We start from the raw sequence: 55,396 nt of genomic DNA, 5'->3' as shown, positions 1-55,396 counted from the left end.
CGGCGAGCTCTCCCTCCCGCTCGACCGCGAGCCGGTGGCGACCCTCGTCCTACTCCACCCGCTGCCGACGCACGGCGGCATGATGGACTCCCACGTCTACCGCAAGGCCGCCTGGCGCCTCCCGGCCCTGGCCGACATCGCCGTGCTGCGCTTCAACTCGCGCGGCACCGAGTCCCAGCAGGGCAAGAGCGAGGGCGAGTTCGACGACGCCGAGGGCGAGCGCTTCGACGTGGCCGCGGCCGTCGAGTTCGCCGAGTTCCGCGGCCTGCCGAACCTGTGGATCGTCGGCTGGTCCTTCGGCACCGACCTGGCGTTGAAGTACGGCCACGAGCCGGGCGTCTCCGGCCTCGTCCTGCTGTCCCCGCCGCTTCGGTACACGACGGACGAGGAACTGAAGCGCTGGAGCGAGGACGGCCGTCCGATCCGCGCCATAGTGCCCGAGCACGACGACTACCTGAAGCCGGACGAGGCCCGCGAGCGCTTCTCGGTCGTCCCGCAGGCCGAGGTCGTGGCGATGGAGGGCGGCAAGCACCTCTGGGTCGGCCAGGCCGAGGAGGTCCTCGACAAGATCGTCGAGCGCGTCGCCCCGGAGAGGGCCCCGCTCCCGACGACGTGGGACGGTCCGATGGAGAAGGGCGACACCTCCGCGTACAAGAACAAGACCGTCGCCGCCTACGGCGGGTTCCTCCCGAAACCCGAGAAGGACTCCTGACCGGGACCTTTACCGAACCGGGCCCCTAGCGGCGCGCGGCGGCCGAGTCGTCCGCTCCGCCGCGCGGCCCGGGCAGGGCGATCGCCTCGGTCCGGCGGGGCGCCGCCGCCACGCCGACGGCGGTGAGCGCCAGCGCCCCGGTGATGACTCCGGAGAGCACCGTCGGACCTGTGTCCAAGGGGATCAGTCCTATCGCGGCGGCGGGGGCCAGGGCGAAGGCGACGAACCCGGCCGACTGGTACCCCAGCGACGTCCCCGTGTAGCGCAGCCGCTCGGGGAAGAGCGAGAGCGTGAACCCCGCCAAGGGCGCGTGGACCGCGGCGTGGGCGAGCAGCGCGACGACGGTGGCGGCCACGGTCGCGTCGACGCGACCGAGATCCGTCAGCGGGAAGAAGGCCCACGACCAGGCGGCGACGGCCGCCGCGCCGGCGAGGACGACCTTTCCGGGACCGACCCGGTCGGACAGGCGGCCGAGGACGGGGACGGCCACGATCTGGAACGCCGCGCCCGTCAGCACGGCGGCGATCGCGAGAGCCCGGCTCTCCAGGTGGAACAGCAGGTACACGACGAAGACGCCGAAGGCCGTGTCCGCGCCGAGCCGGGCGAGGAACGCCGAGAGCGACGCGCGCCGCCCCGTGCGCCATACGGCCGCGACGGGGTTGAACGCGCGCGGCGGATGCGGCCGTCCGCCGTCGCGGAGCGCGTAGCGGAGCCAGATGCCCAGCAGCGCGGGCGCGGCCGAGAGCAGGAACGGCAGCCGCCACGCCCAGACGTCGTAGGAGTCGGGGAGCAGCAGCTTCGTCGCCGTCGTGAGTCCCAGGGCGAGTAGCGTCCCGGAGGGCAGTCCGATCTGGACCCAGGAGGTCGAGCGTCCGCGCCCGCCTCGCGGCCCGAGGGAGTCGTGCAGGCAGACCAGGCCGCCCCAGAGGCCTCCGAGCGCGATCCCCTGCGCCAGGCGGAGGAGGGCCAGGAGGACGGGGGCTCCGGCCCCGATGGTCGCGTGGGCCGGGACCAGTCCGATGAGGAACGTCGCCACCCCCGAGGTGATCAGCGCCAGGGATAGGGCGTCGGCGGTCGTCGTCCGGTCGCCCCGGTACCCGAACAGGGCGGCGCCGAGCGGACAGGCGACGAGCCCGAGGGCGTAGACGCCGGCCAGCGCGACGGGCGAGGCGCCGGAGAGGGACGGGAAGAAGACGTCGTCGAACACCAGCACCGCGGCGGCGGCGAAGAGGATCAGGTCGTACCAGGCGAGGGCTGCGGCGGCGGTCCCGGCGAGGCGGGCGGTACGGGGCTTGGCGGGCATCAGAAGCATCCTTCGAACTGGGGCACGGGCATGTCCTCGACGTCCAGGCCGGTGCGGCCGAACCAGCGCAGCAGCATCTCCTCCATCCGGCCGCTGGTGTACAGGTGCGTGATCGCCCGGTTGATCTCCTCGCAGGCCGCCACGTCGTCCCTGCGCAGCCCGATGCCGACCCGTTCCTCGGAGTAGGGCGCGCCGACGATCCGGACGGGGAAGTCGGCCGTGGACCGCAGCCCGGTGAGGATGAAGATGTCGGTCGTCAGCGCGTCGGCCCGCCCGTCGGCGAGGTAGTCCATGCACTCGGGCGCCTCGTCGACCTCGATGGTCGTGACGGGGACGCGCTGCTCGGCGCGGATGCGCTGGAAGACGCTCGACCCCTTCGTCCCGCAGACGGTCTTGCCCTCCAAGTCGGACACCGAGCTGATCGAGTCGTCGCCCGCGCGCACCAGGATGTCGAAGTACTCGATGGCGTAGGGGCCGGCGAAGAGCACCTCCTGCTTGCGGTCGGGCGTGATCGAGTACGTCGCGACGGACATGTCCACCTTCCCCTGCAGGAGGAACGTCCGACGCTCGGTGAGGTCGACGGGCACGAACTCGTAGTCCTTGCCGAGATACTCGGCCACCGCCACGGCGACGTCCACTTCGAACCCCTCGACGCCGTCGCCGGCGTCCTCGCCGACCAGCGGGAGGTCGACGCGGATGCCGATGGTGAGGACGTCGGAGTCCAGCGCGCTCTCCTCCGGGGCGGCGCAGGCGGACAGCAGCAGGATCAGGGCGGCGGCCACGGTCGTCAGGCGCATGGGGTCCTCCTCAGGCGAACTCGCGCAGCCGGGGCACGAGGCCGGCCACGATGAAGGCGATGACGGACAGGAAGGCGGCCGGCAGCAGGAAGCCGAAGTCGGCCACGGCGCGCTCGCCGTCGGCCACGGCGTCGTCGAACCGCTGTGTGTGGGTCCGCATGAGCTCGTCGAGCCGGCCTTCGTAGGAGGCGTAGGCGGCCTGGACGTTCTTCAGCTCGTCGATGTCGCCGGAGTCGCGCATGGCGCGGTCGGCGTTCTGGAGGGTCCGGAAGATCGCGGCCATCTCCCGCGAGGGGCCGTCGCCGACCAGCGCGTCGCCCAGAAGGCCGTCCAGGCCGGCGATGTCGGTGCCCTTCACCCGCTCCTGGTAGGCGGAGAGGTTGTCGCTGTCGAGGTACGCCAGCGTCTGGGACTTGTCGTAGTAGGTCTGGGCGTGGATCTGGGCGCGGGCGGGGTCGACGAAGTACTTGATCTGGTCGCCGTAGGCGCTGTTGGACACGGCGCGGGCGCGTGCGAGGGCGAAGGCGGGGTCGAACGCCTCGACCTTCGCCTCGGTCAGGGCCTCCCGCTCGGAGGAGAGCACGATCTGCCCGGTCACCCCGTAGAGGAGGGTGAGCCCGGTGGCGAGGATGAGCCCGAGGTTGAGCACCCGGCGGAAGCGGCGGGCGGCGTGCAGCTGCAGCCACACGAGTCCGGCGAGCGCGGCGATGCTGGTGAGCGCCACAGTGATCCGGGAGAGCACGAGGGAGGAGTCGACGTCGTCGTAGGTGCGGCGGACGACCGTCCCGTTCTCCAGGGCCAGGTTGTAGGCGTAGGGGAGCAGCTGTCCGCTCATGACGTCCTCGGCCTCGCGATAGAGCTCCAGGACCGGGCCCGGCAGTTCTCCGGAGGGGTAGTCGCTGCGCTCGGCGAGGAAGACGGCGCGGGAGGCCAGCTCCTCGTAGTGGCCGTACAGTTCCATGATGGTCGCGACGGTCTCGCGCTGGGCCTCGTCGTCGCCGGCGAGGTCGTGCGCCTGCAGGAGGGCCTCGGTGACCTCGGCGCGGCGCTGTTCGAAGCGGGTGTGGGCGGTGTTGCGGCGGTGCTCGCCGACGTCCTTGTACAGCAGGAGCGTCGCCACCTGGATGTCGGCGTCGGACAGCGCGTAGTAGAGGTCGGCGGTGGCGATGACCTGCCGGCCCGCGCCGTGGCCGATGGTGTCGAGGGCGTCGGAGGAGCGCAGGGTGCCCGCGGCGAGGGTTCCGAACATGAGCGCCAGGAGGAGGACGCACACGGCGGTGCGCCCGGCGACGGAGGAGACGGTCCGCCGTTGGGGGCCTATGCGCAGGCGTGCGAGGACGGCGCGGCTCATGCTCCCTCCCTGAGCGCCAGGCGCAGGCCCGTCCACACTCCCAGGTGGACGGTGTCGGCGGGGGTGACGACCCGGGGCCGGTCGACGACCGTGCCGGCGAGGTAGGTGCTGTTGCGGGAGCCGAGGTCGGTGAGCACCCAGCGGGACTCGGCCAGGGCCAGGCGGGCGTGCCGGTGGGAGACGCCGGGGTCGGTGGAGAGGTCGACGTCGGCGTCGCCGCGGCCGTCGGAGTGGAGGCGTCCGATGATGAGCTCCTTCCGGGCGCAGGGGACGGTGCGGAGGGCGAAGTCGGAGGGGAAGGGGAGCCGCTCGGCCGCGTCCGGCGGGAGCCGGTCGTAGAGGGCGCGGTCGGCCCAGACGAGGACCTCCCAGTTGAGCGGGTCGTTCTCGTCGATGAAGGAGGCCAGGAGGAGGCGCCCGCACCGTCCGCAGTAGGGCCCGGAGCGGGCGGTCCCGCAGGCGGGGCACGGGTCGAGGTACTCCTGCGGGATGTCCTTGCGGCACCGGGAGCAGCGGACGGGGTCGGCGGAGACGTGTCCGTCGGGGCAGCGGACGTTCATGGGCATCCGGTCCGTTCCCTTAATCGCCGGAGGCTCTGCCGTCGGAGGTGCGGCTGTCGGCGGCCCGGCCGTCGGAGGCTCTGTCGTCGTCGGCCCGGCCGTCGTCCGCGCTCCGCGGGGAGGGGGCCGGCGCGGGCCCGGACCCGTCCCGGGAGCCCCCGGCGCCGCCCGGGTGCGGCGGCGGGGTGTCGACGTCGACGGTGAAGGTGTAGGCGTCCTCCCTCTCCGGATCGTCGAGCTGGACGGTCCGGGTGCGCCGGTCGATGGAGACGACCTTGCCCATCTTCGCGACCGTCTCGCCGATGCCGTGGGACTCGGCCGTCCGGTAGGCGTTCTGGTAGTGCTCCTGGGCGGTCTCGGCGTCGCCGCGTTCCAGGGCGGCGGTGGCCCTGTCCGTCTCCTCCTTGATGGTCGCCTGCGCCGTGTAGTAGGCGACCGAGTCGGGCAGCTGGGTGAACTGGTAGTCGCCGGTGACCTCGCGCATGACGTTGACCGCCTCGGACCGCTCGCCGCCGGAGGACACCGCGACGCTGGCCAGGCGCGATCGGGCTCCGGCGGTCCCCTTGGGGTACTGGAAGTTCAGCAGGTACTCGCGGGTCTCCTCTGACCACGGGCCCAGCCGCACGGTCCAGGTGCGGTTGGACTCGGAGTGGGCGGCGTCGAGGTCGAGCTGGTTGGGGATCATCTGGCGCACCCGGGAGAGCCGGACGGCCGTGGGGGTGGTGACGCGCAGTTCGGCCGATTCCACGGCCCGGTGCACGCTGTTGTGCGAGAGCTTCTCGAAATGCCCGGGCAGGTCGCCCAGGTCGCCGATGAAGTGGCGGGCGCCGTGGAAGGCCTCGGTCAGCTCTCCCAGCTGGGTCGGCGACCAGTCCACCCCGATCCCGACGGCGTCGCAGGTGAACCGGCCGCGGCACTGGGCGAGGTCGCGGCGGTAGGGGGCGGGCTCCTGGTTGGTCTGGCCGTCGGTCAGCAGGATGATGTGCCCGAGGGTGCCCGGGCGCGTGTCCAGCACCTCCGCGGCCTTGCGCAGCCAGCGGCCGGTGTAGGTGAGGCTGCCCAGCGGCATCGCCTCGATCGCGGCCATGGCCTCGGCCTTGCTCTCCGCGTCGGCGGGCGAGAGCTCGTCGGTGCGCGGGTAGATCGGGACGGCGATCTCCCCTCCGGCGAGCACCGCGAAGCGGGCGTCCTCCCGGAGCGTCTCCACCGCCGCGACGGCCGCGCGGCGTGCGGCGACGAACTTCTCCCCGGCCATGGACGGGGAGTGGTCGATGACGATGACGACCGAGCTGTCGCCCACGACGCCGCCCCCGGCCGAGCAGGAGACCGACAGGACGACGGCCATCTCCGTCGACAGCGGCGAGACGTTCGCGTTGTAGTCGGCTTGCAGTGCGAACACGGGATCGGTCATGGGCGTCCTCCATCGGGCGACAGGATCGGTCGGGCGGGTGCGGCCCGCACCGCCCCGCCGGACGGCGGCGGCGGAACGGGGACGGGGCAGAGGGCGACGCTGACGTCGTCGTAGCCCCCGGAATCGAGGGCGAACTCCAGCAGGGCGAGAACGGATCGCGACAGCGGCCCCGGGGAACCGGACAGGACCGAGCGCAGCCGCCCCGGCGTCTCGGCGTACTTCCACAGCCCGTCGGAGCAGACGGCGAGGAGGCCGTCCGCGCGGAACGAGAAGTGCTGGGCGACGGGAGAGGCGGTCGGGCCGGTCGACCCCAGCCAGGCGGTCAGGCGGCCCAGCGCGTCGGCGTCGTCGTGCGTGAGCACCTCCGCCTCCCCGTCGGAGGGAAGCCAGTACGCGCGCGAGTCCCCCGCCGAGCAGACCCACGCCTCGCGGCCCCGCGCGAGAACGGCGACGAACGTGCAGGAGGGGAGCGTCCCCATGTCCTCGGAGATCTCGACCAGCCGCAGCCGGGCCGACTCCCAGGCGGCCGCCAGTGCCTCGCCGGGCTCCACGGTCCCGGCCACCGCCAGCAGGACCTTGCGGGCCTCCCAGACCGCCAGCCGCGCCGCGCGCTCGGCGTCGGCGGTGGAGGAGACCCCGTCGCACAGTGCCATGAACGCCCAGGAATCCTTGCGCCCCACGGTGAACGCGTCCTGATTGACCTGGTGGGCGCGGCCCCGGTGCGAAACCCCGAACGGCCCCGCGTCGCTGCCCAGCGACCGGCGGTCCCAGGCGTCGGCCGACCGGTTGCCGCACTGGCGGCAATATCCCTCGCGGTCGACCTCCCCGCGGCAGAAACGGCACAGGGTCATCATCACCACCAAGTCCTCGGACGCACGGTATTGGCGAACGCCACCACCTGGTGGCGGTGGTCGCGCTCCATCTCGCGGCCCACCTCGCGCAGGACCGAGTCGTAGGCCAGCGCCACGTCGCGGCGGCGCAGCGGAACCCCCAGCAGCTCCTCGCCCGGCCGGTCGCCCTCGCGGTCCAGGAACTCCAGCGCCGCGCGCCAGATGTCGGCGCGGCACAGGCGCCGCCGCGAGGAGTCGAGGTGCCGCAGGTCGGCGAAGTGCGCCGCCGCGGCGGCCAGATCGTCCAGGCCCGGTTCGGTTCGGCGCGTGTAGAACACCGTCAGCGCCTCCCGGGCGGCGGTGAAATCGGACGACGACCCCGGGATCGCCTCCAGGGCCGCGATCCGCTCGTCGTCGTCGTGGCTCAGCCGCGCGGTCCCGAACGCCGCGGCGGTATAGGTCGGGTCGCTGCGCCACACGCGCACATAGCCCTCGACGGCCGCCCTGACGTCACCGCGCAGCTCCGCGCGGGCCGCACGGGCCATGATGGGCGCCAACTCTCCAGGAAGCCAGTGGCGCACCCGCTCCAGCAGCGGGTCGGCGCGCTCCTCCCCGAAGTCCAGCAAAGCCTCGTACCAGTCGCAACGCCAGTCATAACCCGGCCCCGCCGCCGTCGGATGCGGCGGCGCCGCGCTCCGCAGAGCCTCCAGCTCCTCCCGGACCGCCCGCCGGTCGGCCGTGCCGGCCTCGATCGACACGCGCACCCGGGCGAACCGCGCCTCCCGCGAGTCGGGCCGGTCCGCCGCCAGAGTGGTCACCGGGTCCAGGGCCCGGTCGGCCGGCAGCAGGTTCATCCAATCCAGCGCCGCGGCGGCCGGATCCGACTCCGCCGGACGCGGAACCGGAAGGAAGCGCACCATCTCCCCGACCGAACCCGCCTGCAGCAGACGGGACCGCACCGGCGAGATCCGCGTCCCGAACGTGTCTCGCGGCGGACGGAACGACCGCGAGCGCGCCGCGACCGGTTCGCGCTCGCGCGCCGAGTAGACCTGCCGCAGAACGCCCTCCATCTGGCCGGCCATCTCGCCGGCGGAGGCGAACTGGCGGGACCGGTCGACCGAGCAGGCGCGCCGCAGGAAGTAGAAGAGGGACGTGTCCACACCGGATGGACGCTCCGAGGGCAGCGGGTGCGCCAGGCTCCCCGAGGGGTCGGGCGTGTCGGCCCGCACGTCGAAGCCCGGCAGGGCCAGCGACGCCAGCGTGCGCCCCACCGTGAACAGGTCGTCCCACGCGTCCGGGCTCCGCGCGCCGACCTCCACCTCGGGGTGGCAGTACCCGGGCGTCACCTGGAAGCGGTCGTTGGCCGCCACCGACCCGCCCGTGTCCAGCGGCGCCCGCGCCGAGACCACCGCCGCGCCCAAATCGATCACCTTCACCGCCTTGTCCACCTGCATGACGTTGTCCGGCTTCAAGTCGCAGTAGACGATGCCGATGGAGTGCAGGTAGGAGAAGACGTCGAGCACCTCGAGCATCGCCCGCAGCGGGTCGAGCGGGGACGGCGTCCGGTCCGCCCCGGCGAAGACCGGGCGCAGCTGCCCCAGCGAATAGCCCGGCACGTACTCCTCCACCAGGTACCCCGACGGAGCGCGGGTACGGGGGTCGGAGTCCACCACGAAGTCGAGGATCGTCACGATCCCCGGATGGTCGACGGCCACCAGCAGCTGCTTCTCCCAGCGCATCTCCTCGACGGCCGCGGCGTCGCGGTCGTTGATCATCGCCTTGACCGCCACCAGGTTGTCGTCCAGGTTGGTGTCCGAGCACAGGTAGATCCAGCCCTTGCCGCCGTGCCCGAGGACGCCCCTCACCTCGTAGCGGTCGATCATGTCGCCCCCGGCCAGCGAGGGGGTGAAGTTGTAGCGGGTGCCGCAGTCGGTGCAGTAGCCCGAGACGCCCGGCAGGCGGCGCCGCTCGCGCCGCGACGGGCAGTGCTTGTTGGGGCAGAGGTGGAACGGCCGGGGCAGCACCGGGTCGTCCCACAGCGTCTGGGAGGGGTCGACCGGCGGAGCCGAGTGCAGCCGGCGATAGGGCGGACGGTGGTCCACGGTGGTGTCCTCGACGGAGGGCTGCGGGTGGCCCGACTCGTCGCACAGGCCGCCGGCCTCCACCGAGCCGGTGCAGCCGGGCACCCGGCACGGCACCCCGAGCGAGACCGAGGACTGCCGCGGCGGAGGCGGCCCGGGAGGGAACGGCGGGGGAGGGGCGGCGACGGAGGCGTCATGGCCGCAGACGACGCAGAAGCCGTCCTCGTCGATCGCGCCTCCGCAGTCCTCCCAGGAGCATCGAGGAGCGTCCATCTACTCTCCCCGGATCCTGCGGATGAACTCGGAGACCTTCTCCTCGGCGTCCTCCAGGTCGAGCGGCGCCGAGTACAGCTGCGTGTTCAACTCGTCCCAGCGGCGCGCCAGGTGCGGGTCGCGGTCCAGGCCCAGCCGTTCGGCCCGCGCCCAGTAGGCGGTGGCGTCGGCGCGCAGGCGCTCCCGCCAGTCCAGCAGGCCGGAGCGGGACGCGATCTGGAAGCGGACGTCCTCCACGGCCTCGGACACCGCCTGGCGCAGCGACAGCCAGTCGTCCAGGTTGTCCACCCAGTCGCCCTCGTTCAACGCGATCTGCGCGCGCTCGTCCTCCAACTCGGCGCAGTACGTGACCGGCTCGGGCGGACAGGGGTTGCCCACGCGGGCGCGCGCGTGGGCGTGGCGCTCGCCGAGGTCGCTCTCCAGGAGGCCGAGCATGGCCAGCTGCTGGCGGATCGTGTCGGGCGGGACCTCTTCGCCGTCGGACTCGCTGACCAGGAGAACGGCCTTGCGCAGGCCTTCGCAGCGCTCGGCGAGGCGTCGGCAGACGTCCTCCATCTCCGGTGCGGAGTCGCGCCAGGCGAGCGGGTCGGTCGTGATGGGCAGCGTCAGGCGGGCCACGTCGACCCACAGCTGCTCCAGGTAGTGCGAGGAGCGGTTGAGCAGGCGGGTCTCCAGCTGGGTGGCCTCGCGCATGAGGCGGTCGGCCTTCTGGCTCAGCTCGTTGGCCTCCGTGCGGTGCCCGTCGATCGTCCGCAGCGCCTCCCGGGCCTCGTTGCGCTTGGCGCGCACGAGGTCGGCGGCCTCGGTGAGGGTGAGCCGGAGGTCGTCCTCGTCGACCGGGTCGGCCACCCGGTTGACGACGACCTTGTCCTCCAGGCGGCGCAGGACTTCGGGGACCGCGCGGCGGGGGAGCCGGTCGCGGTTGTTGCGCATGTCGGCGATCTCCTGGACGGCCTCGTCGTAGGCGTCGAACTGGCGCCAGACGCGGTCGAGGAGTTCGCGGACCTCGTCGGCGCGCTGTTCGGTGGCGCCGCTGAGGGGGCTGAAGCTGAGGAAGGTCAGGACGGGCTCCTCCTCGGCCCGGATGAGGTCGGAGCGCAGGGCCTTGCGGTCCCGCAGCAGGGTGAGCAGCCGCTGTTCGGCGGTGAACCAGTCGTTTCCGTCCATGAACGACCTCCCGGGGGTAGGCGTGTACCGCCAGAATATCGTTCCAGTGCAAATGAATCAATGTCTTGATCGTGGGGCGGGCGCTGCCGTCCACTTCGGGGGAGGGGCGTGCGTCCGCGTTCGGGAACGCCCGGCGAGCCGCACCGGGTTTCGGGCTCCCGGCTCCTCAGTCGCAGCCGAGGAAGTCCGCGACGTCTCCGGGGAGGCTGCGCCGGCCGCAGTCGCCGCTCTGGATGAGCTCCCAGCCGCTGCGCGTCTCCTTCCACACCAGCGGGACCGGTGCGGGGGCCGATTCCTCCCGCGCCCCGGAGGCGCCGGCGCCTCCGGCGGGCCGGAACTCGGCGGTCACGTACTCGCCGCCGCCCCTGTCGCACAGGCGGTCGGCGACCGTTCCCTCGGGGAAGTCGCCGGGGAGCCGTTCGGCCAGGTCGCCGTTGGACGGGCACGTGCGCGGCGCGTCCTGGTTGGTGGTGGCGTAGGTGGCCAGGCCGACGCCACCGAGCAGGGCGCCGGTGAGCGCCAGCCCGGCGGTGCCGGTCGTGATCTTGCGCAGGCGCCGGCGCAGGCGGCCCGGCTCCTGCTTCGGTTCGTACAGTTCGAGGTCGGTAGAGGTGCTCACGGTGACCGGGCGCAGTCCGGTGCGGGGCAGCTGCGTCGAGGGAATCTCGGACGGGGCCACGCGTTGGGCCGGGATCGCGGAGACGTCCACGCCCGACAGGTTGGCCGCCAGGTCGAAGGCGGTCGGCCGGTGCTGCGGCTCCGGGGAGAGCGCGGCGGAGACGAGATCGGTGACGGCGGGGCTGACGCCGCGGATGGGTCCGACGGGGGCGGCTCGCACCAGCGGGTCGCAGACGCACTCGACGTCCGGCCGCGCCCACGGCAGGGTCCCGCCGAGGGCCGTGTATAGCACGGTGCCCAGGGCGTAGACGTCGGAGGCGGGCGAGGCGGCGACCTCTCCGGCCACCGCTGCGTCGAGGTGCTCCGGCGCGGTGTAGACGCTCGCCGGAAGCGGCCGCGCCAGCACCGGGGCCGTGTTGTCGTACCCGGTCAACTGGAGCATCTTATTGGCGCCCACCAGGATGAATCCGGGCTGGACGGCGCCGTGGATGAGGCCGTGGGAGTGGTAGTGGGCCAGCGCGTCGGCCAGGGCGACGCCGAAGGCGCGGACCTGCCCGGTCGGCAGCGGGCCCTCCTCGTCCAGGACGTCGTTGAGCGTCCGGCGCGTCGTCTGCAGCGCGAGGTAGGGGCGCCCGGACTCGGTGAGGCCGGCGGAGACGCAGTTGGCGAGGTGGGGGTGGGCGGTCGCGTTGGTCAGGCGGGAGACCCACTCGAGGAAGACCTCGCGGCGGGCCCCGTCGGTGCGCTCGTGTCCGACGGTGATGGTGAGCGGTGCGGAGTCCTCGGAGTGCTTTCCGCTGAAGACGCTGGCGACCGGATCACGGTGCAGCAGGCGATCCACGGCGGCAGCGCCGACGAGGCCGACAGAGGTCACGTGGCACCTCCCTTTTGCGCATTCTGACCAACTCGCGGGTATAAGTCCTAAATGTGAGGCTACCAAGTCTATGGGGCCGGGCCCCTCGGCGGTACGGCCGGGACGGGTGAATTTCTGCTCATGCCAACGGAACCTCGGACGGTGCCGTATCGAGGACGCGACATACGGTCATTTCCGCAGCCGGGTGGCTTCCGATTTGTCCGATTCGACTGGCCGGCCGGTATAGTGTCCCTGCTCACAATACCGGACATGTTCCGACCGGTCCGCCGGCGCACCGCGCGAACGGGGACGCTCGCGGGGCCGCCGCGTGGGCGGCCCCGCGAGCGTCACTCCTGAAGGATCTTGGCCACGGCGCTGTGCACGTCGAGGCGGCCCTCGGCCACCTGTTCCGCCAGGTCGTCGGCCACGTCGTAGCGGCGCCGGAGCCGATCGTCGACGGCCGCGCGGATCTCGGCCGCGGCCCGGCGTCGTCGCACGGAGGCCAGCTCGTCGCGGTCGACCAGCCACGAGCGGTGCCGTCCGATCTCCTCGACCAGCTCCTCGACCCCGCCCGACTGCTCGGCGACCGTCTTGACGATGGGCTGGCGCCACTCGCCGGCCTCGCGGCGCACGAGGCTCATCATGGCGCGCATGTCCCGCACCGTGGCGTCCGCACCGGGCCGGTCGGCCTTGTTGACCACATAGACGTCGGCGATCTCCACGACCCCGGCCTTGACCGCCTGGATGGCGTCGCCCATTCCGGGCGCCAGCAGCAGCAGCGTCGTGTCGGCCAGCGAGGCGATCTCCACCTCGGCCTGTCCCACGCCGACGGTCTCCACGACGACGACGTCGAAGTCCAGGCCCTCCAGCAGGCGCACGGCGGCGCCCGTCGAGGCGGCCAGGCCGCCGAGGTGGCCGCGCGTGGCGACCGAGCGGATGTAGACGCCCTCGTCGAGCGCGTGGTCGGCCATGCGGACCCGGTCGCCCAGGATCGCCCCGCCGGAGAACGGGCTGGAGGGGTCGACCGCCAGGACGGCCACCCGCAGGCCCTTCTCGCGCCAGGCGCCGATCAACGCGTTGGTCAGGGTCGACTTGCCCACGCCGGGCGAGCCGGTCAGACCCACCACCATGGCGCTGCCGGAGAACGAGCCGTCCCCCGGCCCCGAGCGGTCCGCGGCGGCCGCGGCGATCTCGGGAACCTGCGGGGAGTCGTTCTCCACCAGCGACAGCAGCCGGGCGACGGCGCGCCGGGAGCCGCCGCGGGCGGCGGCGACCAGCTTGTCGATATCGGTCTCCATGCGCGCCCTACTTGGCCCGCAGGACGACCGCGTCGCCCTGTCCACCGCCTCCGCAGAGGCCGGCGGCGCCGATCTGTCCGGAGGAGAGCTGGCGGGAGAGCGTCTGGACCAGGCGGGCGCCCGAGGCGCCCAGCGGGTGGCCCAGGGCGATGGAGCCGCCGTCGCGGTTGACCTTCTCGCCGTCGACGCCGAGGGCCTCCATGGAGGCCAGGGCGACCGCGGCGAAGGCCTCGTTGATCTCGACGGCCTCCAGGTCTCCGACGGAGACGCCGGCGGCCTCGGCGGCGGCCGCGATGGCGTTGGAGGGCTGCTCCAGCAGCGAGTTGTCCGGGCCGGACACGGTGGAGTAGGAGAGGATCTCGGACTCCCAGTCCAGGCCCATCTCCTCGGCCTTCGAACGCGTGGTGAGGACGAGGGCGACGGCGCCGTCGTTCATGGGGGAGGAGTTCCCGGCCGTCAGGCTGCCGTCCTTCGCGAAGGCGGCGCGCAGGCCGGAGAGGCCCTCCAGCGTGGTCTCGGGGCGCGGGTTCTCGTCGGCGGAGACGACGCCCTTGCGGGTCTCCACGGGGACGATCTCCTCGCCGCGCGCGTCGGCGCCCTTGACCGCCCTCTCCTGGGAGGAGAGCGCGAACTCGTCCTGGGCGGCGCGGTCCATGCCGACCTTCTGCACGTGGCGCTCGGTCGACTCGCCCATGGAGATGCCGTCGTAGGCGTCGGTCAGGCCGTCGAAGGCCAGGTGGTCGAGCATCGTGACGTCGCCGTACTTGAAGCCGCGGCGCGACTTCGGCAGCAGGTGGGGCGCCTGGCTCATGGACTCCATGCCCCCGGCCACGACGAAGTCGCAGTCGCCCGAGCGCAGGAACCGGTCGGCGATGCCGACCGAGGTCATGCCGGAGAGGCAGACCTTGTTGACCGAGAGGCTCGGGACGCTCATCGGGACGCCGCCGGCGACGGCGGCCTGGCGCGCGGGGTTCTGGCCCGAGCCGGCGGGGAGCACGTGACCCAGGATGACCTGCCCGATCTTATCGGGGGCCACTCCGGCGCGCTCGAGGGCGGCCTTGATGGCGACGCCGCCCAGGGCGGGGGCGCTGAAGTCGGCGAGGCCGCCGTTGAACCGCCCGATGGGTGTCCGGGCGGCGGCGAGAATGACGGTCGTGTCGTCGTTGACCACGGTGTCCTCCAGTTTCTTGGCTGGCGCCGCGGCGACCGCCCCGCGGGGCCGGTGCCGTAGGCGCTTGTCGTATTGCCGGTAACCTCTATGGTATGTCCTATGAATTCGGATTTCGAGTCCGGCGTATCGACCACGTCGGCGTCGCGGTGACCGACCTAGACGCGGCCCTGGAAGACTATCGCGAGCGCTTCGGCGGCCGGTGCGTGCACCGCGAGGTCAATGAGGAGCAGGGCGTCGAGGAGGCCATGGTCGCCTGGCCGGAGGGCTCGACGCAGCTGCAGCTGCTGGCCCCGCTGCGCCCCGACTCCCCGATCGGCCGGTTCCTCGACAAGCGCGGCCCGGGCCTCCAGCAGATGGCCATGACCGTCGACGACGTCGACGCCGCCTGCGAGTCGCTGCGCGCCCAGGGGCTCGAACTGCTGTTCCCCGAGCCGAAGCGCGGCACCGCGGACAGCCGGATCAACTTCGTCCACCCCCGCGACGCGGGCGGGGTGCTGCTCGAATTGGTTGAGCCGGCGGCGGAGTAGACGGCGTCCGGGGCGCGTCGGAAGTAAGATTCGCGACAGTTCGCGACGCGTCCCGCCGACCCCCTTGCCCTGACGGACGGTGAACTATCGGATTCGCACGGCTTTGTCCGGCTTCGGGTTGCGAGGTTTGGTCGAAAACACTGCACATACCCCACCCTTGGTGTTGATTCCTGAAAATTAATCTGCAACGATAGGGCAATGTCGCAGCAACAGCCCTCCAGCAACACGTTTTTCGAGAGCGAGGCCTCCGCTCCCGAGTTTCCCGTGCAACTCCGGGGATACGACCGCCACCAGGTCGACGAGTACATCCAGAAGAACCTCACCAAGCTGACCCAGGCCAAGCAGCAGCGCCAAGAGGTCGAGCAGCGCATGGCCGAGGGGCAGCGCCGCCTGCGCCAGGCCGAGCAGCGCATCCAGGGGCTCGAGCAGCGCCTCGCCGAGCAGACCAAGCAGCTCGAGGAGAACTCCCGTCCCACCCTGTCGGGCTTGGGAACCCGCGTCGAGCAGATCCTCCGCCTGGCCGAGGAGCAGGCCAACGAGCACCGCGCCGAAGCCAAGCGCGAGACCGAGGGCATCCTGTCCGCCGCCCGCCTGGAGGCCCGCGAGATCACCGACAACGCCCGGTCCGAATGCGACAATATGAAGCAGGAGGCCGACCGCGAGGCGACCCAGTTGCGCACCAGCGTGGAGCGCGAGGTCGCCGAGCTGCGCACCAACGCGCGCCGCGAGTGCGAGACGCTGCGGGCCGACGCCGAGCGCGAGACCAAGCAGCTGCGCACGACCACCGGCCACGAGGTGGCCGAGCTGAAGGCCAGCGTCGAGCGCGAGGTTCAGACCCTGCGCGCCACCGCCGACCGCGAGATCACCCAGCTGCGCGCCAAGGCCGCCCGCGACGCCGAGGAGAAGCGCGCCGAGGCCGCCAAGCTCTCCGCCGAGGCGAAGGAGAAGCGCGACAAGGACCTCCAGGCCCTCGACCTCGAGCTCGCCGAGCGCAAGGAGAAGGCGCAGAAGGAAGAGTCCGACCGCCACAACAAGGCCGTCGCCGAGACCCAGAAGCTCGTCAGCGAGGCCGAGGCCCGCGCCCGCGACGCCGAGGAGCGCGCCCGCCAGGCCGAGACCCGCGCCGAGGAGAAGCGCTCCGAGGCCGACAAGTTCTACGAGGAGACGACCACCAAGGCCAAGCGCGAGGCCGACAAGTCCGTCTCCGACGCCAAGAAGGAGTCCCAGCGCCTGCTGGAGGACGCCAAGAGCGACGCCGAGTCCGCCACGAACAAGGCCAAGGAAGAGGTCGAGCGCCTCTCCAAGCAGCGCGACGAGATCCAGTCGACCATGCGCGACCTGACCGAGCGCCTCACCGGCGCGATGGGCGGCGGAGCCATCGGCCAGGCGCTGCCGGGCGGAGCCGCCGACGAGAAGAAGTAGACGCCGGACGCTGAGACATCGGCCCGCGCCCGCCGTCCCGACCGCGCCGCACCGGCGCTGAAGGGAGGCCCGCAGCGATCGCTGCGCGGCGGGCCGGTCCCCGGTTCGCACGGGGCCGCGGTTCTCCGCGGCCCCGTCCTCGTGCATCAGGACAGTCCACATTGTCGATAACTTCGCCGGTGTGACGAGCCGGCCCCTCCCGCCGCGCTCGGCGCGGCGGTCCCCACTCCGCTCCCGGGTATGACGGGGCGGACACGCGTGCGGAGATGAGCTACCCTTATAAGGAGCCCCCGTACCCTCGACCCGACGGGGCGACGGCCGTCCACTTAGTCCTTGAACTGGGGAATCGGTCGTCGGGGCACCCGGATCCCGCACTGGTGCGGGGACCGGGGAAGAGCCCGGGACGGCCCGGTCCGGTTCAAGGCAGAATTTCATATTCTGCTCCGCACAATGCCCTGATACTCGGTAGAGTGCCCATGTGGCACCCGGGCGAGAGACCGTCATTTAAGGTATACGGCCAGGCCGGCAAGTGAGGTAGGTAGGAAGATGGCGCGCAAAGGCAAGGCGAGCAACGACAACCTGTTCGCCGAATTCGGGGACGAGACCGTCGAGCACGCCTTCGACACTGCCATGTGGGGGTACGACCGCAGGCAGGTCACCGAACACCTGGAGAAGATGCAGTACCAGGTGGACGTCGAGGCCGCCGCCAAGGCCGAGGCCCAAGCGCAGATCGACCACCACATCGCCCACATCCAGCAGCTGCAGAGCCAGATCCAGGAGCTGCGCCGCCGTTCCGCCTCCGGGGAGAAGGCCTCCTACCGCCATCTCGGCATCCGCATCGAGCAGATGCTCACCCTCGCCGAGGAGCAGGCCGAGGACATCAAGAAGAACGCGCTCGGCGAGATCGAGAGCCTCCGCAAGGAGGCCGAGAAGAAGATCGCCGACGCCGACAAGGACATCGCCAAGGCCCGCCACGACTTCGAGGTGAGCCTCCAGAACCGCCGCGTCGCCGCCGACAAGGCCGAGGCCGACCGCCGCGCCATCATCGACGCCGAGATCAACAAGCAGGCCCGCGCCGCCCAGCAGACGGTCGAGGACGCCAAGGCGAAGGCCGCCCAGCTGATCGCCGAGGCCGAGCAGGAGGCGGAGAACAAGCGCGCCGCCGCCGACGAGCAGGCCCGCCAGCTGGTCGCCCACGTCGAGAAGCTCCGCGAGGAGACCAAGCAGCTCAAGTCCGAGGCGGAGGCCGAGGCCGAGAAGACCGTGGCCGACGCCCGCGACCGCGCCAAGAAGATCGGCGACGAGGCCGACGCCGAGTACGAGAACCGCCATCAGGAACTCGAGAACGAGCTGCGCGACCTGCGTGCCGAGGCCGTCGAGAAGATGGAGAAGTACAAGCGCGACACCGAGACCGTCGCCCAGCAGAAGCTCTCCGAGGCCGACGTGGAGGCCACGCGCCTGCGCGCCGAGGCGGCCGACGCGGCGACCCTCATGCGCACCGAGGCCGCCGACGAGGCCAAGCGCCTCCGCGGCGAGGCCGAGCGCCAGGCCGCCGAGGCCGAGAAGAAGCGCGACGAGACCCTCAAGGCCGTCTCCGAGGAGACCGCCCGCCGCATGAAGGCCTCCGAGGAGGAGATCGAGCTGGCCGCCGCCGAGGCCGAGGCCGAGCGTGCCCGCCTCTCCGAGGAGGCGCAGGCCGAACGCGAGAAGCTGTCGGGCAAGGCCCGTAGGGAGGCCGAGCACCTCGGCGAAGAGGCCCGCTCCGACCGCGAGCGCGCCCGCAGTGAACTCGAGACCGCCCGCGAGACGGCCCGCAAGGAGCTGGAGACCGCGCAGACGAAGGCCCGCAACGACTCCGAGGCCGCCCGCGCGGACCGGAACCAGGGCCAGAAGGAGCTCGCCGACGCCAAGGCAAAGGCCGAGGGCATCCGCGCCGAGGGGCGCAAGGAGGCCGAGGGCATCATAGCCGAGGCGAAGCGCGAGGCCGAGGAGATCCTCAAGGGCGCCCGGGCCGACCTGGCCGAGACCGAGAAGAAGGTCGAGCGCGCCCAGGCCAGGGCCGACGAGATCAAGCACTCGGCCAACAAGACCGGCCGCCGCGACGTCGAGGCCCTGCTGTCGACGGCGAAGGCGCAGGCCGAGGAGATCAAGGCCTCCGCCCGCGACGAGGCGGAGAAGATCGTCTCCCAGGCCCGCCAGCAGGCGAAGGGCGACGCCCGCAACGACGGCCAGAAGAAGGGCGACGGCGGGAACAAGCAGAACCAGGGCAAGAAGAACAAGAACAAGGCCGACCAGGCCGCGTGATCCCTTTCGGATGATTCGTTCCGGGCGCGCCCGGGGCGCCGCCTGTGGCTCACGGGTCTCGGCCGCAAACGCGGTTGAGGCCCGTTCCGCCAGGTCGCTATGATTGTCGGGTGACTGAGAAAGCGAAGCAGAACCAGAGGCCCGAGTCCACTCTCGCGAAGAACTTCACGCCCGCCGACGTAGAGTCGCGGCGTTACGCGAAGTGGGTAGTAGACGGCCGCTTCGCCGCCTCCGACGACTCCGGCAAGGACTCCTACTCGGTCGTCATCCCCCCGCCGAACGTGACGGGGCAGCTGCACGTGGGCCACGCGCTCAACCACACCATCATCGACGCTCACGTCCGCCGCCAGCGCATGCGGGGCCGCGAGGCCCTGTGGCTGCCGGGCACCGACCACGCGGGCATCTCCACCCAGAACGTCGTGGAGCGCAAGATCGCCGACGAGGAGGGCGCCTCCCGCCACGACCTCGGCCGCGAGGCCTTCATCGACCGCGTGTGGCAGTGGAAGGACTCCTACCACGACCGCATCTCGACGCAGATGAAGCGCCTCGGCGACGGCGTGGACTGGGACCGCGAGCGCTTCACCCTCGACGAGGGGCTCTCGCGCGCCGTGCTCACCATCTTCAAGAAGCTCTACGACGACGGCCTGATCTACCGCGCCAAGCGCATCATCAACTGGTGCCCGCGCTGCATGACGGCCCTCTCCGACATCGAGGTGGAGCACTCCGACGACGCCGGCGAGCTCGTCTCCATGCGCTACGGCGAGGGCGACGACTCGATCGTCGTGGCCACCACGCGGCTGGAGACCATGCTCGGCGACACCGCCGTGGCCGTCCACCCCGAGGACGAGCGTTATAAGCACCTCGTGGGCAGGACCGTGAAGCTGCCGCTGACCGGCCGTGCCATCCCGATCGTGGCCGACGAGTACGTCGACCCCGAGTTCGGCACCGGCGCGGTCAAGGTGACCCCGGCGCACGACCCGAACGACTTCGCTATGGGGCAGCGCCACAAGCTGGACATGCCGCTGATCATGGACGAGCGCGGCGTCATCACCGCCCACGGTCCCTTCGAGGGGCTCGACCGCTTCGAGGCTCGCAGCGCCATCGCCGAGGCCCTGCGCGCCGAGGGCCGCATCGTGGAGGAGAAGCGCCCCTACATGCACGCCGTCGGCCACTGCGAGCGGTGCGACACCGTCGTGGAGCCGCGCCTGAGCCTGCAGTGGTTCGTGAAGGTCGAGCCGTTGGCGAAGTCCGCCGGCGACGCCGTGCGCGAGGGCCGCACCAGGATCTACCCGCCCGAGCAGGAGAAGCGCTACTTCTCCTGGATCGACAACCTGCAGGACTGGTGCATCTCGCGTCAGCTGTGGTGGGGCCACCGCATTCCGATCTGGTACGGCCCTGACGGCGAAGAGGTCTGCGTGGGACCGGGCGAGACCGCTCCGGAGGGCTACGTCCAGGACGAGGACGTGCTCGACACGTGGTTCTCCTCGGGCCTGTGGCCGTTCTCCACGCTCGGCTGGCCCGACGACACGAAGGCGCTCGAGAAGTTCTACCCGACCTCGACGCTCATCACCGGCCAGGACATCATCTTCTTCTGGGTCGTGCGCATGATGATGTTCGGGACCTACGCCATGGGCGAGGTGCCGTTCAAGGAGGTCTTCCTCCACGGCCTCGTGCGCGACGAGCAGGGCCGCAAGATGTCCAAGTCGACCGGCAACGGCATCGACCCGCTGGAGATGGTCGACAAGTACGGCGCCGACGCCCTGCGCTTCATGCTGGCGCGCGGCGTGGAGCCCGGCAGCGACATCAACGCCGGGGAGGACCTGGCCGAGCTGGCCCGCAACTTCGGCAACAAGCTGTGGAACGGCACGCGATTCGCCCTCATGAGCGGCGCGCACGTCGACGGAGCGCTGCCGCGGGAGCTGGGCGTCCTGGACCGCTGGATCCTCTCGCGCCTGTCGGACACCGTCTCCTCGGTCGACCGGTACCTCGACAACTACGAGTACGGCAAGGCCATGAACACGCTCTACCACTTCGCGTGGGACGACGTCTTCGACTGGTACGTCGAGCTGGTGAAGCCGGTGCTCGCCGAGGGCGGCGAGCGCGCCGAGACGGTCAAGCGCGTGCTCGGCCACGTCTTCGACGACATGCTGCGCCTCTTCCACCCGGTGATGCCCTTCATCACCGAGGAGCTGTGGACGACGCTCGTGGGCGACCAGGAGCGGTCGCTGACCGTGTCGACCTGGCCGACGATCAACGTCCGCGACGAGGAGGCGGAGAAGACGGTCTCGGCGCTGCAGAACCTCGTCACCGAGATCCGCCGCTTCCGCTCCGACCAGGGCATCAAGCCCAACCAGAAGGCCACCGCGCGCCTGGCGGGCCTGGAGAGCGAGAACCTCGCCGGCCTGGAACCGCTGATCCGCACGGTCGCCAAGCTCGACCGGCCGGGCGAGGACTTCACCGCCACCGGGACGCTCCAGGTGTCCGACGACCTGAGCGTCGAGATCGACACCTCCGGCACGATCGACGTCGCCGCCGAGCGCACCCGTCTGGAGAAGGCCCTCAAAGCGGCCGAGAAGGAGCGCACGGGCTGCACCGGGAAGCTCGGCAACGAGTCCTTCCTGGCCAAGGCCCCGGAGCAGGTGGTCGAGAAGATCAAGGGCCGCCTGGCCACCGCCGAGGCGGACATCGTGCGGATCACCGCGCAGCTCGACCGCCTCAACGGCTAGAAGAACGACGACGCGAGGCCCGGCCGGTGAGCCACCGGCCGGGCCTCGGTCACCCCGCCGGTGACGGTGCGGACTGTGGCGGCGCCCTCTATCGGCCTTTTCGCGCTCTCACCGAACTATCCTTGATCTGTCAACCGACGCTAAGGTGGAGAGAATGGCACGTCACACGCCCGAACAGCAGGCCGTCCTCGCCGCGCTCGAGGCCACCCTGGAGGCCCGCGGCTTCTCGCGCATGGAGTTCACCATGGAGCGGATCCGCGCGCTCCTCGACCTCCTCGGCGATCCGCAGAAGTCCTACCGCAACATCCACATCACCGGCACGAACGGAAAGACCTCCACGTCCCGGTTCATCGACCAGCTGCTCATCGCGCACGGGCTGAAGACCGGCCGGTTCACCTCCCCGCACCTGCACGACATCACCGAGCGCATCAGCCTCAACGGCGAGCCCATCGACCCCGAGGTCCTCGCCGACGTCTACTCCCAGGTCGCCCCCATGGTCGACATGGTCGACGAGCGGTTCGAGGAGTCGCTGACCTATTTCGACGCCAATGTCGCCATGGCCTTCGCCGCCTTCGCCGACGCCCCCGTCGACGTCGGCGTCGTCGAGGTCGGCATGGGCGGGGCGACCGACTCCACCAACGTCATCGGCGCCGAGGTCGCCGTGGTCACGCCCATCGCGGTCGACCACACCAAGTTCCTCGGCTCCACCTATGCCGAGATCGCCGAGGTCAAGTCCGGGATCATCCACCCCGGGTCCACGCTCGTGACCGCGAGCCAGCCCAGGGAGGCCATGGCCGCGCTGCTGCGCCGCGCCCACGAGGTCGGGGCGAACCTCGTCGCGGAGGGCCGTTCCTACGCGGTCGTCGACCAGAACCTGGCGGTCGGCGGGCAGCAGCTGACCATCGAGACCAAGGCCGCGCGCTACGAGGACCTCTTCCTGCCGCTCCACGGGGCGCACCAGGCGCAGAACGCCGCCACGGCGATCGCCGCCGTCGAGACCCTGCTGGGGGACGGCGAGCAGGTGGCGCTCTCCGCGGAGGTCGTCGAGGAGGCCTTCCAGAACTTCACCTCGCCCGGACGGCTCGAGGTCGTCCGCTCCCACCCGACGGTCATCCTCGACGCCGCGCACAATCCCGCCGGCATGGAGGCCTCCACGCGGGCCATCGACCGGGAGTTCTCCTTCCGCAAGCTCGTCGGCGTCGTCGGCATGCTGGCGGACAAGGAGGTCGACGAGATGCTGGAGCTGCTGGACCCGGTGCTGGACGAGGTCATCGTCACCCGCTCCACCTCCGACCGGTCCATGCCGGCCGCCACGCTGGCCGAGAAGGCCGCGGAGGTCTTCGGGCCCGAGCGGGTCACCGTCATCCCCGCGGTGGACGACGCGGTCGCCGCCGCCATCCAGGAGGCCGAGCAGGCCGACGACCCGTACGAGTCGGGCGGGGGCGTCCTCGTCACCGGCTCGGTCTTCACCGTCAGCGACGCCCGGCGCCTGCTGGTGCGCGATTGAGAGTGCCATGAGCGAACAGACGAACACCGCAGAGAACGAGACCGTCCCCGACGCGGAGCGGTCGGGGCTCAACAATCCGAAGGGCGCGGCCCGGGGGCTGGCCGCCGCCGGGCTCATGCTCGAGGGGCTCGCGCTCCTCATGGGCATCGTGCCGATGAAGATCCTGCTGCCCGACCCGGGGCTCGCCATGTGGGCGCTGGGCGTGCTCGCGGTGGTCTGCTTCGTGCTGACCGGCCTGTCGGGGAAGAAGTGGGTCTGGCCCGTAGGCATGGGTGTGCAGGTCGTGCTCGTGGCCCTGTGGCCGGTTCACGCGGCCCTGGGCATCTCCGGGCTGGTCTTCGCGCTGGTCTGGGGCTACTGCTGGCATGTGCGGAACCTGCTGTACAAGGCGCCGCGGCGCGAGGAGCTGCCCGCTCGCCGCTAGCGCGGTCCCCGTCGTTCGGGACCGATCGTCCCGGCGCGGTCAGAGGCATAGAAGTAACCCGGGGCCTGTGGCCCCGGGCCCTGTACGGCGAAAGCGGTGGGCTTCCGTCAGGTTCTGACAGCTGCTCCGCCCGTCAGGCGGCTCGTTTTCCCGCGGTCTCGGGAGGGATCTCGTCCTCTCGGCTCGGCCTTCCCGCACTCGCGAGGGAACGGCGTCGTTGCAGCTCGTCGCCGGTGTGTCCGACGTGTTTGCGCGTCTTGTGGTGTCCGAAGGAGCGGTAAGGATTGGCTCCCCAGGAGGTGGACGGTGTGAGCAGGAGTCGGAGGACCGCCACGAGGACGATCAGCGTGAGGAGTACCAGAAGAGAGGCCATTTTTCCTCCTTTCGGGGTCAAAAACGGTCTCAGTGTCAGATGCCTGACTGCCCTCATTTTACCGCAGCTCGGCTGCCGCTCAAGGTCTTGGGAATTTCTGGGAAACGAATTCCCTTGGCACGCACATAATGCGATACTTGCGACCCCTGTGCGCGATTATTGTGCCGTTGCGGCCGCTTCCGCCGTGCGGACGGGCTCGAGAACTATCTCTTTTCCGACACTCATCCGACCGATTAATCCGTAATGTCGGATTGACCCGATTCTACTCCTCTTTCCGGCGGTGCTCGGTGATGGCGAGGCCGTGCCCGTCGGGGTCGCTGAAACCGGCCGCACGCAGCTCGTAGTGTTCGCCGAGGAGCGCGGTGCGGGGTTCGTGGCGGAACTCCACGCCCTTCTGCCTCATGGAGTCGAAGGCCTCCCGCACGTCCGGGACCTCGAAGGTCAGGTGCATGACGCCGATGGCGTCGTCCGGCGCGTCGGGGTGGTGCCACAGCAGGATCGTGCCGAAGCCGGCCTCCACCACGGCCGCCTCCTCCGTCTTGTCGGAGACGGTCAGCCCCAGGCACCGCGAGTAGAAGTCCACCGAGCGCTCCAGGTCGGAGACGACGAGCGTGACCGACGTGCCCGTCACCTCGCCTATGTCGGAGCCCTTCTCGGCGATCAGCCGCGCCAGGTTGCGCGGGAGCTTCGGGCGGGATTCGGAATCTTTCGGCTGCGTGGGGATCACCGCGGCCTTCGCCTCCGTCTCGGAGTCCTTCACCGCGTCCGCGCCCTTCTGGGCGGGTACGACCCCCTCGGCCCGCTCCGTCGTCCCCGCCGTGGCGTCCGGCTCTTCGACCCCGTCCGTCACCTTCGCCTCGTCCGGCCCCTCCACGACCTTCGTGTCGGTCTCCGGCTCCAGGCCCGCCTTCGCTTCGGGGCGCTGCAGGACGGCCGTCGTCCCGGCCGCCGCGCCCGTCGGGCGCTCGACCGGCTTCACACCGGGCGGGAACAGGTCGGTCAGCGTCGCGTTCGGCTCCTCCTCCCGCCGGGGAGTCGGCGCGTCGTCGACGAACAGCAGCTCCTCAACGCGGCTCTGGTTGATCGCCGCCGAGCGCGGGATCGGATCGGGGAAGCGGCGCGCGGCGAACTCCGTGGTCACGAACGCCAGCGACGAAGCGATGAACAGGAAGGCCAGGACCGCCACGGCCAGGTTCTGCGAGGCCACCGCCATGGCCGTCGTGAAGACGCCCACTATCAGGAAGAAGATGGCCCCGATCGCGTGCGAGGTGCGCCAGCGCAGGCGCCGGTCGCCGTTCAGGATCGTCCCCACGGCCTCCGACTTCACCGCGTGGCCCTGGTGCTGCGACAGCCTGTCCTTGGCGTCCTGGTTCGCGGCCCACCACGTGCGCTCGAACTGGAGCCTCGCGGCATCCTTTCCGGTGAACTTCTGCGGCCTCGGCTGAGGGCGCTGGCCCTTGGGGACCGCCGCCTTCTTCGGAGCCGCCCGGTTGGGGGCCTTCGCCGTGCGCGCCGGCTTGGCCGATCGCGCGGGCTTGGCGCCCCGAGAGGCCTTGGGAGCCGGACGGGGAGCGGGTTTGGGGGCACCGCCACGAGCCATGAGACCACCTCACGTGAACCGCGAACACTTTAACGACAAGGCTACGTGCCGACCGCCACATGCACAAGGCCACTTAGTATGGACGGCATGGCAGAACAAAGCACGCTCATCCTCATCAAGCCCGACGCCGTGGAGCGCGGCCTCGTCGGCGCCGTCCTCGGACGGCTCGAAGCCAAGGGACTCACCATCGAGAAGATGGAAATGCGGACCATGACCGACGACCTGGCCGCCGAGCACTACGCCGAACACGTCGAGCGGCCGTTCTACCCGGCCCTCAAGGAGTTCATGACCTCCGCCCCGCTGGTCGCGCTCGTGGCCAGTGGCGACGAGGCCATCCCGGCCGTCCGCGCCCTCGCCGGCGCCACCGACGGACGCAAGGCCGACGCCGGAACCATCCGCGGCGACTACTCCCTGTCCAACCAGCGCAACCTGATCCACGCCTCCGACTCGCCCGAGTCGGCCAAGCGCGAGATCGACCTCTGGTTCGGTTAGAGCTCTTCCCGCCGTTCCCGCCCAAGACCATCGCGGGAACGGCGGGCGCCCATCTCGGCGCGGGCGCTCCCCAGCGGCTAAACTGGCTCGCATGGCTGTAGCAGAACCCGGAGACGGACAGATCACACCCGAGCGGTTCTTCGCCGCCGAACTGCGGGTCGGCGAGATCGTCAAGGCCGAGCCCTTCCCCAAGGCCCGCAAGCCCGCCTACCAGCTCACCGTCGACTTCGGCCCCCACGGGCTCAAGCGTTCCAGCGCCCAGATCACCGAGCGCTACAGCCTCGAGGACCTGCCCGGGCGCCGCGTCGTCGCCGTCACCAACTTCCCGCCGCGCCAGATCGCGAACTTCCTCAGCGAGGTGCTGGTCCTCGGCGTTCCCGTGGAGGGCACCGACGAGGTCGTCCTCCTCGCCCCCGACAGCGACGTGCCGCTGGGCTCGCGCGTGAGCTGACGTGACCGCCCCGACGACCGCCCCCGTTCCGCCGGGGTGGAGACCCCAGATGCCCGCCGGGCCGCGGCCCTGGACTGTCGCCCGGCTGACTCCGCCGCCGAGGCCGCGCCGTTCGTGGTGGGCCGCGCTCGGCGTCGCCGCCCTGGCCGGCGTGCTGCGGCTCGTCAACCTCGGGCATCCCGCCGGACTGATCTTCGACGAGGTCTACTACGCGCAGGACGCCAAGACGCTCTGGGAGCACGGCGTCGAGTGGAACGTGCAGAACGACTCCGCGGCCTATGTGGCCCATCCGCCCTTCGGCAAGTGGCTCATCGGCCTCGGGGAGCAGGCGCTCGGCTACGACGAGGTCGGGTGGAGGATCGCCTCCGTCCTCGCCGGCACCCTCTGCGTCCTCGTCCTCGTCCGGCTGATCCTCCGGCTGACCGGATCCGTGTCCCTCTCCGCCGTAGGAGGCGTCCTGCTCGCCGTCGAGGGGTCGAACTTCGTCCTCTCCCGCTCGGCGCTCCTCGACATCTTCCTCACCCTCTTCGTCCTACTCGCCTTCCACTTCCTGGTCGCCGACCGCCAGAACCGGGACCTCGCCGCCCTCGGCGAAGGCGGGCGCGTGCCCTACCGCCTGCTCAGCGCCGTCAGCCTCGGGCTCGCCATGGGCGTCAAATGGTCCGCGCTGTGGTTCATCGTCCTCGCGCTGCTGCTGGTCTACTTCTGGGACGCCCAGCGCAACCGCGTCCTCAAGAAGCGCCGCCCCTGGGTGAGGCCCCTCGGATCGGCCGTCCTCTACGGGCTTTACACCGTGGGCGTCTACCTCGTGACCTGGGCCGGGTGGTTCGCCAGCGGGGACGCCTACTACCGGCGCTCCTGGGCCGCGGAGGGGCATTCCGACATTCCCGTCCTCGCCGACCTGGGCAGCTGGTTCCTCTACCACCTCAACGTGCTCAACTTCCACGAGGGACTCTCCACCCCGCACACCTACCAGTCGACGCCCTTCGAGTGGCTCTTCAACCTCCGGCCGGTGGTGTTCTACTGGTCCAACGACGTCGAGTGCGGGGTCGAGAAATGCGCCGCCGAGGTCATCCTCCTCGGGACGCCCCTCCTCTGGTGGGCGTTCGTGCCGGCCCTTCTCGTCATGGGGCTCTGGGGCATCGCCAAGAAGGACTGGCGCGCCGCCCTCGTCTGGGGGGCCGTCGCCGCAGGCATCGTCCCCTGGCTGTTCTTCCCCGAACGGACCATGTTCTTCTTCTACGCCGCTCCCGTCGTGCCCTTCTTCATCATCGCCGTCGTCTGGTGTCTGGGGCTCGCCATCGGGCGTCGCGACGCCAGTCCCGAGCGGCGCCTCGTCGGCTCCCTCATCGCCGGCGCCTATGTGGCCGCCGTCATCCTCTGCTTCGCCTACTTCTGGCCGATCTACACCGGCGAGCCCATCCCCTACGAGGAGTGGCAGGCCCGGCTCTGGCTCGGCAACCGTTGGGTGTGAGGGCTCGAAGTACCAGGTCAACGCTGAGTCTGTCGGTTCATGTGTGGCGTCCGTTGCAGCGTTTCACCGCCCTTGCGGCGGTGGTCCGCGCCCGTGCTAAAGTATTAATCGCTGTCACAGACAGATGGGGCTGTAGCGCAGTTGGTAGCGCGTCTCGTTCGCAATGAGAAGGTCAGGGGTTCGATTCCCCTCAGCTCCACCAGGATGCGATGAAATCGCAGGTAGAGCGCCTGATCGTGAGTTTCACGATCAGGCGTTTCTTCTTTCCCAACACATTTTCAACACATGCCGTCAAGCGGCCTTGGCCAGCTCATGTTGGCGATGCTCTTCCATCGCGTCAGCGACCTCATCGAGGCGGTCTGGGAAGAGGTGACCGTACCGATCCAGTGTCATCGAGGCTGTTTTATGGCCGAGCATGTTTTGGACAACCTTTACGTCGGCGCGTGCTGCGATCGCAATCGAAGCGGCCGTGTGCCGAAGCTTGTGGGGGGTCATTCCCTTCGGAATGAGCCCTTCGGCCGCGAGCTTCCTGACGATGGGAAGGAACACTCGGTTCCTGAAGTTAGGGGCTCGCAGAATCCCGCCTTCAGCACTGGTGAAGAGCAGGTCTCTGGCAGATTTTCCGGCGGTAAGCGTTTCGATCTCTCGCACCAGGAAGCGAGGGATCGAAACAGCGCGCTGCTCGTGGGTTTTCGGCAAACCAAAGTACGGCTTGCCGTTGCCTTGCTTCACAGCTTCTTCGATGTAGATCCTTCGCCTGTCGAGATCGACTCGCCCGACGCGAATTGCCGTCGCCTCACCCCATCGAAGTCCTGTATAGGCTAGGACGAGGATTAGTACGCGCCAGGCATCCGCCATAGCGCGAGCAGCCTTCTTCCGGTAAGGGTAGTTGGCGACCTCATTCGCTAGCAGGTCGATCTGCTGGTGATTGAGGTAGATATGTTTGCTCGGAGGCTTCCGGGGGAGGGAGATCCGCGCTGCCGGGTTGAAGGGGATCTTCATGCCCATCACGCCCCAGTCAAGAATCTGATGAAAGACCCGGTGGATGGTGTGGAGGTAAGAGGCGCCTACCCCGGTTGTCTTGATGGGGACGGGATCTTCGTCGTCATCGTCTTCAGGGTCCTGTTGATTTAGATCAGGGTTGTAAATTGCTTGGTACCAGGCTGAGCCATCGGCATGAGTCACAGCTCCGTATTGGGTTTTCCCCCACTTGGGGAGGATGTGGTTGTCCAATGCGCCCCGGTAGAGGACCCTGGTTGATTCCTCCAGGTGCAGCTGGCTGTTCAGCCATTCTTCTGCGCCTTCCTCAATGAGGGTCTTCGCGTCCTGCGGGTCGTAGAAGATCCCCTTCTTCTTGTTCACGGCAAGGTCGTCGAGGAAGTCCTGGGCTTCCTGCTGGCGGTGGAAGTCCTGACTTGTTTGGCTGCCGTCCGGGCGACGGTACCGAGCGCGCCATCGCTTCGGAAGGTCCTTGCCGCGCCTTCCCTTCTCCTTCGCCTTTCGCAGCTGTTCCTGGTAATCCTTGTGGTTTTTCCGGTCCACGGGTTTTGCCATGGTGGGGTGGTTCTCCTTCTTTCTCTCGCGCAGCTGCATGGAGCAGCTGCGTTCGCTGTTCTGGGGTGAGGAGTTCGAACAGTTCGTCGGCACCGAGGTGGCTGATGCCGGAGAGCAGGAGCGCTCGGGCCGGCGGTCGGGCGTGAACTTGGAACTCCATGTGTTGCTGTTCGGGTCGTGTCTCGGGGTCGGTGGTAAGTGGGCCGCGCCCGTCTGCCCAGTCCCAGACACGATCGTTAGGGACCGGTCGGGACGCCCCTGTGAGTTCGGCCTCGTGTCCGGGGTCGTCGTCGTGGGGCAGGAGTAGGGCGTTGGGGTTCACGTCGAGCGCGACGGCGAAGGCCATGAGTTCATCGACGTTGACCCGCCGTTTGCAGTTCTCGACCTTCGCGATAGCCGACTGCGGAATTTCCACGTCGTGCAGCCGGGTTTCGAGGTCACGTGTGGTGATCCGCCGTGCTTCGCGGACTCGTTTGATGTTGGTCGCGACCGTCTGCGCGGTGGGGCCGTAGCCGGTGGTCTGGCGGACCCTCTGCGGTTCTTGATTCTTATCCATGCCCTGAGTCTACGTGTTGCATGACTAGCGCCTTTCTCGGTAGACTTGGATGAGTTCTTATAAGACTAGCATGAGTTATATTACGACTCAGTGGAGGTGTGGATGACTCCCTCGCATGACTGGTGGACCCCGGCACAGCTGGCCGAGCGCTGGCAGATGGAACCGCAGACCCTCGCCAACTGGAGAAGCGAGACGATCGCGAAGAACTTTAAGAAGAAGGTCGGTCCGCCGTGGCATAAGTTCGGCTCGAACGTCCGATACGCCGACGAGGATGTGCGCGCTTATGAACAGGCCAGTAAGGCCGACCAGTACAACGCAGTGTAATTCATCCAGAGCCATGAAATGGGCTGGCCGCTTTACCGCGGCCGGCCCATTCTCTATCCGTCAGGAGGTACTGCCGGGGAGGTCGAACTCCCCGTCATCCTTGCCTTCGAGGAAGGCCTGCCACTCTTCGGGGGTGTAGATCAGGATCGTGTCGGGTTCGTCGTGGCGGCGCATGGCGACGAGGCCGTTGTCCGCGTGCCCGATCTCGAAAACGCTGGGCTCGCCGTCGTCCTTCAAGGGGCGTTCCCAACGGGCCGAGGCCGCGTCAAACTCACCCTTGAGCGGGTGCTGGAAGACTTCCGCCGTCGCCGGTTGATCGTCGTCCGCTGGCGTCGAGCCTTCCCAACCGGTCGCTTCGTCGGTGAGTCCGTCGTCTGGATCGTGCTCTTCTTCTTCGTGCAGGGCCCAGATGAGGACGATCTGGCTCTGTTCGCTGATCCATAGTCCGCTTATCGCCGGGAGATTCCCGCCTGGGAGCCTGTGCGGCGGCTCGATGCCGAGAGTGTTGGCGGCGTATTCGGCTAGTTCCTGGGAGTCCCACCAGTCATCGGACTTGGCTTTCAGGTCGGCGAGCTGTTCCTCTGTTCCCTCTACGGGGTAGTACTCGGTTCCGTCGATCATCATTTCAGTGCCTCACCAGTGCCGTTGTAGTCCATGTAGCGGGGTTCTTTACCGTCCGCGATGATCCAGATCCGCACCTTGGTTCCTTTCGGCAGTACCTTGGGGAGGTTCGGGTGGCATCGCCAGTCCTCAGCGGTTCGTTCCCCGCAGCTGGGCAGGTTCAGATAGAGTACCGCCCGGCTGATTTTCTGGCGGCGCATGTAGGCCGCCACGTGTCCCTCGACGTGGTAGCGGATCGTCATCCGCTCGGCTTCGGTCGCCCATGGCTCATTGAGGTCGCTCACGTCGGCTGCTGGCCCTTTGTTCCCGGCCTTGAGGGTGTCGGTGATCTGGGTTCCGTCTGGCGCGTAGAGGATGCCGCGGGCGGACGTATTCCCGGCGTCGTTTTTCGGGTACCCGATTCGCCGGATCTTCTCCACGCACTCGCTATTGGCCGCTCCTGGCGAGAAATCCGGGACCCTGTAATTCCCGGGCCAACGGCTCTTGCCCGCAGTCAGCAGCGGGCTCTCTGCTGGCTTCGAGGCCTCTGCGGGAGCGGTAGAGGTTCCACCGAGGCCGGTCGATTCCATGGCTTGCCGAAGGAGGGCCTGGGCTTGATCGAGCTGTTCGCTGAATTCCTTGAGTCCTCCACGGCTGGTGTCGAGGGATTCGACTGCTGCTTCCACTGGGCCGGCGTTGCTGGCGCCGATGGAATTGAGGACGCCGGCGACGGCATCGGCGTCGTCCTGGGCGCCGCTGACGCCTGCGAGGACTGAAGCAGTCTGCTGTTTGAGGTGATCAATCTGTTGGGCGGCATCGTTGAGGCTCGCCATCAGGGGCTCTCCTTCGTGCAGGGGCGGCTTCGAAGAGAGCTTATGGGAGAGAACAGAGGAAGGCAATACTTTGGCAGGCCGGGAGGAGCCCCGGCCTGCCATGTCGACTGACGTAAATCGGTTCGGTAGTTTCGCTAGATGGTCGGCCCTTCACGTGAGCTTTCGACGTGGGTGGCCTCGCAGGGTGTTAGCCAGCGGCTTGGGGAAGCCGGGGCCAAGTAGCCCTGGCTTAATCTACTTAACAGCGGTTTTATCCGGCCTGTCTGATTTTCTCGGCCAGTTGCCGTTCTGCTTCGATTTCGCGGTGGAGGCGGTGCCTGATGTCTTCCCACTCGTCGAGTGTCCGTATGACGCGCGAGGCGAACCGCTTGCGTGCCTCTATCGCGTGTCGAGCTGGGGGATTTGGGGTATTCATGTTTCCATCATATGGCAACGGGGAGCCCGTAGGCTCCCCGGTCGCTCGTATCGTGGTGTCGGTTTTCAGCGGCCTGTGATGGCTCGCCAGTCGGCGGCCGATGCCCGCAGAATCGGGCTGTCGGCAAGCTTGGAGTCTTTCACCTCAACGTCAGCGTTCGGCTGTTCGCTGAGACGGACCTCAACGCAGTTGCCCGTGTTGCCACTCCGGCTCGACTTTTTCCACTGCCTAGTCAGCATTCAAGTACTCCTCCAAACTCACTGATGTGTTCATTAGGTGGTCAAACATGCTCTTGTACTCCCTCAGCCGTTGCGGACTCTCGACGTACTCGAACTTGTCCGGCACTTCGTAGTATGTGAACGGAGGCATGTCGGGCGTACTCTGCCCTGTCGGCAAGAACAGGTCGAAACCTGTGTACATCAGGCCGTAAGGCAGTCGCTCCACCCTGAGGTCCCACCCTCGGTGGACCATCTTAAGCATGTGCTCGATTTGTTGTGTTGCGCAGGGGAGCCGGTTGAGGCCAAGTAGAACGCCCTCTCCCATGACGATCTTGATGTTAGCTCCGCGCCGTGCCTGTAGAGCCTTCTGCCTGCGAACCCTCAGGTCCCACACTCGTTCAAGATCACCCTCACCCGCGCGCGGATCACTAATCTCGGGCGCACGGTGGTAGTCCTCGATTTGCAGAACCCCGGGAACGAACAATAGTTCGTGCTTGTAAATGCGCTGGTAATACTGCTCAGCGATGAACAGTGGTCGGGGCTCATGAATGTGGGTACTTACGATGTCCGGCGAGTCCCGTTGAGCGTAAAGCCAAAGAAGGTACTTCCTCTGCGCCTCCCCCGCTTCATAGCGGTTACAGAGACCTTCAATCGCTAGTTCGCGCGGAGTGCTCTCCCCCTTCTCCCACTTGCGGATACCATCATCTTTCATGCCCAGCAAGTTCGCGGCTTCGGCAATGCTGAGGCCAGCCTCAAGGCGCATAACCTGTAGTTCCTTGGCGAACACGAATTTGATTAGGTGCGATGTAGTCATCAATCTCCCCAAGGAAATCGAGCCGACTTTTTATTGTGTAACCGATCGTACCCTCCCATTCGAGGATTTATTGTCGTGGTTCCGACACGCTTGTCTTCCCTGGTAAGCACCCATAGCCTTGAGGGCATGACGCTGCAGAGACCGCTGAGGAGGGCTCGCGTTATGGACCGACAGACGGCACGCCCGTGCGGGTGGGCGATCGAACAGGACGAGGACGGTTGGCACTTCGCCGATAAGGTCGGCCGATTCCTTACTATCACGCCGGAGGACGCGGAGCGGTGGTACGCGGGCACTGAGGTTCTGTCTAATGCGCACAAGCTCAACATGGCTCGCCGTGCTCGCGAACTGCTTGGCTCGGCGGTCAGAGAGAGGGGGCGAGGATTATGTGCTCGACATGTTCCAGATATTTCGGGTGCTCCATATCGTTTTGCCGCTACGACGGCGTGTTCAATAAGCACCCGGCGAAGTTCAGGAAGAACAAGTTCGACCACGTTCGATACGAGCGAGTGGTCCGGCCGCGCCTCTACGGCCGTTGAAGCTTTATTTGAGTAGGAGGAAACCCACCCGAGTGAGGGTGAAGAGGGTCGCTTCTGCCGACACGGGGGCGGCCCTCCACAAGCCGGGGAGGCGCACCAACAATCAATGGAATCGCAAGCACCGTTGAGGGTTTCTCTCAGCGCCTCCCTTTTAGACTCCCCGCCCGACGCGGGGAGACCTGAAACAGGCCAGTGCGGGAAGGTCTGAGGGCGCTTCGTTCTCAGGCGCACTGGTCGGGGAACCGCTCCCTGGTGTGTAGTTCAGCCGGTTCCCTCCATAAACGTCATTCCGTCCTGTGGGGGTACGGATGACGGGTCACGGGCCGACCCGCCCGGCAACGTCCATCCTCCGGGCGGGTCGGCCCCTTCACCCCAGTAACCCCAGGAAGGGAGTGTTGCCAATGGCGGTGACGATTAGCGCCCCCGGTGGTCCTCTCAAACTGCGCAAGGTCGCCCCGCACTCGGTGAGCGTGTTCCATGGAGGTGAGCTGGTAGCGACCATCGCGGGCTATTGGTGGGCGCCAGAGGTCTATTACCCCGGTGGGGCTCCGCCGCCTGAGTGGCTACGGGCGTGCGAGTGGGACCTGAAACTAGCGGCGCGGAGCATGTTGCGCGAGCCGGTGAAGCGCCATTTCGCTCGCCGTATGTGCCGTGCGGCGTGGCGGAAGACCAAAAAATGGTGGTGAACTTTATAGCCCCTGTGCCAGTTTGCTCCCTCTGGCGAACGTTCAGCACCGCCCGTTCCCTTCTGTGCATGGCGCACTTATCAGGTGTGGAGAGGGCAGTGACGAACCTGGCCATCAAATGCTTCCTGGCCGGGGCAAGCACGGTTGCATCGTGCGAGCACCGTCAGGGGATAAGGAAGGGGATGGCGGCCTGACCGCCTCCCCTTGTACGGAAGACAACAAGGAAGGAGTCAGCAAATGTCTCTTGCGACAGAGTCTGAGCGGTTTTCAACCGCAGCGCCGGACGAGATGCCGGCCCCCGCTATCGGTGAGGGCGATTGGCTGCCGTTCAGCCTGGAGTTCGCTACGCGAATCGAAACGGAGGCCCGGGACGTGCCGTGGCAGTTCGACGTTGATCAGCAGGTCAACGTCGATACGGATGGGGTTCCCGTGTTCACCGTTCCTTCAGCGATGACGTACAACACCACCGGGCCGAGCCCGGATGGCGGACCGAATACAGGGGGCGAGGAGTACAACCCCGATTTCCACGGCGGAGACGACGACGAGTGTCGATTCTAGTCATCACCCGAGACACCGATACTGCGACCGACGCCGTTGTTCACCGGCTGGTTGAGCGCGGATGCGAGGTCTACCGATTCGACACCCGGGACTTTCCCCGTCAGGCGCGGCTGACGGCACGGTTGGACGACAACGGCGTGACCGGCACCTTGCGGTTGAGGGGCAGGATCATCGGTCTCGACTCGGTACGGACGGTCTGGTACCGCAACCCATCGGTGTTCGATGTTGACGCTGGCGCACCCTACCAGGTGCGCCAGCACCTACGATTGGAAGCCAAGTTCGGTTTCGGCGGCGCGTTGCTGGCTCTGCCGGGGGTGCGCTGGGTCAATCATCCCGGCAGGTCGGCCGACATGATGAAACCGGTCCAGCTGTCTGTTGCTCGCGACTGCGGGCTGTTGACGTTGCCCACTGTGATCACCAATGATGCCGAAGCGGCCCGTGAGTTCGCGTCCGAGTGTTCACAGGTGGCGATGAAGCACCTGGGTGCGGCGTTCGTCAACGATGGCCATAGCCGCCGTATGGTGTACACGCAACGCCTCAGCGTCAACGATTTCGACAGGGCCGGCGCCAGCATGGCGTTGACCGCTCACCAGTTTCAGAAGTTCGTCGTCAAGACCGCCGATGTGCGGGTCACGGTCGTCGGGGCGTCGATGTTCGCCGCCGCCATGTACCCGCACTCACCGGCCGCGGCCCAGGATTTTCGCGCCGACTACCAATCCCTCTCCTACGAACTGATCGACATACCCACGACCGTGGCGGCCGGTATCCGCGCGTTCATGGACTATTTCGGACTCCAGTTCGCAGGCATCGACTTCGTGCTTGACGACGATGGCACATGGTGGTTTCTGGAAGCCAACAGCACAGGTCAATGGGGCTGGATCGAGCACCACACGAACGCACCGATCACTAACGCGCTCGTCAACCTACTAGCAGAAGGAGACCATTGCGATGACGATTGAGTGGAAGCCATTGGCTGCCCGACTGTCCGGCCAGCTGCGGGCTCTCGGCAGCATCCAGACTGAGGAATGGGCCGGCGCGTTCGCCTCCGTCCCGCGTCACCTGTTCGTCCCCCGTTACTGGGCGTTGAACGAGTTCAACGCGCCGTCGGCGTTGATCGACGGCGCCAACCCTGACCAAGCCACGACATGGTTGGAGGCGGTGTATTCCAACCAGTTCCTCCTGACTCAGTGGGCCTACGAGGGGGACATCCGCACCGCGACCAGCTCGGCATCACTGCCTTCGCTCGTCGCGGGGATGCTGGAACACTGCGAGATCAAACCGAATGACCGAGTGTTGGAGATCGGCACCGGCTCGGGATACAACACCGCCCTGCTGTGCGCGGTGGTGTCCGGGGAAAACGTCACCACCGTGGATGTCGATGGCCTGCTTGTGGCGGAGGCGGAATCACGACTGGCTCAACTGGGGTACTTCCCGAACTGCATGACTGGTGACGGGGCCGGCGGGGTTGCTTCGCACGCTCCTTATGACGTCATCCTGTCTACCTGCGCCGCCGCGCGCATCCCCGAGGCATGGATCGACCAGGTGAAGCCCGGTGGTCGAATCGTCTCCCCGTTCACCTACTCCGGGGTTCTGGTGAAAGCCGTGAAGGACCAGGACGGGATGGTGTCAGGCCAGTTCTGTCCGGAGCCGATGTACTTCATGCCCATGCGCCCGAGCGTGCAGGACCGCACCACTGCGACTGTCCCGATGCCGAATCACCTGGACGCCCCGGTGACCGGTTCGATGCCGACTCAGATCCCGATCGAAGCATGGGACGATATCAACTGGCGATTGTGGCTGTCTCTGTTCCTCCCTGACAGTCAGGTCGCGATGTCCCTGACCGAGGACGCCGACCCGCGCCCCACTGGTGTCATCGTCTACACCGACGCCGACCGCGCTGACTGCGACGCCGACACGGGCATTGCTTCCTACGGGCGTGACCGGCTGTGGCACACAGTAGAAGCGGCGTGGTCACTTTGGCAGTCATACGACCAGCCTGATCGTACGCGCCTGGGGATCACCGCGATTCCCGGTGAACGCCAATGGGTGTGGCTTGACCAGCCAGACTCAGCACTGAACTGGGACATCCACTAAATTCAGGCGATCACTCAAAGCGAAACTGAATCCATGAGCGATCGTCTCATCATCTTCACGAGCCGCACCCAAGAGACCACACGAACCACCAGTTGGGAGTCAGACTGCAACGAACCGGTCGGAGCTGCGTTGGTGAATTGCTCGTGCCGGCGGACGCGGGCTGGTGTACGCGGTTGGCACTTGGTCGAGCAATTTTACCAACACTTCCAAGTACGTGGTTGGTGTGGCTGGACCGAGGGTCCACGGGTCCGGTTGAAGTTCTGCTGCCGGAACGCTCGTTACTTTGCAGGGGCTGGCGATGGAGATTCAGAGTGTGGTCCCTGCGGGAGGTGAATTGGTAGTCGAAGTAAACGCCGTGATCATGTGCGGTAGGCTATAGCCCCTACTCCAATTCAACTGAAGGCAATCGATGATTGCTTCGCAATAGCATCGTCACTCGCCACGAAATTTTAAGTCATGCATCCATATCTGCTGGGAAGCAATAACTTAGACTGGCGGCATTTGTGTCTGATTCCTTCGACGAGAAGAGTCCCAACAATTGCGGCAATGATAAGACCCCAGATTGGTAGCGAATAGATGAAGTAATGGAATGCGACAATCGGCACGACAACTATGGCCAAAGACCACCACGATGATGTCTGCATGTTTTTGGAAGATTCCCACATCCTTTTGATGCGACCGACTGTGCTGGTATTACTAGTGTTCCCCATATTAGTAAATCTCCTGTCTACAACTTCCGATTATTGTTTAGGTGGCGGACCGAGGTCACCCTCAGTCCGCCACCTAAATTTGAACCTGAATACTACAAGCCTAAGATAGGGCGCGTATCCCCAACTCTACCTGCAGTTTTTCTTGGAAACCTTTTTCCAGCGGTCATTCGTTGCGATCTTGATTTGGTAACAGCTGCTGCTGTTCCATTTATCATTCTCGATCAGCTTCTTCATGTGCTTCAGGAAGTCCTTGGCTGTGCCGACACCTACAACGGCGCATACTCCCCGAATAACGTTTCTGAACGCTGGGTGGGGGATCTTGTCGAGATAGACGCAACTTCCCCAGTAGGCGCTATAGCTGATTCCCCCAAGGGCAACGCCCACAGCTTTCATTTCGCGTCCCCACATGTTCAGGTAGACTCCCCATCCAAAGGTAACCTTTGGGTCGGCGACTACCGGGAACATCGTATTTTCATTTGTTTCGATGTATTGAGTGAGCTGATCGCCATCGATTTCGTAGTAAGTTTCGACTTCCTCCCCGTTGGCGTCCTCGGCCCACGGGGCCTCGATCGTTCCGAGGTTCAGCTCTACGCCTTCACTCTTCATGACAATTTCGAAGCCACCGCGCTCTGTCGGTACTGCTTCGGCGCCTGCTGGGAGATTGAGGGTGTAAGTTTGTTCCGACGAAGCAGTTTCGTCATTAAGGACTGTAAGGAGGCTGAGCGAGGAATCTTCGGATACCTGGGCAGCCAGATCGGTGCTGTCGGATGCTTCCTGGTAAACCGTGGTTCCATTAGTGCCGATCGCTGGCCCAGTAGATTTGTCTGCATCGTAGGAGATTTCGACGCTGAGGCCCTCTCCGTAATTTAGTGCGAATGCCTGGTCTGATGAATCAGCGAGGCTGATTGATGGCTTCGACCGGTCGGCAGCTTCGCTGCTCTCAAATTGAGTGACCAGGTTGGTTCCAGTAACCGACTCGATTGCTTCGGCTGTCTGCTTTTCAGTGTGCCCTTGCTTCAGGCTTGCCTTTGGCGCGACTGCCTTGACGTCTTCTGGCTTGTCTATTGGAATCTCGCCGACTAGGCGATCGGGGCTTTGGGGACTGTTCTCTTCTGCAGAAGCAGGGGCTGCTCCGAGGAGTCCGGCACCGAGTGCGGCCACGATTGATGCAGCCGCATATTGACGCATTCGAGTCATGAGGTGGTGCTTCCTATTGATGGGGATAACTTTCTTCACGGCAACGGGGGTTCTGCGCAGAATGCCTGCCGTACGAAGTAACGCTAACTTGTATTTTCAGTTAGGATCTCTACTGACCAGTTATGTATGACGTGTGTCATAATTGAAATGACAATGGAATAGAGGACCCATTTCTATAATCCGTTGCGCTAGTTGGGTTTTGCGTCTGATTATTACTGATTCGATTCCCACATAACTTCCTCACAACTTTTAGTTGGACTGTCGGCACCTTGTCGAGCACGTCGGTCAACGCGTCCATGTACGTGACCATGGCTGCCTCGTCGCGCTGCGCCCGAGCCATCAACGTCTGGGCCTGGCTGAGGTCTCGCTGTCGGCGTGCGATGGCGGCGCGGATCTCGTAGCGGACGGGCTCGGTCATGAGCGCCCGTGAGTTCCCGCCGGGCCTGAGCCAGTGGTGCGCGATCAGCTCGATGACGGCCCGTAGTTTCGCCCGCGTAGCCTTCCGCACTTCCGTGTACCGCCACTCGTTGAACGGCCGCCGCCCTTGGACCTCGGCAATGTCCCACCAGTAGGACGGGGCGAGGAGTGAGCCGTGGATGTCGAGGGGGTCGGCGGTGAACGACCACCGCGAGTGGCCGTTGCTCCAGTCTGGTGTGGTCGCCTCGCGCGTACCGGGGCGGAAGACCAGCCGCCCGCACTGGTACATGTAGTCCACGTCCGGGATCTCGCCTTGGTAGATGATGTTGGGGTCGTAGGCTACGGTCATGCTGCCGTGGATGTGGCGGCCGTGGAGCGTGTAGACCGTCTCCGAGTGCTCCCAGTCGTCGCGCCAGGAGAACGCGATCCGCCCGTGTTCGGGGTGTGTGACGGTCGCGGTTCCATCGTATTTGTGCTCGGTCATGTTATGGTGTCCTTTCCCTTTTCGCGTGCGCTGCAAGTCATACGTCAGGGGATAGCCGGGGGAGCGTCGTGACCACGCTCCCCCGGTTCGCTGTTCTCAGCCCCAGAGTCCGGACATATCGAACTCGTCCGGCTCCGTGTTCTTCTCTGCGGGCTTCTCGGTCTTGTCGTCCTCGCCGGCCTTGGCTCGGGCTTCGGCGCGGTCCCACGCCGCGCCCGTGATCTCGGCCAGCAGCGCGGCGAGAGCCTGGATCAGGGTCTCGTCGTCGACGGCAGTCTGTAGCCGTTCGGCGATAGTCACCGTCATGGAGTCGTGGTCAGCGGTGACCGGTTCCGTACCGGTCGGCCCGAATTCCACGGTCCATCCGGCGTCACGAATCTTCATCAGCAGCACGTCGGTGAAGGCCTGCGGTAGTCCGGCCTGTGCGTCGTCTTCGTCGGTGCTTCGGGGACCCTTGAAATCATGGGGTTCGGTGTCGGCGATGTCGAACCAGCGTGCGGAGTATCGGAACCCGGACAGGAATCGTTCCGATCCCGTCTGGCTGGTCCCGTACTTCACGACCGCGCCCGGCGCCGCCGGCCCCGTGCCCTTCCTGCTTCGCGTCATGGGTTCGCACACGACGTACGCCTTGGCGCCCTTGCGGATCTTGCGACCGCGGCGCAGCCATTCGGCTTTGGTGTACAGCTCGGTCACCTTCACGCCCCGCTGTTCAGCTTGCGCCATGATCATGAGGACGTTGCCGAACGAGAACCGCGCGAGCCCGGCAACGTCCCGGACGAACTCGGTGTACCGTCGCCCAGCATCCTCGGACCTCATGTATTCGCGGGCTTGTTCGCGGTATCCGTCGCGTTCGGCCTGCGTCTCCTCCTGCCGTTTACGGATCTTGTCGAGCTTGTCGCGGGCGTTGGCTCGCTCTTCCTCGGTGATCGACTCGTCAGCAATCAGCGCTTCCAGCTGGGCGATCATTGCCTTGTACGACTTCGTGCGCTTCTTGCCGTGCGCGCGGCTCTTGGATCGTGTGGAGTTCTTGGGCATAATGGAGTCGCCTTTCTACTGTTCAACTCATGGGTTGGAAGGTTTCAGGTGCGGGGAGGTGGCCGCCTCCCCGCACCGTTCTTGTCGACCCGCGCGGGCTAGTCCTTAGCGACGGGCACGACGGTGATCGAGCCCCGACAGAACATCTTCCACGCCTGGAGTATTCGGCGGAGCTGGCGCCCGCTGAGGCCGTCGACCCATTGGCCGGTACCGTTGTGGTTCATGCCGATGAGGATGTTGCCGCAGGTTTCCTCCATTTCACTGAAGTGTGGCTTCTGCAGGATGATCGAGAGTTCTGTTGCATTGGTGTTCACGTCTGCGAACTCTTCGGGGCTGTCGCTCTCGTCGTACATCCACCACAGGGCGATCCCTGAGTCTCCGCATTCAACTTGGCGGTACCCCTGCGCAGGCTTCGCGTAGGACGGATGTTCCGCTACCTGAGCAGTAATGAAGTCGATGCCCAGAGGCTCGTTGACCATCGTGATGGTCATGCCCTCGTCGGAGACCTCCGAGACGATCGGCCGTCCTTCCATGCGCAGTATCGCCTGCACTTCCGTCTCCACGTCGAACGTTTCCGGTTCGGCCTTGCAAGTGCATTTGAGACTGTCCAGGCGTTGCGTGCCTCCCTCTTCGCAGAAGTGGAGGTGGCCGAAGTCCACGCCGCCCGGCTGGTACGACATGATCGTGATCGCCTCGGCCACTGCGTTGAACACGTGAGCGGTGCGGCCCTTGGTCTTGGACGGGTAGAGCAGCGCGTCTCCTTTCGTGCCGATGATCTCGGCCAGCTCCGCTAGGCGTTCCGGTGAGGGGTGGGGCCTGTCGCCGCGCTTGGCGTAGCCCAGCTGTTGGAGCCCGACCGAGAGGGTCAGAGTCTCGGTCAAGCTTGGGGGCATATCGGTCGGTTTACTGGTCATGGCCAGCCCTTTCGTTCGTTGATTGATTAGTGATGTACAGGGCTCGGGGGAGCCTCGGGGCTCCCCCGAGCGGGTTTGGGTTACGCGTCGGCTTCGCGGATCTCGATCTGTTCGCCGCCGATCACGACCCAGGGTTGTAGCACCGTGCGGAGCTGGTCGCGGTTCATGCCCTTGACGACCACCTCGCCGTCGAACCCTCCAACGCCGATCACGACGTTCCCGTAATGCACGTTCTCCTCGGGATACGAGCACGGCCGGAGGGCGTTGTCCATGAACTGGGCTGCCGGATTGTAGTCCGCGACCTCCTCGGGGGAGGCCTTGTAGCAAGTGAGGTGCCACAGTTCAAGGCCGTGCCGAGGGTGCGGCGTCACGTCGAAGTCCTCTGCCTCCATGTAGTAGGACGGGTGCCGTTGGACCTGTTCAGCAGCCCAGCTCCAGCGCTTCGGCGTGGTGAGCATCGTTATTGTCAGTTTCTGGCCGTTGACCTCGGTGACGACCGGATCGCCCGGCAACTCGTCGACGGCCGCCATGACGTCGTGGATTCTCTGGCCAGGGAGAGAGAAAGTAAGCATGGTGAATCTCCTTGTGTTCAATAATGGGGAAAGGTGAAGTGGGGGCGCGGGGCCAACTCACGGCTGGCCCCGCGTTCGTGGACTACATCCGGTCCAGTAGCGGCTGGTAATGGACCTTCGACAGGGGAGCGTCCAGGGCTCGCACGACCGGCTGTGCGATCAGCTGAGTCCACGCGGGGAACTCTGGAGCGACGATCAGGCCGTTCGCGGCCGTCGTCCCCGGTGCGACGATATGGATACCCTTCGGCGTGTACATCGCGGGCAGCAGGCACCAGTGCGCCGGGGACCACCGCACCGGGGGACGCCAGACGAGCGCCGCCTCAGGGCCGCGCCGTCCGGTCGGATGCAACGCGCCCTTGGCCGTGTTGATCTCGGCGAACACGGAGCGGCGCCACAGGTAACGGGCCTTGCCCGTCTTCTCGTCGCCGTGCTGGGAGGCGACCGCGATGATCTTCAGGTCACGCGGGACACGTCCCCACACCGACGGGTAGCCGTCCGTCGTCGCCATCGCGATCTTCGCGGGGAGGTAGGCGGGGACTGTGAACCCGTCCACCGAATGCAACGGCACGTCAATGCTGTTGGGATTCTTCTGTGTCAAGATGGGACTCCACCTTTCTTCGTAACTGTGGGAAGTTGGTTTCTGGGTGAGCGGCGTTGCCTCGCCGCTCACCTCCAACGGGTCTATTACTCCGAGTCGCAGCCGCATTCATCGGCGTGCGCTCGTCTCCAATGCGTCACAGCGCTACTGTCGAACTTCCGGCAGGCGTCCATGAACATCCCGGCATCGTCGGGGTCAGTGGGCTTGATGATCGCGGGCATGTTCTGCCACGCTGTCACGTTCGCCTCGAACCGGCGGATAGCGTCGTCTCCGGTCTCGTTCCACTCGGAGGTTATGGAGCCAGGGACCCCCACCCAAATTCGGCCTTGCGTGATGTCCTCCGGTTCGAGTTCTTCAAGCTCAGTGGCCCACATGTTGTCGCACTCGTAGATGTACCAGGACCGCTGACAGACTCCAGCGATCTCAGCACCAAGGCTCCCGTCCGGGAACCAGGCCGCGATCTCCTCGGCGTTCTTGGTGGTCTCTTCCATGGGGCTCTCTTTCGTGACTCGATGTCCTGCCCGATCAGGGCACCGCCGGCCACACCCGTTCCCCGGGTATGGCCGACAGACCCCCTACCGGACTACGCCACGGGAAGCTGGGTGCGGATCTCCCTCGCGGCGTGCTCCACCGCCGCATCGAAGTTCGACCAACTCCCGGAGTCCGAACAGGTCATGTGGTAGTCAAGGCCGATTGCCTCATGAGCGGCCGTGAACCGGTCCGCGAGATAGTCCTCAAGCTTGAACTTGGAATCGAGATCGTCGAGGAAGGTCTCGAAGTCGTCGCCGAGCTTGCGCAGCTCGCGTTCGAAGTCCGCGCATCCCCACTGGTACCAGTCCGATTCCTGAACGCTGTGCTCCAGGTCAGACAGGTATTCGTCGTCGTAGAGCGGATAGTCCATGTCGCGGGTCAGCGCCTCATACAGCTCATGCGGGATCTCCCCGCTAAGGGTGATCGTCACCGAACCTTTTTCGTCGCGGTCGGCGTCGAGGTAGTCGCCGAACTTGTCATCGAGCCAACACGCATTGGCTCGGTCGTAGTGTCCGCCGGGCGTATAGTCCGTCCACGACAGGACGGTGAGCTCGAACTCGCCCAAGTCCACCTCGTCCTGGTCCCACAGGTTCTCGCACGTCCCGTCGCAGCACTTGCAGTCCTCCATTCCGAGGCATTCGCGCAGGTATTGGACATGGTTCTCCCACTGGTCCACATACCAGCCCCCAGGGCTCGACGGTCCGCCTAGACGAGCGTCGGTCGGGAGGTCCTCAAGGAGTTTCACGGTTGGTACCATCGTCATTGCAATACCTTTCACGTAAGTGTTTGCACTGGTGGGCGGGTGCGTCACCACCCGTCCACCGCCCAATCTGGGCACCGCCGGCCACACCTCTTCCCGGATATGACCGACAGACCCCCTACTGGGCCTCGGACTCCTCGGCGACGGCCGCCAGACGGGTATGAATCGACGACAGAAACTCACAGTTCACCTCGCCGTACTTCACGCGGTAGAACTCCCGCATCACCGGGAGGATGTCCTGCGTCCAGTCCTCGCCGATGAGTGCGAGGGACTTGCAGAACGACACGGCCATATCGTGATGACCGATCGGAGACCAGGGCCCGTTCAGGCGGGTCCCCTGGAAATACCAGTCAGGCGAGCGGTCCGTATCCACCACGAGCGCGTATTCCCACGTCGCAGCCGTATACTCCCGGCCGATCACCCCGCCACCGACAACAGACACAGCTACCCTCAGGCGAGGGTCGTCCATGTCGACGGCCGGGACCTCCAGCCAGTAGATCTCCTCAAGCATTTCCGCGCGTTCGGATTCAGTAACCGGAGTATCGAAATTGCTGGTCATAGCACTCACTCTCATGTTGTGAGCGATTGTCTGCGCAGGTGGCGGGCATGGAGCCCGCCACCGTTCCGCGTTGCTAGGCGACCATCGCCTTAAGCTCGGCCTTCACACGGCGTGCGACTTCACCGCGCCAACCTCCAGCGTTGGCGAGGAAGTACAGCACGACACCCGTGCCCGATTCGAACCCGTACGAGTCGCCCACCGATTGCAAGGCGGCCATGGCATCGAGGTACGGCCGCGCCGCATCCTTGACGTTCGTCCACTCGGCCTCGATCTCGGCAGCGATCTCGGACAGGGTACGCTGGTCTTGCACGACAATCACTCTTTTCTGTTTGGTGTATTTGTGCTGGTGAGCAGGTGTCGTTACCACCTGCTCACCGTCTATCGAGGACGTTCAGCCGAGCCAGAACGAATCATGGCCCGTGTAGTCGTCCTCCTCCATCCAGGCGAGAATCTGCAGGATGGTGTCCGTGGACCATGTCCATTCCACCCATCGCAGATCCTCATCTTGAACCCGGTAGAACACCAGGTCATATTCGGTCGACTGGTTCGCGTAGGTGCTCGCTTCGCCCTCGCTCATATATCCGAGCGGGTAGTCAAGCTCCTCTGCGGCCTCTTCGACCTGCCGCATAAGGCCCTGATGACCTTCTACGTCCCAAAGCTCCTGCACCCATACGGGTGCGCCGCTTTTCAGGCTCTGCACGTTCATTGAGACTGCCTCCAATGTGGCTAGTTGATTGTCTATGGTTTTGACCTGCAAAGACGTTCAATCACACTGTGTGGGACAATTAGCGGCCTGGGTCACGCGCCAGGGGCAGTGCCGTCGTTCTCGCCTCTACGACCCCCTGACCTGCGTCGAGCGCAGGGGAGCCCCCTCCCGAAGGAGTTTGGTGTGGTGAAAGAGACCTCGCCGACCATTCCCGAACCCCCGCCGCCTGAGCGGCAGAGGCCTGACGTGGTGTGCCTACGTGTCCGTTATCCATGCCTGCGGAGCCGTCCCGGTCCCGGCGGCCGTCGCGACGGTTCCCCGTGCGCTACAGCTGGTGTCGACCTCGGTAGCCCGTCCCCCGTGGGAGGTGCTGACGCTCGGCCGCGCCGTGTCCCGTTGTGCCCCAGGGGCTTTGACGTTTCCGCCTGCCCCGTTTGGCATGACTCAATTAAAGCGCACCGACAATTCCGGCGCAATTAGGGGGGGTCGACTTTTCGCAATTCCGCAGGAAATTCGGGGCGTCGAATTGATTGGGCGATAAAGGGATCGCCCAACGTATTCGAGAATTGCGGCCAAACGACCCCATCGGACAGACACGCGCGGCCACTCCGGACGGCCACGGCCACACGCGCAATGGCCACCGGCCGCCCACCGTGGCCACAGGACGGCCAACGGCCACACGGACGGCCACGGCTAGGCCAGTGGCCCACGGCCGCCACAACGGCCACATAGGAGCGCGCACGGCCACGCGCACGGCCGACGATGGCCACGCCCATGGCCAACGGCCACAAGCACGCACAGCCACGGCCACGGCCACGGCCACAAGGGGAACGCCCGTGCGCGCCACACGCGCGCGGAGGAGAGGCCAACGAGCAGCGGCCACGGCCAGTGGCAGCAGGCAGCAGGCAGCAGGCAGCGGACAGCGGACAGCAGGCCAATGCACGGGAATAACGGCCTTGACCAGCGGTAACAGGCGTTTGAAGCGAGTCGAGGACGAGGTGAACGAGCGATGTTTGCGCAGGTCACGGCAGGAATGACCAGGTGGGAGGGGGTGGGGCGGGGGTATGACCCCGTAACGCTGTGTGAGTCTACCGCCACGTCGTAGCAGCTGAGGGTCCGCCACGGTTTCCAACCCGCTGACCTGCATAAACAGGAAGCCCCTCGACCAGGGAAAATATGGTCGAAGGGCTGCGTTCTCGCTCCAGTCTAAACGAGCAGGTCAAATCGAGCGCACCTGGCTTCCATAGCTATTCCAGCAAATATCGCCAGCGATCGAGGTACCGCGCAGCGAAGTACTGGTCATGCCGTGTCGTTGTTCCTTATGATGGGCTGCATAGTCACGCCCATGACTGCCTCAAGGACCCGACGATCGGAAGTGCCCATGCCCGAGACGCCTATGCCCGCTCTCCTGTTTCAGGCCCTTAGCGAGCCCTTGCGCTTGAGTATCGTAAGGGAGCTGATGAACGGAGAAGCCACCGTCAACGAGCTGACTCGGTCGGTGCAGACGAGTCAGCCCAGCGTTTCCAAGCACTTGAAGCAATTGCGCAAGGCCGGCGTTGTGGGGTCCCGCCCCGAGGGGCAACAGCGCTGGTACCACCTTCAACCTGACGCGTTTGACCAGTTGAGGGATTTCCTTCGTGCTTTCGACAAGTCGCCCGCGAAACAGGGCTCTGGCCGTGTGATCAGGCAATCGCGCGCTAGGCGGCCTGAGCGGATGACCAAGCCCTGAAGGACGTGGTCACCTAGTGGCCACGCTATTCGCTGGTGGCCACTAAGTCCGGCTACCGGTCGGTCGCCTGCCCATTGGACTCCACCATGGCCAGGGCCTTTCGCACTTTGGCCAGGTAGCGGCGGCCGGTTCGTGCAGCGCGACCGGGTCTCTCGTATCGAGGCATTGACAGTCCGCCCGGGGGCAATTATGGTATTTAAGATTCAAATTATCGGTTTTGGTTGCAGTGCAGGCTAATACGCATGTCAGCGCCAGATTGGTCGCTGTCGTCCGTGTGTGGCTTCTGTGGCCATGACCCCTCAACTGAGAAAGGAACCCAGATGACGGATACCCCGGAATCTTCGGTCCTCGGTGGCGAACGGAGATTGTCATGGCGGATGCCCATAGTCTTTTCTCTTGCGGCTGTGCTCACTCTCATGGGCCTCAGTCCTGCTGAAGCCAGCGCCAAGGCACAGGGCTTCGACGGTGGCCTGGCCGTCGAAGGCCAGGCACAGGTCGACCTGGAACAGGCTCAGATTACTGCGGTTCTCCTCCCTGAACAGGAGCGCTACGCAGAGCTTAAAACAGGTGATGACGTCGAGATGTTCCCGCTTCCTCAGGGCGCTGTCGAGGTCGACGAGCGCCAGTTTCGGATCTATCTGGACAGAAAGGATATTCCGAAGCGCTATATTGACGATGGGCAGGTTGACCTGTCGTTCACGGCGATCGTTCCCGGTGAACAGCCTCGGGTGCTGTCGGCTGAAATGTCCCTGACTGCGCAGGACAACGGGCTCTGGGCCGACGCCTCCGAGGAGTTGGCGCCCAAGGGCTTCGCGGCCAATTCCGTGCCGGAAACCCCGTCCCTCACGTTGACCGAACAGGAAGGCCCGGGCCTCATCGAATCTGGGGTCATGCCCTCGTCGACCGACGCGGTCGGATCTTCAAGTATGTTCCCCTGCCGACGGATAAGGGAGCGGCACCTGGAGTCCAGGAAAGCCTGGGCCGCTGTTGGACGTACGTACCCCGACCAGTCCGACCCTGACGCCAAGGCCAGGATGGTCTACTCGTCGAGCAGATCCCATTCCACCTCCTTCGGTGTCGGCATTAGCGCCTCGAAGTATGTGGACTTCAAGGCCAGTGGAAACGTGAAGCGCAAGGCCAGTTGGGGCCAGTCGTTCCCCTACACCAACAAGGCGCGTGAGTACCAGATCGAAGTCGTTAACGGCCTGTATGAACGGATTTACTACTCAGAGTTCAACGACAGGTGCTATCCGATACTCAGGCAGTACGTGTGGAGGGTCATAGAGGAGACCGGCGGGACGAAGACCGTCAACCTCAACAGTGTCCCGAAGTACACCAACTGCGCCAACGTCGCAGAGGGCACTTGGACTCGCAACAGCTCCAGAGGAAAGTCCTTTAGCCGCTCCGGTGGGCTGAAGATGCTCGGCATTATCGACATCAATCTGGGTTCCAAATCCGGTTTCGGGCAGGAGAAGTCCTACAGCTACAGCATTCCGGATAACAGAAAGAAGATGTGCGGCAGGAGCGCCGATCCCGCCCACGCTGGCGACATCGCCATGTACAGCCGCTGACCGGTGATCAGCCGTTGAGACGACTCTCCTCGCTGTCGGTCGACGCCCCCGACGGTGCTGGCCGACAGCGAGGAGCCAGTGTTGCAGAGGTGTGAACGCAGTAGATCTCGTGGCCGCCCACGTGCGATAACTGTCTGGTGGCCACGTGCATCACTTCAGTGGCCGCATTGTGGTTATCACTGGTGTTGGCGGCCATAGCTTTGCGTGCTTTGGCCAGATATCGGCGGCCGGTTCGTGTGGCGCGGCCAAGGTGGGCTGCCATGTCTACGTCGGTGGCCTCCGGGTTGGCCTTCAGGTAGGCGATGGCCATTGCCTGAAGTTCGGTGGCCGAGCCGCGGGGCCGCAATTCCACCACATCATTTTCTTCGGTCTCGCAATTCTTAATTGCGTGCCGGGATCGTTCTATTTCCGTCTCGGCAATTACATTCGTATCAGACGGATTCTCCGTAGTCTGGGGTTGTCCCGCCGCCCGTCTGAGATCCATTTCAGGTGTGGTCTTCTCCGTGTTTGATGTGGCGGCGGGGCGCCAGAGGGCCGCAGTCGGGACGTGGTGGCCGCAGATCGCCTGCCGCGGCACGACGATTCCCTGAACAGGGCCGGTGGTGGCAGCTACGTCCGGATGATCCACGCTGCCGCCGGCCTCTTCAGTTTCCTCGGCGGGCTCGGGACGGATCAGCTCGAACACCACGAGTAGCGAGATGGCGGGGATGGCGGCTACGGCCTGGGCGCCTATCGAGAATTCGGCCACGGCCATGTTGCAGGCCAGGGAGATGAAGATCCCGAGCGCGAACGCGAGGTAGGCGACTCGGCGCTTGGTCTTCGAGGCGTGGTTGAGGTAGAGCGCGCCGGCCACGACCATTCCGTCCACCGCCACGGGGTAGCAGTAGGCCAAGCTCGGGGACTGGCCGTATTTGATGGCGGTCTCGATGATGTGGCTGAAGCTGATCCAGGCGGTCACGGCCGAGACGACGGTGGCGACGATAATGTTCAGGTTGTTGCGTATAGTAGTGAGCACGGTCAGTGTCTTTCTGCCTCATAGCGACTGTGGGGCACTGGCCTACAGGGGGATACTGGGCTCCCGCGCTCTTGACGTCATTGCTCGCGGGGGCCCTCTTCTCTCACCCTGGCCAGTCACGTTCAGTAACTCCCAGGTCTCGCCGAGCAGTCGCAAGGGGTTCCTTGAGGCTTGAGGCGAGGGAAGGGAGCCCTCGCCCCTACGACGATCAAAAATACAAAACCCCAGTACAGGGGTATTGTTGATCGCTCGTAGGAGCGGGGACGAGGTGAGACGTGGCGGGTTGGTTCCCGTCGGCCGTCGGTTCGGTCGGTCGCACACACGCCACAGACGTAGTTAAGCGTCTGTCAGGGCGGGATATGCAGGCAACTCTCGGCACGCCGAGCTGAAGATAGAGGTCGACCAGGGACTCCCGGAACGGGGTATGGGACTGATTTCAGCGGCCACGGTACGGACATGCCCGGCGCTCTGCACGCCGGAGACTGGGCCTGCCTTGCACCCGCCCCAGAAGGGGGCGGGCAACGCCTCGCGGTCACCTGCTCCATTACACTCGGTGGTTACCTTCTGAGGGACCCGACCGGCGACGGGGACGTTTGATCAGGGAGTTCTCGATGCGTCTCCCACGCCATAACCCGGCTCTCGGCGCACTCCGGACACGGTTCACCTGGTACCGTGGAACCCTAGGTTGTTTCTTGTAGCTAAGCAACACCTTATCGCCCCGGCAAATCCACGGATTTGTCGGGGCTCTTCTTTTGCCTTGAACTGCAACGACTTCGGTCCGAATGCGCTGGGCGATAGCTAGGATGCGCTGTGCCAGACGAACGGAGTCAAGCTGCCGGTGGCGGCCATGGTGACTATGGCTCCCACGGCTAGGAGCCCGAGGCAGGCCGAAGCGATCCGACGCCAGCGGCCGATCCATGCGGCGACGGCGGCGGCCAGGGGATAGACGTAGGACCAGAGGTAAAAGGCAACCACGCCCACCTTGTAGGCCCATAGGGGGCCGTCTCCGCGCGGAACATCGACGCCGTTGTAGCCTCCTTCGGCCAAGAAGACTCCGGCGGCGCTGACGACCATGAGATAGGAGATAGCCAGGATGGCGAAGACATTTTGACCGATGCTCTGAACACGCCGCCTCGCAGGAATTGCGAAGCCTGATTCGAGTTCTCGATGTTGGGGAGGCTTCTCGGTCTGTACCGAGGCCTGGGCCGGAGTTTCTGTCAGCGGTTCGACCCGGGCGGAGGCGGATACAAGTTCGGGTGTGTGCGCCCGGATGCGAATGCGCTGCCGGGGATGATAGATCGGGGAGAGCGGCCCCTGCCGCCGAGGATGAGGGTGCGCCATGGACTGATGATATCGGTTCATGACAGACTGTCACAATACTTTCGAGCCAGCCCAATTAACAGCGCACGAGTCGGCCACGAAGACCTCCTGCGAGGCCAGGTCAGGGACCCGGCCTGAACACGACGACCATGGAGATCCAGATCATCGCCCACACAGCGATGGCGACGACGGTCGCGAGGACTGGAGCGACGAGACCGAAGATGCCGGCCTTGATGATTCGCCGCCGGTGTCGCGGCTCCTCGGCGCGGCCCCACGCGCGGGCAGTGGCGACAGTGAGGACGGCGAGGTTGGCGGCGCCGCTGACGGCGAGCCCTATCGCCGGCCCATCGAATACGGGTTCCGAACTCCCGGCGAGTACGGAGGCGATGCGCCAGCACAGGTATCCGGCCCCGGCGACGTAGGCGGTCAATGCGAGGCCCCACAACCCTGTGAGGGCGGCGGCGATCGGCGGCATCGCGGGGTCGCGAGGTTGGGGAACGGCGGGGTGATGAGTCGAGGGATTGCTCATGGAGCGAGCATACCGTCCGGTAGCACAGAGTCGCGATCATGATAACGAAACAACAACGGAGCCTTGGCTCTCGCGGATTTATCGACGGCGATCAGTGAAATGTCTCGGGGGCATTGACCTGCACCCCAAGAAATTGCATGAGCGAGGATCATCACTTTTCCTTGACAGTTGCCGATCCTGCATTAGGCTTGGCCGAAGGCCATTTATTACTATCGACATCGCCCCTCGACCATCGCTGAGCGCGGAGCGCCGCCCCCTCCGGGGCGGCAGCGCAGCGCGCATCGGTCAACGGCTTCGTCACCAGTGATCAATGGCCGACGGTGAAGACACCGAGCCTGAGCCCAATGGGGATTGGGCTAAAGGACCCAGGTTGAAGGGCAGCCCTGCAGGGCTGCCCTTCTTTCGCTCCTAGGTCTTCGGTCTTAGACATAAGCCTAAGAGCTGAGCTTTCTGCCGTTGCCTCTCGGGCCCGCCGCCGCTGGAGCGGCGCGGCCCCAAAGCCTCTCGGTCCTAACGGTCACTTCAGGGCGATCTAGTTCTCGCCACACCAGTTACAGGTTTTTGGACATTGCTCCTGCATGAGAGTCTTGTAGATTTCGCTTGAGCAGAGGGATGCCATTGCAGCGCAGGTAGGCAGCTTGTCCTCGCACCTTTCATCTCCGGATTCACAAGTCGAAACCTCGACGCTCACCGTCGCGTCATCCGGTGAAGCAGTCGCAGCAGCCGCAGGGGCTGCCCCAAACGCGAGTACTGCCAATATTGAGATCGCGAATCTCTTGATTATGTGTGCACTGTTCATGAATGCTCCCATCATGCAGACTGAAGGATTGGTGATATCACCATAGGGAAATACGGAAAGAACGACCTGCTTTTGCAGAATTTTCATCAGTTTGGGCAATCGGAGTGTCTGCCTTTTTCGCATATGGGTTTGGAGGATTACGTCGGCCGTATCTTCTGCCGGAGCAAGTATTTTTGCAGGCCTTGGGGCGCACCTTCCCATGGTCATTGTCACTCTCTTGTGGTGGAATTGGGGCTGTAAAGCAGGGATATCGAGAAGTACCCTCAGCAATGCCAGGGGCCATTTTCCGTTGACCCCCTTGCATTTCCGGTCGTTCTCGGTTTGACCCGGTGTTTTATAATGGAATCAGAGGCGAACGAGACCAGTCGCCACGCGATCTCACTACAACTGAATATCGAGCAGAAGCCGCCCCCGGTGGGGCGGCTTCGCTGCTTTACTGGCGTCGGTGACGAGGAGCTGGACTACAACTGAATAGCTACATCGGACTGTGAGCGCACTGGGTCTCAGAGGGGTCGGCGGGAAACCGCCGGCCCCGGCCTCATTTAAGACGTTAAACGGCCCTCGGGCCTGCCTATCGGCCTGGACGGTGGTGGTGCCCATGCTGCGCATCGGCTCCCTCTTCACCGGTATCGCGGGCCTCGATCTGGGCCTGGCCGCCGCCGTGGAGGCGGAGACGGCCTGGTGCGCGGAGAACGACTCCCGCGCCTCGATGGTCCTCGCTCATCGCTTCCCCGAGGTCCCGAATCTGGGGAACGTGCGAGAGATCGACTGGGCCGGCGCAGAGCCGGTGGACGTGATCGCTGGCGGGTTTCCCTGCCAGGACGTAAGCGTCGCTGGGGCTCGGGCGGGGATCGCCGAGGGCACCCGGTCGGGGCTGTGGGGCGAGATGGTCCGCGCCGTCGAAGCGCTGCGACCTGGATTCGTGGTGATCGAGAACGTCAGGGGGTTGCTGAGTGCGGATGGACATGTTCGGGTCATGGGACGCGCAGAAGGCACGGTGGATGGTCGTCGACCCTCTGCGTTTCAGGTCCTTGTGGCGGATCTGGCCGCGTTGGGGTATGACGCGCAGTGGATCTGCCTGGGCGCCGACGAGTTCGGCGCACCCCACCGGAGGGAACGCATTTTCGTCCTCGGACGTGACCGATCCCGACCGGCCTCTGCTGCCGACGCCGACGGCGACACGGAGCGACACGAACCCGTTCTCGTGGATCGCGCGACGCGACAAGTTGCCGGAGGGAAAGCGGATGCGGTTCCCGCCGCTGTCGGTGGTGGTTCTGGGTCTGGCTTTTGGCCTGGAAGATACCGTGACACGATCGCCCAGTGGGAGAGGGTCATTGGTCGCCCGGCTCCGGACCCTTCTGCTGTCCTACGAGGGAAACGCGTCCTCAACCCCCGCCTGATCGAGTGGATGATGGGTTTTGGCGACGGCTGGGTGACCGACGTGCCGGGCCTATCGCAGACGGCCCAGTTCCGGCTGTTGGGCAACAGCGTTGTGCCATTGCAGGCGGAGACGATCCTGCGTCGCTTGTTCCGCTGGAGCGCGATCGACCCCAAACCCCACCCCGATCCTGAGGGGGTGGGCGGTGGCGTGGAATAGCAGTGGCCGGCGCGAAGAGCTTCCGGGCGACTGGTTCACCTACCGGCGCCCGGCGGTCCTTCGCCGGGATGGGTGGTGGTGCCGCCATGTCGACGACTACGGCGAGCGTTGCCGGGAACGGGCGACGGACGTGGACCATATCCAACCCGGCTCGGACCATCGTCTCGGGAACCTGCGGGCACTGTGCTCCTGGCACCACCGCAAGAAGTCCAGCTCGGAGGGTGGCCGGGCTCGTGCGGCGCAACGCCGCCGGACGGCCACCCGGTTCAAGCGGGCCGAGCGGCATCCCGGGCTTATTGGCTTATGACATTGCAGGTGCTTGGCCCCTAAGTTGGCCGGGTACCGCCCCCCGGCGTGATCGGGCCTGTCTTCGGGTGTCGTGTCGATAGTTGGTGCGCCCCCTCGGTGGGGCGGGTTGGTTGGAGGGCTCAAATCGTGGATTCGTGGGAGGTCGCATGGCTTGTACTGATGACTGCGTTCGGGGCGTTGGAGCTGGCGGCGCTGGTGCGCCGGGAGAAGGGCGACACGTTCTCCGAGCATGTGTGGGAGTGGTTTGCTGTGGAGCGTGCCGAGGAGCCTCCGCCGTGGCATGTGCAGGCCCGGAGGGCTGTTCTGCTGTGTGCGGCTGTCTGGTTGACGGCGCATTTCGCCACCGGAGGCTGGGTATAGACGAGGCGGGTGATGGCTGATGGGCGCACGTGGACCTGTCCCGGCGCGGGACGATGAACTGGCCCGCCCCCGCGAACGCAAAGGCGTCGACCAATCGGCGGGGCCGGCGGCGAAGGGGAAATCCCTTCCCGCGGTGATCCCGGAGCCGGACGCGGAGTGGCATCCGATCGCCCGACTGTTGTGGGACGCGGCCCGGACCTCGGGCCAGTCGGCCTGGTACCAGTCCTCGGACTGGGCGGTGCTGTACTCGATCTGCGACGACGTGTCCTACTACAAGCGGTCGAAGAAGCGTAGCGGGCAGATGCTCGCGGCGATCAACTCGGCCATGACGGCACTTCTGCTGACCGAGGGCGACCGCCGCCGCGTCCGCATCGAGCTGGAGGTCCCGGAGTCGCCGTTGGAGTCCCCGGCGCTAGCGGCGATCGAGAACTACAAGAAACTACTCGGCAAGATGACGTGAGAGTCATGGCAGCAAAAAAGCCTGTTCACAGTGAAGAACCACTGCAAACAGGCTTCAGCCCATCGAACTAAATAGCGACGATGTTCTCTGCTTGTAGTCCTTTATTGCCCCGGACTACCTCGAACTCGACCTTCTGATTCTCGACGAGTTCGCGCATGTTGGAATCGGCGAAGTTGCTGATGTGGGCGAAGACATCGCTACCGCCATCGTCCTGCTCGACAAAACCGAAGCCCTTGGCCGCGTTGAACCATTTCACATTGCCAGTAGAAATATGTTTCTCCTTGTTGGGCGGTGATGTAGTCGAGGCTTTC

Annotated in this window: 54 protein-coding genes, 1 tRNA gene and 1 pseudogene (1 of these 56 running past the window's edge); 21 read left to right on the top strand and 35 right to left on the bottom strand. The window is 66.1% G+C overall.

Annotated features, from left to right (window positions below):
- Positions 1-712: the 3' portion of an alpha/beta hydrolase gene (locus ACFTE1_RS16560; protein ID WP_380621717.1), read on the top strand. The gene continues 92 nt to the left of window position 1, outside the view; the window shows 712 of its 804 coding nt (coding positions 93-804); its start codon lies beyond the left edge, outside the window; the stop codon is at positions 710-712.
- A gap of 25 nt (positions 713-737) precedes the next feature.
- On the opposite strand, the gene ACFTE1_RS16555 is transcribed toward ACFTE1_RS16560, so the two are convergent.
- From ACFTE1_RS16555 to ACFTE1_RS16505, 11 genes are all read right to left on the bottom strand, one after another.
- Complete coding sequence (locus ACFTE1_RS16555; protein WP_380621556.1) at positions 738-2,015, bottom strand: MFS transporter; 1,278 nt, start codon at positions 2,013-2,015, stop codon at positions 738-740.
- A complete protein-coding gene (locus ACFTE1_RS16550; RefSeq protein WP_380621553.1) occupies positions 2,015-2,812 on the bottom strand; it encodes a transporter substrate-binding domain-containing protein in 798 nt (265 codons plus the stop codon). The genes ACFTE1_RS16555 and ACFTE1_RS16550 overlap by 1 nt, the downstream gene beginning before the upstream one ends.
- A 10-nt stretch (positions 2,813-2,822) precedes the next feature.
- Positions 2,823-4,163, bottom strand: coding sequence for a hypothetical protein (locus ACFTE1_RS16545; RefSeq protein ID WP_380621551.1), 1,341 nt, complete (start codon positions 4,161-4,163; stop codon positions 2,823-2,825).
- Complete coding sequence (locus tag ACFTE1_RS16540) at positions 4,160-4,729, bottom strand: FHA domain-containing protein (protein ID WP_380621549.1); 570 nt, start codon at positions 4,727-4,729, stop codon at positions 4,160-4,162. The genes ACFTE1_RS16545 and ACFTE1_RS16540 overlap by 4 nt, the downstream gene beginning before the upstream one ends.
- 13 nt (positions 4,730-4,742) lie before the next feature.
- Positions 4,743-6,134 (bottom strand): VWA domain-containing protein, encoded by a 1,392-nt coding sequence (locus ACFTE1_RS16535; protein WP_380621546.1) that lies wholly within the window; start codon positions 6,132-6,134, stop codon positions 4,743-4,745.
- Positions 6,131-6,988, bottom strand: coding sequence for a PP2C family protein-serine/threonine phosphatase (locus ACFTE1_RS16530; RefSeq protein ID WP_380621715.1), 858 nt, complete (start codon positions 6,986-6,988; stop codon positions 6,131-6,133). The genes ACFTE1_RS16535 and ACFTE1_RS16530 overlap by 4 nt, the downstream gene beginning before the upstream one ends.
- The gene (locus ACFTE1_RS16525; RefSeq protein ID WP_380621544.1) at positions 6,988-9,318 is read right to left on the bottom strand and encodes a tetratricopeptide repeat protein; all 2,331 of its coding nucleotides are present in this window, start codon (positions 9,316-9,318) and stop codon (positions 6,988-6,990) included. Before ACFTE1_RS16525 ends, ACFTE1_RS16530 begins: the two co-directional genes overlap by 1 nt.
- Positions 9,319-10,485: a hypothetical protein gene (locus ACFTE1_RS16520; RefSeq protein WP_380621542.1), complete on the bottom strand. Its 1,167-nt coding sequence runs from the start codon at positions 10,483-10,485 to the stop codon at positions 9,319-9,321.
- 166 nt (positions 10,486-10,651) lie between these two features.
- Positions 10,652-11,977 (bottom strand): protein kinase domain-containing protein, encoded by a 1,326-nt coding sequence (locus ACFTE1_RS16515; RefSeq protein WP_380621540.1) that lies wholly within the window; start codon positions 11,975-11,977, stop codon positions 10,652-10,654.
- Positions 11,978-12,303: 326 nt separating this feature from the next.
- Positions 12,304-13,254, bottom strand: a complete 951-nt coding sequence (gene meaB, locus ACFTE1_RS16510; protein ID WP_380621538.1) for a methylmalonyl Co-A mutase-associated GTPase MeaB — start codon at positions 13,252-13,254, stop codon at positions 12,304-12,306.
- Between the two features lie 7 nt (positions 13,255-13,261).
- Positions 13,262-14,425, bottom strand: a complete 1,164-nt coding sequence (locus ACFTE1_RS16505; protein ID WP_380621536.1) for an acetyl-CoA C-acyltransferase — start codon at positions 14,423-14,425, stop codon at positions 13,262-13,264.
- A 92-nt stretch (positions 14,426-14,517) separates the two neighbouring features.
- Between ACFTE1_RS16505 and mce the strand changes: the two genes are divergently transcribed.
- From mce to ACFTE1_RS16475, 6 genes are all read left to right on the top strand, one after another.
- A complete protein-coding gene (gene mce / locus ACFTE1_RS16500; RefSeq protein WP_380621534.1) occupies positions 14,518-14,952 on the top strand; it encodes a methylmalonyl-CoA epimerase in 435 nt (144 codons plus the stop codon).
- Positions 14,953-15,150: 198 nt separating this feature from the next.
- Complete coding sequence (locus tag ACFTE1_RS16495) at positions 15,151-16,374, top strand: cell division protein DivIVA (protein WP_380621532.1); 1,224 nt, start codon at positions 15,151-15,153, stop codon at positions 16,372-16,374.
- A gap of 546 nt (positions 16,375-16,920) precedes the next feature.
- Complete coding sequence (locus tag ACFTE1_RS16490; protein ID WP_380621530.1) at positions 16,921-18,678, top strand: hypothetical protein; 1,758 nt, start codon at positions 16,921-16,923, stop codon at positions 18,676-18,678.
- Between the two features lie 110 nt (positions 18,679-18,788).
- The gene (locus ACFTE1_RS16485; RefSeq protein WP_380621529.1) at positions 18,789-21,404 is read left to right on the top strand and encodes a valine--tRNA ligase; all 2,616 of its coding nucleotides are present in this window, start codon (positions 18,789-18,791) and stop codon (positions 21,402-21,404) included.
- A gap of 154 nt (positions 21,405-21,558) precedes the next feature.
- Positions 21,559-22,911: a bifunctional folylpolyglutamate synthase/dihydrofolate synthase gene (locus ACFTE1_RS16480; RefSeq protein ID WP_380621528.1), complete on the top strand. Its 1,353-nt coding sequence runs from the start codon at positions 21,559-21,561 to the stop codon at positions 22,909-22,911.
- A gap of 7 nt (positions 22,912-22,918) precedes the next feature.
- Entirely contained in the window at positions 22,919-23,335 is a 417-nt protein-coding gene (locus ACFTE1_RS16475) for a DUF4233 domain-containing protein (RefSeq protein ID WP_380621526.1), read from the top strand.
- A 133-nt stretch (positions 23,336-23,468) separates the two neighbouring features.
- On the opposite strand, the gene ACFTE1_RS16470 is transcribed toward ACFTE1_RS16475, so the two are convergent.
- Both ACFTE1_RS16470 and ACFTE1_RS16465 read right to left on the bottom strand, forming a co-directional pair.
- A complete protein-coding gene (locus ACFTE1_RS16470; RefSeq protein WP_380621524.1) occupies positions 23,469-23,708 on the bottom strand; it encodes a hypothetical protein in 240 nt (79 codons plus the stop codon).
- Between the two features lie 262 nt (positions 23,709-23,970).
- Positions 23,971-25,308, bottom strand: coding sequence for a VOC family protein (locus ACFTE1_RS16465; RefSeq protein ID WP_380621522.1), 1,338 nt, complete (start codon positions 25,306-25,308; stop codon positions 23,971-23,973).
- An 87-nt stretch (positions 25,309-25,395) separates the two neighbouring features.
- Here ACFTE1_RS16465 and ndk point away from each other — a divergent pair, with 87 nt between their 5' ends.
- The 4 genes from ndk to ACFTE1_RS16445 all read left to right on the top strand — a co-directional run bounded on the left by ndk (position 25,396) and on the right by ACFTE1_RS16445 (position 27,927).
- Positions 25,396-25,800 (top strand): nucleoside-diphosphate kinase, encoded by a 405-nt coding sequence (gene ndk / locus ACFTE1_RS16460; RefSeq protein ID WP_380621520.1) that lies wholly within the window; start codon positions 25,396-25,398, stop codon positions 25,798-25,800.
- A gap of 91 nt (positions 25,801-25,891) precedes the next feature.
- Positions 25,892-26,251: a tRNA-binding protein gene (locus tag ACFTE1_RS16455; RefSeq protein ID WP_380621518.1), complete on the top strand. Its 360-nt coding sequence runs from the start codon at positions 25,892-25,894 to the stop codon at positions 26,249-26,251.
- A 49-nt stretch (positions 26,252-26,300) separates the two neighbouring features.
- Positions 26,301-27,725 carry a dolichyl-phosphate-mannose--protein mannosyltransferase gene (locus ACFTE1_RS16450; RefSeq protein WP_380621516.1) on the top strand — a complete coding sequence of 475 codons (1,425 nt, stop codon included), beginning with the start codon at positions 26,301-26,303 and terminating at the stop codon, positions 27,723-27,725.
- A 126-nt stretch (positions 27,726-27,851) separates the two neighbouring features.
- Positions 27,852-27,927 (top strand) — tRNA-Ala (locus ACFTE1_RS16445).
- Between the two features lie 89 nt (positions 27,928-28,016).
- Here the strand turns inward: ACFTE1_RS16445 and ACFTE1_RS16440 are convergent.
- Positions 28,017-29,279 carry a tyrosine-type recombinase/integrase gene (locus tag ACFTE1_RS16440; RefSeq protein WP_380621514.1) on the bottom strand — a complete coding sequence of 421 codons (1,263 nt, stop codon included), beginning with the start codon at positions 29,277-29,279 and terminating at the stop codon, positions 28,017-28,019.
- Between the two features lie 37 nt (positions 29,280-29,316).
- Between ACFTE1_RS16440 and ACFTE1_RS16435 the strand changes: the two genes are divergently transcribed.
- Entirely contained in the window at positions 29,317-29,586 is a 270-nt protein-coding gene (locus ACFTE1_RS16435; RefSeq protein ID WP_380621728.1) for a hypothetical protein, read from the top strand.
- A 15-nt stretch (positions 29,587-29,601) separates the two neighbouring features.
- On the opposite strand, the pseudogene ACFTE1_RS16430 reads toward ACFTE1_RS16435, so the two are convergent.
- Positions 29,602-29,835, bottom strand: a pseudogene (locus ACFTE1_RS16430) (helix-turn-helix domain-containing protein); the annotation flags it as partial.
- A gap of 102 nt (positions 29,836-29,937) precedes the next feature.
- Here ACFTE1_RS16430 and ACFTE1_RS16425 point away from each other — a divergent pair.
- Positions 29,938-30,159, top strand: a complete 222-nt coding sequence (locus tag ACFTE1_RS16425) for a hypothetical protein (protein ID WP_380621512.1) — start codon at positions 29,938-29,940, stop codon at positions 30,157-30,159.
- A 60-nt stretch (positions 30,160-30,219) separates the two neighbouring features.
- On the opposite strand, the gene ACFTE1_RS16420 is transcribed toward ACFTE1_RS16425, so the two are convergent.
- The 4 genes from ACFTE1_RS16420 to ACFTE1_RS16405 form a co-directional block, all read right to left on the bottom strand.
- The gene (locus ACFTE1_RS16420; RefSeq protein WP_380621510.1) at positions 30,220-30,783 is read right to left on the bottom strand and encodes a hypothetical protein; all 564 of its coding nucleotides are present in this window, start codon (positions 30,781-30,783) and stop codon (positions 30,220-30,222) included.
- Complete coding sequence (locus tag ACFTE1_RS16415) at positions 30,780-31,592, bottom strand: DddA-like double-stranded DNA deaminase toxin (RefSeq protein ID WP_380621508.1); 813 nt, start codon at positions 31,590-31,592, stop codon at positions 30,780-30,782. Before ACFTE1_RS16415 ends, ACFTE1_RS16420 begins: the two co-directional genes overlap by 4 nt.
- 480 nt (positions 31,593-32,072) lie before the next feature.
- Positions 32,073-32,246: a DUF397 domain-containing protein gene (locus tag ACFTE1_RS16410; protein ID WP_380621506.1), complete on the bottom strand. Its 174-nt coding sequence runs from the start codon at positions 32,244-32,246 to the stop codon at positions 32,073-32,075.
- Positions 32,236-33,012, bottom strand: a complete 777-nt coding sequence (locus ACFTE1_RS16405; protein WP_380621504.1) for a Scr1 family TA system antitoxin-like transcriptional regulator — start codon at positions 33,010-33,012, stop codon at positions 32,236-32,238. Before ACFTE1_RS16405 ends, ACFTE1_RS16410 begins: the two co-directional genes overlap by 11 nt.
- A 1,486-nt stretch (positions 33,013-34,498) precedes the next feature.
- Here ACFTE1_RS16405 and ACFTE1_RS16400 point away from each other — a divergent pair.
- The 3 genes from ACFTE1_RS16400 to ACFTE1_RS16390 are packed head-to-tail and all read left to right on the top strand — an operon-like array spanning position 34,499 to position 36,913.
- Complete coding sequence (locus tag ACFTE1_RS16400) at positions 34,499-34,819, top strand: hypothetical protein (protein ID WP_380621502.1); 321 nt, start codon at positions 34,499-34,501, stop codon at positions 34,817-34,819.
- The gene (locus tag ACFTE1_RS16395) at positions 34,807-35,778 is read left to right on the top strand and encodes an MvdC/MvdD family ATP grasp protein (protein WP_380621500.1); all 972 of its coding nucleotides are present in this window, start codon (positions 34,807-34,809) and stop codon (positions 35,776-35,778) included. The genes ACFTE1_RS16400 and ACFTE1_RS16395 overlap by 13 nt, the downstream gene beginning before the upstream one ends.
- Positions 35,768-36,913 carry a hypothetical protein gene (locus ACFTE1_RS16390; RefSeq protein ID WP_380621497.1) on the top strand — a complete coding sequence of 382 codons (1,146 nt, stop codon included), beginning with the start codon at positions 35,768-35,770 and terminating at the stop codon, positions 36,911-36,913. Before ACFTE1_RS16395 ends, ACFTE1_RS16390 begins: the two co-directional genes overlap by 11 nt.
- 836 nt (positions 36,914-37,749) lie before the next feature.
- Here the strand turns inward: ACFTE1_RS16390 and ACFTE1_RS16385 are convergent.
- The 11 genes from ACFTE1_RS16385 to ACFTE1_RS16335 all read right to left on the bottom strand — a co-directional run bounded on the left by ACFTE1_RS16385 (position 37,750) and on the right by ACFTE1_RS16335 (position 45,396).
- The gene (locus tag ACFTE1_RS16385; RefSeq protein WP_380621495.1) at positions 37,750-38,820 is read right to left on the bottom strand and encodes a hypothetical protein; all 1,071 of its coding nucleotides are present in this window, start codon (positions 38,818-38,820) and stop codon (positions 37,750-37,752) included.
- 136 nt (positions 38,821-38,956) lie between these two features.
- Positions 38,957-39,721, bottom strand: a complete 765-nt coding sequence (locus ACFTE1_RS16380) for a hypothetical protein (protein WP_380621493.1) — start codon at positions 39,719-39,721, stop codon at positions 38,957-38,959.
- A gap of 96 nt (positions 39,722-39,817) precedes the next feature.
- Positions 39,818-40,756, bottom strand: a complete 939-nt coding sequence (locus ACFTE1_RS16375) for an ArdC-like ssDNA-binding domain-containing protein (protein WP_380621491.1) — start codon at positions 40,754-40,756, stop codon at positions 39,818-39,820.
- A 98-nt stretch (positions 40,757-40,854) separates the two neighbouring features.
- Positions 40,855-41,637: a hypothetical protein gene (locus ACFTE1_RS16370; protein WP_380621489.1), complete on the bottom strand. Its 783-nt coding sequence runs from the start codon at positions 41,635-41,637 to the stop codon at positions 40,855-40,857.
- 113 nt (positions 41,638-41,750) lie between these two features.
- Complete coding sequence (locus tag ACFTE1_RS16365; protein WP_380621487.1) at positions 41,751-42,242, bottom strand: hypothetical protein; 492 nt, start codon at positions 42,240-42,242, stop codon at positions 41,751-41,753.
- 82 nt (positions 42,243-42,324) lie between these two features.
- A complete protein-coding gene (locus ACFTE1_RS16360; protein ID WP_380621485.1) occupies positions 42,325-42,840 on the bottom strand; it encodes a hypothetical protein in 516 nt (171 codons plus the stop codon).
- A gap of 86 nt (positions 42,841-42,926) precedes the next feature.
- Positions 42,927-43,331 (bottom strand): hypothetical protein, encoded by a 405-nt coding sequence (locus ACFTE1_RS16355; RefSeq protein WP_380621483.1) that lies wholly within the window; start codon positions 43,329-43,331, stop codon positions 42,927-42,929.
- Between the two features lie 92 nt (positions 43,332-43,423).
- Entirely contained in the window at positions 43,424-44,134 is a 711-nt protein-coding gene (locus ACFTE1_RS16350) for a hypothetical protein (RefSeq protein WP_380621481.1), read from the bottom strand.
- 115 nt (positions 44,135-44,249) lie between these two features.
- Positions 44,250-44,690 (bottom strand): hypothetical protein, encoded by a 441-nt coding sequence (locus ACFTE1_RS16345; RefSeq protein WP_380621479.1) that lies wholly within the window; start codon positions 44,688-44,690, stop codon positions 44,250-44,252.
- A gap of 73 nt (positions 44,691-44,763) precedes the next feature.
- Entirely contained in the window at positions 44,764-45,000 is a 237-nt protein-coding gene (locus ACFTE1_RS16340; RefSeq protein ID WP_380621477.1) for a hypothetical protein, read from the bottom strand.
- An 81-nt stretch (positions 45,001-45,081) separates the two neighbouring features.
- Positions 45,082-45,396, bottom strand: coding sequence for a hypothetical protein (locus ACFTE1_RS16335; RefSeq protein ID WP_380621475.1), 315 nt, complete (start codon positions 45,394-45,396; stop codon positions 45,082-45,084).
- 1,321 nt (positions 45,397-46,717) lie between these two features.
- Here ACFTE1_RS16335 and ACFTE1_RS16330 point away from each other — a divergent pair.
- Together ACFTE1_RS16330 and ACFTE1_RS16325 are read left to right on the top strand one after the other, a co-directional pair.
- Positions 46,718-47,125, top strand: a complete 408-nt coding sequence (locus tag ACFTE1_RS16330; protein ID WP_380621713.1) for an ArsR/SmtB family transcription factor — start codon at positions 46,718-46,720, stop codon at positions 47,123-47,125.
- 320 nt (positions 47,126-47,445) lie between these two features.
- Positions 47,446-48,696 (top strand): hypothetical protein, encoded by a 1,251-nt coding sequence (locus ACFTE1_RS16325; protein ID WP_380621473.1) that lies wholly within the window; start codon positions 47,446-47,448, stop codon positions 48,694-48,696.
- Between the two features lie 7 nt (positions 48,697-48,703).
- Here the strand turns inward: ACFTE1_RS16325 and ACFTE1_RS16320 are convergent, their stop codons facing one another.
- From ACFTE1_RS16320 to ACFTE1_RS16305, 4 genes are all read right to left on the bottom strand, one after another.
- On the bottom strand, positions 48,704-49,711 hold the full coding sequence (locus ACFTE1_RS16320; RefSeq protein ID WP_380621471.1) for a DUF2637 domain-containing protein: 1,008 nt from the start codon (positions 49,709-49,711) through the stop codon (positions 48,704-48,706).
- Between the two features lie 798 nt (positions 49,712-50,509).
- Positions 50,510-51,052 (bottom strand): hypothetical protein, encoded by a 543-nt coding sequence (locus tag ACFTE1_RS16315; protein ID WP_380621469.1) that lies wholly within the window; start codon positions 51,050-51,052, stop codon positions 50,510-50,512.
- A 100-nt stretch (positions 51,053-51,152) separates the two neighbouring features.
- Positions 51,153-51,560, bottom strand: a complete 408-nt coding sequence (locus ACFTE1_RS16310; protein WP_380621468.1) for a hypothetical protein — start codon at positions 51,558-51,560, stop codon at positions 51,153-51,155.
- A gap of 532 nt (positions 51,561-52,092) precedes the next feature.
- Positions 52,093-52,572 (bottom strand): ShKT domain-containing protein, encoded by a 480-nt coding sequence (locus ACFTE1_RS16305; protein WP_380621466.1) that lies wholly within the window; start codon positions 52,570-52,572, stop codon positions 52,093-52,095.
- A 385-nt stretch (positions 52,573-52,957) separates the two neighbouring features.
- Here ACFTE1_RS16305 and ACFTE1_RS16300 point away from each other — a divergent pair, with 385 nt between their 5' ends.
- The 3 genes from ACFTE1_RS16300 (at position 52,958) to ACFTE1_RS16290 (ending at position 55,085) form a co-directional block, all read left to right on the top strand.
- Complete coding sequence (locus ACFTE1_RS16300; protein ID WP_380621464.1) at positions 52,958-53,956, top strand: DNA cytosine methyltransferase; 999 nt, start codon at positions 52,958-52,960, stop codon at positions 53,954-53,956.
- Between the two features lie 435 nt (positions 53,957-54,391).
- Positions 54,392-54,625 carry a hypothetical protein gene (locus ACFTE1_RS16295; RefSeq protein WP_380621462.1) on the top strand — a complete coding sequence of 78 codons (234 nt, stop codon included), beginning with the start codon at positions 54,392-54,394 and terminating at the stop codon, positions 54,623-54,625.
- Positions 54,626-54,644: 19 nt separating this feature from the next.
- Positions 54,645-55,085 (top strand): phage terminase small subunit, encoded by a 441-nt coding sequence (locus tag ACFTE1_RS16290; RefSeq protein WP_380621460.1) that lies wholly within the window; start codon positions 54,645-54,647, stop codon positions 55,083-55,085.
- 67 nt (positions 55,086-55,152) lie between these two features.
- On the opposite strand, the gene ACFTE1_RS16285 is transcribed toward ACFTE1_RS16290, so the two are convergent.
- The gene (locus tag ACFTE1_RS16285; RefSeq protein ID WP_380621711.1) at positions 55,153-55,356 is read right to left on the bottom strand and encodes a cold-shock protein; all 204 of its coding nucleotides are present in this window, start codon (positions 55,354-55,356) and stop codon (positions 55,153-55,155) included.
- Positions 55,357-55,396 lie beyond the last annotated feature (40 nt).

It is taken from the genome of Salininema proteolyticum (assembly GCF_042685645.1).
In the GTDB taxonomy this organism is placed as follows: domain Bacteria; phylum Actinomycetota; class Actinomycetes; order Mycobacteriales; family Micromonosporaceae; genus Salininema; species Salininema proteolyticum.
This window is presented reverse-complemented; position numbering and strand designations above follow the sequence as displayed.

What these genes read in the sequence shown, in the direction of transcription:
- ndk (WP_380621520.1), top strand. Translation starts at nt 25,396, where the DNA reads ATGGCAGAACAAAGCACGCTCATCCTCATCAAGCCCGACGCCGTGGAG.
- ACFTE1_RS16380 (WP_380621493.1), bottom strand. Translation starts at nt 39,721, where the DNA reads ATGACCGAGCACAAATACGATGGAACCGCGACCGTCACACACCCCGAA.
- ACFTE1_RS16345 (WP_380621479.1), bottom strand. Translation starts at nt 44,690, where the DNA reads ATGACCAGCAATTTCGATACTCCGGTTACTGAATCCGAACGCGCGGAA.
- ACFTE1_RS16455 (WP_380621518.1), top strand. Translation starts at nt 25,892, where the DNA reads ATGGCTGTAGCAGAACCCGGAGACGGACAGATCACACCCGAGCGGTTC.
- ACFTE1_RS16450 (WP_380621516.1), top strand. Translation starts at nt 26,301, where the DNA reads ATGCCCGCCGGGCCGCGGCCCTGGACTGTCGCCCGGCTGACTCCGCCG.
- ACFTE1_RS16535 (WP_380621546.1), bottom strand. Translation starts at nt 6,134, where the DNA reads ATGACCGATCCCGTGTTCGCACTGCAAGCCGACTACAACGCGAACGTC.
- ACFTE1_RS16495 (WP_380621532.1), top strand. Translation starts at nt 15,151, where the DNA reads ATGTCGCAGCAACAGCCCTCCAGCAACACGTTTTTCGAGAGCGAGGCC.
- ACFTE1_RS16375 (WP_380621491.1), bottom strand. Translation starts at nt 40,756, where the DNA reads ATGCCCAAGAACTCCACACGATCCAAGAGCCGCGCGCACGGCAAGAAG.
- meaB (WP_380621538.1), bottom strand. Translation starts at nt 13,254, where the DNA reads ATGGAGACCGATATCGACAAGCTGGTCGCCGCCGCCCGCGGCGGCTCC.
- ACFTE1_RS16555 (WP_380621556.1), bottom strand. Translation starts at nt 2,015, where the DNA reads ATGCCCGCCAAGCCCCGTACCGCCCGCCTCGCCGGGACCGCCGCCGCA.
- ACFTE1_RS16420 (WP_380621510.1), bottom strand. Translation starts at nt 30,783, where the DNA reads ATGATGATCGACGGAACCGAGTACTACCCCGTAGAGGGAACAGAGGAA.
- ACFTE1_RS16330 (WP_380621713.1), top strand. Translation starts at nt 46,718, where the DNA reads ATGATGGGCTGCATAGTCACGCCCATGACTGCCTCAAGGACCCGACGA.
- ACFTE1_RS16415 (WP_380621508.1), bottom strand. Translation starts at nt 31,592, where the DNA reads ATGGCGAGCCTCAACGATGCCGCCCAACAGATTGATCACCTCAAACAG.
- ACFTE1_RS16525 (WP_380621544.1), bottom strand. Translation starts at nt 9,318, where the DNA reads ATGGACGCTCCTCGATGCTCCTGGGAGGACTGCGGAGGCGCGATCGAC.
- mce (WP_380621534.1), top strand. Translation starts at nt 14,518, where the DNA reads ATGTCCTATGAATTCGGATTTCGAGTCCGGCGTATCGACCACGTCGGC.
- ACFTE1_RS16425 (WP_380621512.1), top strand. Translation starts at nt 29,938, where the DNA reads ATGACTCCCTCGCATGACTGGTGGACCCCGGCACAGCTGGCCGAGCGC.
- ACFTE1_RS16385 (WP_380621495.1), bottom strand. Translation starts at nt 38,820, where the DNA reads ATGACTCGAATGCGTCAATATGCGGCTGCATCAATCGTGGCCGCACTC.
- ACFTE1_RS16355 (WP_380621483.1), bottom strand. Translation starts at nt 43,331, where the DNA reads ATGGAAGAGACCACCAAGAACGCCGAGGAGATCGCGGCCTGGTTCCCG.
- ACFTE1_RS16480 (WP_380621528.1), top strand. Translation starts at nt 21,559, where the DNA reads ATGGCACGTCACACGCCCGAACAGCAGGCCGTCCTCGCCGCGCTCGAG.
- ACFTE1_RS16350 (WP_380621481.1), bottom strand. Translation starts at nt 44,134, where the DNA reads ATGACGATGGTACCAACCGTGAAACTCCTTGAGGACCTCCCGACCGAC.
- ACFTE1_RS16335 (WP_380621475.1), bottom strand. Translation starts at nt 45,396, where the DNA reads ATGAACGTGCAGAGCCTGAAAAGCGGCGCACCCGTATGGGTGCAGGAG.
- ACFTE1_RS16530 (WP_380621715.1), bottom strand. Translation starts at nt 6,988, where the DNA reads ATGATGACCCTGTGCCGTTTCTGCCGCGGGGAGGTCGACCGCGAGGGA.
- ACFTE1_RS16475 (WP_380621526.1), top strand. Translation starts at nt 22,919, where the DNA reads ATGAGCGAACAGACGAACACCGCAGAGAACGAGACCGTCCCCGACGCG.
- ACFTE1_RS16400 (WP_380621502.1), top strand. Translation starts at nt 34,499, where the DNA reads ATGTCTCTTGCGACAGAGTCTGAGCGGTTTTCAACCGCAGCGCCGGAC.
- ACFTE1_RS16465 (WP_380621522.1), bottom strand. Translation starts at nt 25,308, where the DNA reads ATGGCTCGTGGCGGTGCCCCCAAACCCGCTCCCCGTCCGGCTCCCAAG.
- ACFTE1_RS16545 (WP_380621551.1), bottom strand. Translation starts at nt 4,163, where the DNA reads ATGAGCCGCGCCGTCCTCGCACGCCTGCGCATAGGCCCCCAACGGCGG.
- ACFTE1_RS16300 (WP_380621464.1), top strand. Translation starts at nt 52,958, where the DNA reads ATGCTGCGCATCGGCTCCCTCTTCACCGGTATCGCGGGCCTCGATCTG.
- ACFTE1_RS16390 (WP_380621497.1), top strand. Translation starts at nt 35,768, where the DNA reads ATGACGATTGAGTGGAAGCCATTGGCTGCCCGACTGTCCGGCCAGCTG.
- ACFTE1_RS16290 (WP_380621460.1), top strand. Translation starts at nt 54,645, where the DNA reads ATGGGCGCACGTGGACCTGTCCCGGCGCGGGACGATGAACTGGCCCGC.
- ACFTE1_RS16435 (WP_380621728.1), top strand. Translation starts at nt 29,317, where the DNA reads ATGGAGCAGCTGCGTTCGCTGTTCTGGGGTGAGGAGTTCGAACAGTTC.
- ACFTE1_RS16325 (WP_380621473.1), top strand. Translation starts at nt 47,446, where the DNA reads ATGACGGATACCCCGGAATCTTCGGTCCTCGGTGGCGAACGGAGATTG.
- ACFTE1_RS16440 (WP_380621514.1), bottom strand. Translation starts at nt 29,279, where the DNA reads ATGGCAAAACCCGTGGACCGGAAAAACCACAAGGATTACCAGGAACAG.
- ACFTE1_RS16550 (WP_380621553.1), bottom strand. Translation starts at nt 2,812, where the DNA reads ATGCGCCTGACGACCGTGGCCGCCGCCCTGATCCTGCTGCTGTCCGCC.
- ACFTE1_RS16315 (WP_380621469.1), bottom strand. Translation starts at nt 51,052, where the DNA reads ATGGCGCACCCTCATCCTCGGCGGCAGGGGCCGCTCTCCCCGATCTAT.
- ACFTE1_RS16490 (WP_380621530.1), top strand. Translation starts at nt 16,921, where the DNA reads ATGGCGCGCAAAGGCAAGGCGAGCAACGACAACCTGTTCGCCGAATTC.
- ACFTE1_RS16520 (WP_380621542.1), bottom strand. Translation starts at nt 10,485, where the DNA reads ATGGACGGAAACGACTGGTTCACCGCCGAACAGCGGCTGCTCACCCTG.
- ACFTE1_RS16365 (WP_380621487.1), bottom strand. Translation starts at nt 42,242, where the DNA reads ATGCTTACTTTCTCTCTCCCTGGCCAGAGAATCCACGACGTCATGGCG.
- ACFTE1_RS16470 (WP_380621524.1), bottom strand. Translation starts at nt 23,708, where the DNA reads ATGGCCTCTCTTCTGGTACTCCTCACGCTGATCGTCCTCGTGGCGGTC.
- ACFTE1_RS16410 (WP_380621506.1), bottom strand. Translation starts at nt 32,246, where the DNA reads ATGCTGACTAGGCAGTGGAAAAAGTCGAGCCGGAGTGGCAACACGGGC.
- ACFTE1_RS16310 (WP_380621468.1), bottom strand. Translation starts at nt 51,560, where the DNA reads ATGAGCAATCCCTCGACTCATCACCCCGCCGTTCCCCAACCTCGCGAC.
- ACFTE1_RS16540 (WP_380621549.1), bottom strand. Translation starts at nt 4,729, where the DNA reads ATGCCCATGAACGTCCGCTGCCCCGACGGACACGTCTCCGCCGACCCC.